The sequence below is a fragment of the Enterococcus larvae genome, from assembly GCF_017830045.1.
In the GTDB taxonomy this organism is placed as follows: Bacteria; Bacillota; Bacilli; order Lactobacillales; family Enterococcaceae; genus Enterococcus_L; species Enterococcus_L larvae.
Genome location: NZ_JAEDXU010000015.1, coordinates 1 through 57,500 on the forward strand (window position 1 = coordinate 1; position 57,500 = coordinate 57,500).

The 57,500-nt window shown below is 40.3% G+C and carries 59 protein-coding genes, 2 tRNA genes, 1 other RNA gene, 1 pseudogene and 1 riboswitch (1 of these 64 running past the window's edge); of the genes and pseudogenes, 14 read left to right on the top strand and 49 right to left on the bottom strand.

The window, feature by feature from the left end:
* Window positions 1-160 precede the first annotated feature (160 nt).
* From I6N96_RS18620 to I6N96_RS18650, 7 genes are all read right to left on the bottom strand, one after another.
* Window positions 161-829 carry an MIP family channel protein gene (locus I6N96_RS18620; protein WP_209559083.1) on the bottom strand — a complete coding sequence of 223 codons (669 nt, stop codon included), beginning with the start codon at window positions 827-829 and terminating at the stop codon, window positions 161-163.
* Window positions 830-1,005: 176 nt separating this feature from the next.
* On the bottom strand, window positions 1,006-1,866 hold the full coding sequence (locus I6N96_RS18625; protein ID WP_209559084.1) for a DegV family protein: 861 nt from the start codon (window positions 1,864-1,866) through the stop codon (window positions 1,006-1,008).
* On the bottom strand, window positions 1,863-2,417 hold the full coding sequence (locus I6N96_RS18630; protein WP_430650185.1) for a DUF1836 domain-containing protein: 555 nt from the start codon (window positions 2,415-2,417) through the stop codon (window positions 1,863-1,865). The genes I6N96_RS18625 and I6N96_RS18630 overlap by 4 nt, the downstream gene beginning before the upstream one ends.
* A 299-nt stretch (window positions 2,418-2,716) precedes the next feature.
* Window positions 2,717-3,352, bottom strand: coding sequence for a TIGR01906 family membrane protein (locus tag I6N96_RS18635; protein WP_283811231.1), 636 nt, complete (start codon window positions 3,350-3,352; stop codon window positions 2,717-2,719).
* A gap of 1 nt (window position 3,353) precedes the next feature.
* On the bottom strand, window positions 3,354-4,118 hold the full coding sequence (locus tag I6N96_RS18640) for a TIGR01457 family HAD-type hydrolase (RefSeq protein WP_209559087.1): 765 nt from the start codon (window positions 4,116-4,118) through the stop codon (window positions 3,354-3,356).
* 4 nt (window positions 4,119-4,122) lie between these two features.
* Entirely contained in the window at window positions 4,123-4,764 is a 642-nt protein-coding gene (locus I6N96_RS18645; protein WP_209559088.1) for a YutD family protein, read from the bottom strand.
* Between the two features lie 4 nt (window positions 4,765-4,768).
* Window positions 4,769-6,175 carry a bifunctional metallophosphatase/5'-nucleotidase gene (locus I6N96_RS18650; RefSeq protein ID WP_209559089.1) on the bottom strand — a complete coding sequence of 469 codons (1,407 nt, stop codon included), beginning with the start codon at window positions 6,173-6,175 and terminating at the stop codon, window positions 4,769-4,771.
* A gap of 332 nt (window positions 6,176-6,507) precedes the next feature.
* Here I6N96_RS18650 and I6N96_RS19815 point away from each other — a divergent pair, with 332 nt between their 5' ends.
* Together I6N96_RS19815 and I6N96_RS18660 are read left to right on the top strand one after the other, a co-directional pair.
* On the top strand, window positions 6,508-7,554 hold the full coding sequence (locus tag I6N96_RS19815; protein ID WP_245187056.1) for a PrsW family intramembrane metalloprotease: 1,047 nt from the start codon (window positions 6,508-6,510) through the stop codon (window positions 7,552-7,554).
* Window positions 7,555-7,644: 90 nt separating this feature from the next.
* A complete protein-coding gene (locus I6N96_RS18660; protein ID WP_209559090.1) occupies window positions 7,645-8,100 on the top strand; it encodes a methylated-DNA--[protein]-cysteine S-methyltransferase in 456 nt (151 codons plus the stop codon).
* A gap of 49 nt (window positions 8,101-8,149) precedes the next feature.
* Here I6N96_RS18660 and I6N96_RS18665 read toward each other — a convergent pair whose 3' ends face one another.
* From I6N96_RS18665 to I6N96_RS18685, 5 genes are all read right to left on the bottom strand, one after another.
* Entirely contained in the window at window positions 8,150-9,328 is a 1,179-nt protein-coding gene (locus tag I6N96_RS18665) for an AI-2E family transporter (RefSeq protein ID WP_209559091.1), read from the bottom strand.
* 179 nt (window positions 9,329-9,507) lie between these two features.
* Complete coding sequence (locus I6N96_RS18670; protein WP_209559092.1) at window positions 9,508-11,187, bottom strand: ribonuclease J; 1,680 nt, start codon at window positions 11,185-11,187, stop codon at window positions 9,508-9,510.
* Window positions 11,188-11,215: 28 nt separating this feature from the next.
* Window positions 11,216-12,088, bottom strand: coding sequence for a 4-hydroxy-tetrahydrodipicolinate synthase (dapA, locus tag I6N96_RS18675; protein ID WP_209559093.1), 873 nt, complete (start codon window positions 12,086-12,088; stop codon window positions 11,216-11,218).
* 21 nt (window positions 12,089-12,109) lie between these two features.
* Window positions 12,110-13,162, bottom strand: a complete 1,053-nt coding sequence (locus I6N96_RS18680; RefSeq protein WP_209559094.1) for an aspartate-semialdehyde dehydrogenase — start codon at window positions 13,160-13,162, stop codon at window positions 12,110-12,112.
* 438 nt (window positions 13,163-13,600) lie between these two features.
* Window positions 13,601-14,419, bottom strand: coding sequence for a ZIP family metal transporter (locus tag I6N96_RS18685; protein WP_209559095.1), 819 nt, complete (start codon window positions 14,417-14,419; stop codon window positions 13,601-13,603).
* 423 nt (window positions 14,420-14,842) lie between these two features.
* On the opposite strand from I6N96_RS18685, the gene spxB reads away from it, so the two are divergent.
* Window positions 14,843-16,573 carry a pyruvate oxidase gene (spxB, locus tag I6N96_RS18690; protein ID WP_209559096.1) on the top strand — a complete coding sequence of 577 codons (1,731 nt, stop codon included), beginning with the start codon at window positions 14,843-14,845 and terminating at the stop codon, window positions 16,571-16,573.
* A gap of 114 nt (window positions 16,574-16,687) precedes the next feature.
* Here the strand turns inward: spxB and I6N96_RS18695 are convergent, their stop codons facing one another.
* The gene (locus tag I6N96_RS18695; protein ID WP_209559097.1) at window positions 16,688-16,942 is read right to left on the bottom strand and encodes a CsbD family protein; all 255 of its coding nucleotides are present in this window, start codon (window positions 16,940-16,942) and stop codon (window positions 16,688-16,690) included.
* Between the two features lie 82 nt (window positions 16,943-17,024).
* On the bottom strand, window positions 17,025-17,615 hold the full coding sequence (locus tag I6N96_RS18700; protein ID WP_209559098.1) for an alpha/beta hydrolase: 591 nt from the start codon (window positions 17,613-17,615) through the stop codon (window positions 17,025-17,027).
* 146 nt (window positions 17,616-17,761) lie between these two features.
* Between I6N96_RS18700 and I6N96_RS18705 the strand changes: the two genes are divergently transcribed.
* Together I6N96_RS18705 and I6N96_RS18710 are read left to right on the top strand one after the other, a co-directional pair.
* Window positions 17,762-19,075, top strand: coding sequence for a putative DNA modification/repair radical SAM protein (locus I6N96_RS18705; protein ID WP_209559099.1), 1,314 nt, complete (start codon window positions 17,762-17,764; stop codon window positions 19,073-19,075).
* Entirely contained in the window at window positions 19,065-19,814 is a 750-nt protein-coding gene (locus I6N96_RS18710; protein ID WP_245187057.1) for a TIGR03915 family putative DNA repair protein, read from the top strand. Before I6N96_RS18705 ends, I6N96_RS18710 begins: the two co-directional genes overlap by 11 nt.
* Window positions 19,815-20,048: 234 nt before the next feature.
* Here the strand turns inward: I6N96_RS18710 and purD are convergent, their stop codons facing one another.
* The 9 genes from purD to purC all read right to left on the bottom strand — a co-directional run bounded on the left by purD (window position 20,049) and on the right by purC (window position 29,926).
* Complete coding sequence (gene purD, locus I6N96_RS18715; protein ID WP_209559165.1) at window positions 20,049-21,308, bottom strand: phosphoribosylamine--glycine ligase; 1,260 nt, start codon at window positions 21,306-21,308, stop codon at window positions 20,049-20,051.
* Window positions 21,309-21,328: 20 nt separating this feature from the next.
* Window positions 21,329-22,870 (bottom strand): bifunctional phosphoribosylaminoimidazolecarboxamide formyltransferase/IMP cyclohydrolase, encoded by a 1,542-nt coding sequence (gene purH / locus I6N96_RS18720; RefSeq protein WP_209559100.1) that lies wholly within the window; start codon window positions 22,868-22,870, stop codon window positions 21,329-21,331.
* Window positions 22,871-22,875: 5 nt separating this feature from the next.
* Window positions 22,876-23,448: a phosphoribosylglycinamide formyltransferase gene (gene purN, locus I6N96_RS18725; RefSeq protein ID WP_209559101.1), complete on the bottom strand. Its 573-nt coding sequence runs from the start codon at window positions 23,446-23,448 to the stop codon at window positions 22,876-22,878.
* Window positions 23,445-24,494: a phosphoribosylformylglycinamidine cyclo-ligase gene (purM, locus tag I6N96_RS18730; protein WP_209559102.1), complete on the bottom strand. Its 1,050-nt coding sequence runs from the start codon at window positions 24,492-24,494 to the stop codon at window positions 23,445-23,447. Before purM ends, purN begins: the two co-directional genes overlap by 4 nt.
* A 41-nt stretch (window positions 24,495-24,535) precedes the next feature.
* On the bottom strand, window positions 24,536-25,954 hold the full coding sequence (gene purF / locus I6N96_RS18735) for an amidophosphoribosyltransferase (RefSeq protein WP_209559103.1): 1,419 nt from the start codon (window positions 25,952-25,954) through the stop codon (window positions 24,536-24,538).
* On the bottom strand, window positions 25,939-28,161 hold the full coding sequence (gene purL, locus I6N96_RS18740) for a phosphoribosylformylglycinamidine synthase subunit PurL (RefSeq protein ID WP_209559104.1): 2,223 nt from the start codon (window positions 28,159-28,161) through the stop codon (window positions 25,939-25,941). Before purL ends, purF begins: the two co-directional genes overlap by 16 nt.
* Entirely contained in the window at window positions 28,158-28,841 is a 684-nt protein-coding gene (gene purQ, locus I6N96_RS18745) for a phosphoribosylformylglycinamidine synthase subunit PurQ (protein WP_209559105.1), read from the bottom strand. The genes purL and purQ overlap by 4 nt, the downstream gene beginning before the upstream one ends.
* Window position 28,842: 1 nt before the next feature.
* Window positions 28,843-29,091 carry a phosphoribosylformylglycinamidine synthase subunit PurS gene (gene purS, locus I6N96_RS18750; RefSeq protein ID WP_209559106.1) on the bottom strand — a complete coding sequence of 83 codons (249 nt, stop codon included), beginning with the start codon at window positions 29,089-29,091 and terminating at the stop codon, window positions 28,843-28,845.
* 121 nt (window positions 29,092-29,212) lie between these two features.
* Window positions 29,213-29,926 carry a phosphoribosylaminoimidazolesuccinocarboxamide synthase gene (gene purC / locus I6N96_RS18755; RefSeq protein ID WP_209559107.1) on the bottom strand — a complete coding sequence of 238 codons (714 nt, stop codon included), beginning with the start codon at window positions 29,924-29,926 and terminating at the stop codon, window positions 29,213-29,215.
* A 294-nt stretch (window positions 29,927-30,220) separates the two neighbouring features.
* Here purC and I6N96_RS18760 point away from each other — a divergent pair, with 294 nt between their 5' ends.
* On the top strand, window positions 30,221-30,604 hold the full coding sequence (locus I6N96_RS18760) for a hypothetical protein (RefSeq protein ID WP_209559108.1): 384 nt from the start codon (window positions 30,221-30,223) through the stop codon (window positions 30,602-30,604).
* Window positions 30,605-30,718: 114 nt separating this feature from the next.
* On the opposite strand, the gene purB is transcribed toward I6N96_RS18760, so the two are convergent.
* From purB to I6N96_RS18800, 8 genes and pseudogenes are all read right to left on the bottom strand, one after another.
* Complete coding sequence (gene purB, locus I6N96_RS18765) at window positions 30,719-32,011, bottom strand: adenylosuccinate lyase (RefSeq protein WP_209559109.1); 1,293 nt, start codon at window positions 32,009-32,011, stop codon at window positions 30,719-30,721.
* Between the two features lie 14 nt (window positions 32,012-32,025).
* The gene (gene purK / locus I6N96_RS18770) at window positions 32,026-33,147 is read right to left on the bottom strand and encodes a 5-(carboxyamino)imidazole ribonucleotide synthase (RefSeq protein ID WP_209559166.1); all 1,122 of its coding nucleotides are present in this window, start codon (window positions 33,145-33,147) and stop codon (window positions 32,026-32,028) included.
* Complete coding sequence (gene purE, locus I6N96_RS18775; RefSeq protein ID WP_209559110.1) at window positions 33,140-33,628, bottom strand: 5-(carboxyamino)imidazole ribonucleotide mutase; 489 nt, start codon at window positions 33,626-33,628, stop codon at window positions 33,140-33,142. Before purE ends, purK begins: the two co-directional genes overlap by 8 nt.
* A 258-nt stretch (window positions 33,629-33,886) precedes the next feature.
* Complete coding sequence (locus I6N96_RS18780; RefSeq protein ID WP_209559111.1) at window positions 33,887-35,215, bottom strand: nucleobase:cation symporter-2 family protein; 1,329 nt, start codon at window positions 35,213-35,215, stop codon at window positions 33,887-33,889.
* A 2-nt stretch (window positions 35,216-35,217) separates the two neighbouring features.
* A complete protein-coding gene (locus I6N96_RS18785; RefSeq protein WP_209559112.1) occupies window positions 35,218-35,799 on the bottom strand; it encodes a xanthine phosphoribosyltransferase in 582 nt (193 codons plus the stop codon).
* Window positions 35,800-35,864: 65 nt separating this feature from the next.
* A riboswitch (purine riboswitch) is annotated at window positions 35,865-35,962 on the bottom strand.
* Window positions 35,963-36,190: 228 nt separating this feature from the next.
* A complete protein-coding gene (locus I6N96_RS18790; protein ID WP_209559113.1) occupies window positions 36,191-36,874 on the bottom strand; it encodes a beta/alpha barrel domain-containing protein in 684 nt (227 codons plus the stop codon).
* A gap of 21 nt (window positions 36,875-36,895) precedes the next feature.
* Window positions 36,896-37,357, bottom strand: a pseudogene (locus I6N96_RS18795) (glycoside hydrolase family 73 protein); the annotation flags it as partial.
* Between the two features lie 275 nt (window positions 37,358-37,632).
* On the bottom strand, window positions 37,633-38,148 hold the full coding sequence (locus I6N96_RS18800) for a hypothetical protein (protein ID WP_209559115.1): 516 nt from the start codon (window positions 38,146-38,148) through the stop codon (window positions 37,633-37,635).
* A gap of 160 nt (window positions 38,149-38,308) precedes the next feature.
* Between I6N96_RS18800 and I6N96_RS18805 the strand changes: the two genes are divergently transcribed.
* Window positions 38,309-39,262 carry a Gfo/Idh/MocA family protein gene (locus I6N96_RS18805; RefSeq protein ID WP_209559116.1) on the top strand — a complete coding sequence of 318 codons (954 nt, stop codon included), beginning with the start codon at window positions 38,309-38,311 and terminating at the stop codon, window positions 39,260-39,262.
* 88 nt (window positions 39,263-39,350) lie between these two features.
* Here the strand turns inward: I6N96_RS18805 and I6N96_RS18810 are convergent, their stop codons facing one another.
* The 3 genes from I6N96_RS18810 to I6N96_RS18820 form a co-directional block, all read right to left on the bottom strand.
* A complete protein-coding gene (locus I6N96_RS18810; RefSeq protein WP_209559117.1) occupies window positions 39,351-39,584 on the bottom strand; it encodes a hypothetical protein in 234 nt (77 codons plus the stop codon).
* A gap of 154 nt (window positions 39,585-39,738) precedes the next feature.
* The gene (yqeK, locus tag I6N96_RS18815) at window positions 39,739-40,335 is read right to left on the bottom strand and encodes a bis(5'-nucleosyl)-tetraphosphatase (symmetrical) YqeK (RefSeq protein ID WP_209559118.1); all 597 of its coding nucleotides are present in this window, start codon (window positions 40,333-40,335) and stop codon (window positions 39,739-39,741) included.
* Between the two features lie 46 nt (window positions 40,336-40,381).
* Window positions 40,382-41,356 carry an aromatic acid exporter family protein gene (locus tag I6N96_RS18820; RefSeq protein WP_209559119.1) on the bottom strand — a complete coding sequence of 325 codons (975 nt, stop codon included), beginning with the start codon at window positions 41,354-41,356 and terminating at the stop codon, window positions 40,382-40,384.
* A 108-nt stretch (window positions 41,357-41,464) separates the two neighbouring features.
* Here I6N96_RS18820 and I6N96_RS18825 point away from each other — a divergent pair, with 108 nt between their 5' ends.
* A complete protein-coding gene (locus tag I6N96_RS18825) occupies window positions 41,465-42,061 on the top strand; it encodes an FUSC family protein (RefSeq protein ID WP_209559120.1) in 597 nt (198 codons plus the stop codon).
* Window positions 42,062-42,383: 322 nt separating this feature from the next.
* Here I6N96_RS18825 and floT read toward each other — a convergent pair whose 3' ends face one another.
* Window positions 42,384-43,865 carry a flotillin lipid rafts scaffold protein FloT gene (gene floT, locus I6N96_RS18830; protein WP_209559121.1) on the bottom strand — a complete coding sequence of 494 codons (1,482 nt, stop codon included), beginning with the start codon at window positions 43,863-43,865 and terminating at the stop codon, window positions 42,384-42,386.
* A gap of 541 nt (window positions 43,866-44,406) precedes the next feature.
* On the bottom strand, window positions 44,407-44,931 hold the full coding sequence (locus I6N96_RS18835) for an NfeD family membrane protein (protein ID WP_209559122.1): 525 nt from the start codon (window positions 44,929-44,931) through the stop codon (window positions 44,407-44,409).
* Between the two features lie 453 nt (window positions 44,932-45,384).
* Here I6N96_RS18835 and I6N96_RS18840 point away from each other — a divergent pair, with 453 nt between their 5' ends.
* Both I6N96_RS18840 and I6N96_RS18845 read left to right on the top strand, forming a co-directional pair.
* Window positions 45,385-46,071 carry a DNA/RNA non-specific endonuclease gene (locus tag I6N96_RS18840; protein WP_209559123.1) on the top strand — a complete coding sequence of 229 codons (687 nt, stop codon included), beginning with the start codon at window positions 45,385-45,387 and terminating at the stop codon, window positions 46,069-46,071.
* Between the two features lie 9 nt (window positions 46,072-46,080).
* Window positions 46,081-46,485 (top strand): hypothetical protein, encoded by a 405-nt coding sequence (locus I6N96_RS18845; RefSeq protein ID WP_209559124.1) that lies wholly within the window; start codon window positions 46,081-46,083, stop codon window positions 46,483-46,485.
* A 48-nt stretch (window positions 46,486-46,533) separates the two neighbouring features.
* Here I6N96_RS18845 and nagA read toward each other — a convergent pair whose 3' ends face one another.
* Together nagA and I6N96_RS18855 are read right to left on the bottom strand one after the other, a co-directional pair.
* The gene (nagA, locus tag I6N96_RS18850) at window positions 46,534-47,682 is read right to left on the bottom strand and encodes an N-acetylglucosamine-6-phosphate deacetylase (protein ID WP_209559125.1); all 1,149 of its coding nucleotides are present in this window, start codon (window positions 47,680-47,682) and stop codon (window positions 46,534-46,536) included.
* A gap of 82 nt (window positions 47,683-47,764) precedes the next feature.
* Complete coding sequence (locus tag I6N96_RS18855; protein WP_209559126.1) at window positions 47,765-48,592, bottom strand: helix-turn-helix domain-containing protein; 828 nt, start codon at window positions 48,590-48,592, stop codon at window positions 47,765-47,767.
* 190 nt (window positions 48,593-48,782) lie between these two features.
* Here I6N96_RS18855 and I6N96_RS18860 point away from each other — a divergent pair, with 190 nt between their 5' ends.
* Window positions 48,783-48,962, top strand: coding sequence for a hypothetical protein (locus I6N96_RS18860; RefSeq protein WP_209559127.1), 180 nt, complete (start codon window positions 48,783-48,785; stop codon window positions 48,960-48,962).
* A 295-nt stretch (window positions 48,963-49,257) separates the two neighbouring features.
* Here the strand turns inward: I6N96_RS18860 and I6N96_RS18865 are convergent, their stop codons facing one another.
* Both I6N96_RS18865 and I6N96_RS18870 read right to left on the bottom strand, forming a co-directional pair.
* A complete protein-coding gene (locus I6N96_RS18865; RefSeq protein WP_209559128.1) occupies window positions 49,258-50,475 on the bottom strand; it encodes a pyridoxal phosphate-dependent aminotransferase in 1,218 nt (405 codons plus the stop codon).
* 189 nt (window positions 50,476-50,664) lie between these two features.
* The gene (locus I6N96_RS18870; RefSeq protein ID WP_209559129.1) at window positions 50,665-50,868 is read right to left on the bottom strand and encodes a hypothetical protein; all 204 of its coding nucleotides are present in this window, start codon (window positions 50,866-50,868) and stop codon (window positions 50,665-50,667) included.
* 279 nt (window positions 50,869-51,147) lie between these two features.
* Here I6N96_RS18870 and I6N96_RS18875 point away from each other — a divergent pair, with 279 nt between their 5' ends.
* Window positions 51,148-51,591: a PH domain-containing protein gene (locus I6N96_RS18875; protein WP_209559130.1), complete on the top strand. Its 444-nt coding sequence runs from the start codon at window positions 51,148-51,150 to the stop codon at window positions 51,589-51,591.
* A gap of 111 nt (window positions 51,592-51,702) precedes the next feature.
* On the opposite strand, the gene I6N96_RS18880 is transcribed toward I6N96_RS18875, so the two are convergent.
* A tRNA-Leu gene (locus I6N96_RS18880) sits at window positions 51,703-51,786 on the bottom strand.
* A 371-nt stretch (window positions 51,787-52,157) separates the two neighbouring features.
* On the opposite strand from I6N96_RS18880, the gene I6N96_RS18885 reads away from it, so the two are divergent.
* Window positions 52,158-52,694 (top strand): GNAT family N-acetyltransferase, encoded by a 537-nt coding sequence (locus I6N96_RS18885; RefSeq protein WP_430650184.1) that lies wholly within the window; start codon window positions 52,158-52,160, stop codon window positions 52,692-52,694.
* Window positions 52,695-52,793: 99 nt separating this feature from the next.
* Here the strand turns inward: I6N96_RS18885 and I6N96_RS18890 are convergent.
* From I6N96_RS18890 to I6N96_RS18920, 7 genes are all read right to left on the bottom strand, one after another.
* A tRNA-Leu gene (locus tag I6N96_RS18890) sits at window positions 52,794-52,877 on the bottom strand.
* A 135-nt stretch (window positions 52,878-53,012) separates the two neighbouring features.
* A complete protein-coding gene (locus I6N96_RS18895) occupies window positions 53,013-53,504 on the bottom strand; it encodes a hypothetical protein (protein WP_209559131.1) in 492 nt (163 codons plus the stop codon).
* 105 nt (window positions 53,505-53,609) lie between these two features.
* Window positions 53,610-53,695: signal recognition particle sRNA small type (gene ffs / locus I6N96_RS18900), an RNA gene on the bottom strand.
* A gap of 38 nt (window positions 53,696-53,733) precedes the next feature.
* Window positions 53,734-54,246, bottom strand: coding sequence for a tRNA adenosine(34) deaminase TadA (tadA, locus tag I6N96_RS18905; RefSeq protein WP_209559132.1), 513 nt, complete (start codon window positions 54,244-54,246; stop codon window positions 53,734-53,736).
* A gap of 128 nt (window positions 54,247-54,374) precedes the next feature.
* The gene (locus I6N96_RS18910) at window positions 54,375-54,710 is read right to left on the bottom strand and encodes a hypothetical protein (RefSeq protein ID WP_209559168.1); all 336 of its coding nucleotides are present in this window, start codon (window positions 54,708-54,710) and stop codon (window positions 54,375-54,377) included.
* 80 nt (window positions 54,711-54,790) lie between these two features.
* Complete coding sequence (locus I6N96_RS18915; RefSeq protein WP_209559133.1) at window positions 54,791-55,495, bottom strand: zinc metallopeptidase; 705 nt, start codon at window positions 55,493-55,495, stop codon at window positions 54,791-54,793.
* Window positions 55,496-55,598: 103 nt separating this feature from the next.
* Window positions 55,599-55,916, bottom strand: coding sequence for an inorganic diphosphatase (locus I6N96_RS18920; RefSeq protein WP_209559134.1), 318 nt, complete (start codon window positions 55,914-55,916; stop codon window positions 55,599-55,601).
* A gap of 119 nt (window positions 55,917-56,035) precedes the next feature.
* Between I6N96_RS18920 and I6N96_RS18925 the strand changes: the two genes are divergently transcribed.
* The gene (locus tag I6N96_RS18925; RefSeq protein ID WP_209559135.1) at window positions 56,036-56,404 is read left to right on the top strand and encodes a YxeA family protein; all 369 of its coding nucleotides are present in this window, start codon (window positions 56,036-56,038) and stop codon (window positions 56,402-56,404) included.
* A gap of 183 nt (window positions 56,405-56,587) precedes the next feature.
* Here the strand turns inward: I6N96_RS18925 and I6N96_RS18930 are convergent, their stop codons facing one another.
* A protein-coding gene (locus I6N96_RS18930; RefSeq protein ID WP_209559136.1) for a nucleoid-associated protein crosses the window boundary here: on the bottom strand, window positions 56,588-57,500 show its 3' portion. The gene runs 92 nt beyond the window's last position; the window shows 913 of its 1,005 coding nt (coding positions 93-1,005); its start codon lies off the right edge, out of view; its stop codon occupies window positions 56,588-56,590.

A 57,500-nucleotide genomic window follows, 5' to 3' on the forward strand; every position in this document is an offset into this window, starting at 1 on the left:
TTTTGATGTGGCGGTCGGGAAACCAACCTCATCTTAACAGTTTAGGAGGCTTTTTTAATACCACGCTGGAAGCTCTCCAGAACCCCTAGCATAGCTAGGGGTTTTCAGAACATACAAAAAAAAGGAATCGGCACTAATGTGTCCGACTCCTTTCAAAATTTTATGCTTCTTCTGTGTCTAAAACATATTTAGCAACCAAGGCTGCCAACAATCCACCGATCAACGGTGCAACGATAAATACCCAAAGCTGAGACAAAGCATCTCCTCCGGCAAATACTGCTGGACCTAAACTTCTTGCAGGGTTTACAGATGTACCTGTCAATGGAATACCAACTAGGTGAACCATTGTCAAAGTCAAACCGATCACGATACCGGCAAGATTGGCATTTCCTTTTTTAGCACTTGTCACAGTCATGATAACTAATACAAAGATAAATGTCAGAATGATTTCTACTGCTAGTGCTCCAACTGCTGTCAAGTCGCCAAAACCGTTTTGTCCAAGATTGGCAGTATCACTACCACTTGCATTTAAAATTGTTAATAAAGCGAATGATGCTAAAAGGCCGCCGATAACCTGACCGACTACATAATAAATCAATTCTTGTGTTGTGATGCGTTTGTTAATCCACATACCTAAAGAAACGGCTGGATTCAAGTGAGCGCCTGAAATTGTTCCAATACTATAAGCTGCGGCAATGATTGTCAAACCAAATGCCAACGCAATCCCCGTAGTACCGATCCCTTCCATTCCATTTCCCAATACAGCAGTTGCTGTTCCGAAAAATACTAAAATAAATGTACCAATAATTTCTGCTATTGCTTTTTTCAAAATTTTTCTCCCCTTTCGTCATTAATGAGTTTAACATAACGTATGTTTTTTTCAATGCTTTTTCATGAAATTTTCATTTTAAAAAGCAAGGTGATTTACATATCTCACCTTGCTTCATTTTAGCACAATGCTAGTTTCATTCAATTATTTAGCTCAAGCTCGTTGTTCTTTTATTTTCAATCTTCCAGTATTTGAATCCCGATGCCTAAAAGTCCTGGTCCGGTATGAACAACCAATGCCGGGCTGATTGTACCAAAATAAATTTCTTCTGCTTGCGGGAAATTTTCCTTCAATCTTTGATAAAATGACTTAGCATCTTCTTCTGCTTCCCCATGGGCAACAGCCAAAGCAATTTTCTTGTGATTTCCGACAAATTCTTTGATCAACTCAAAGGTTTTTTCCAGACTTTTCTTTCTGCCTCTAGCTTTAGAAACCGTATAATAAATCCCCTGATCGTTACAAGAAATTATTGGATTCAATTTCAAAGCATTCCCCAATATTGAAGCAACTAACCCAATACGTCCACCCTTTTGCAGATATTCCAAAGTTGCTACATTGAAATAAATCTTAGAGCGCTTAACATTTTCCTCTGTCTTTACCTTGATATCTTCCCAAGAGTCGCCCTTTTCAATCATTTTTGCTGCTTCAATCACTTGTAGTCCAGCAGCTATCCCAATATTTTTTGTATCAAGAACATAAGATTCTAATGCTGGAAAATCTTCTGCAATCAAACGAACAATATTATGCGTACCGCTTAATCCGCTGGAAATCGTGATTGCCAGAAGCTTCTCGTAGCCATCCGCTTTGATTTTTTCAAATATTTTAGTGATTGTTGCACCATCCGGAAGTGACGTGCTTGGAATTTCTTGCGGCAAGCGTTTGTAGACTTCCTCAGGAGTGATATCGACTTTATCTGTGTAAACACGATCCTTATAAATAATTTGCAGCGGGATCACATATATATTGTATTTTTCAACCAGTTCCTGTGGGACGTCCGTACCGGAATCTACTAGTAGAGCAATTTTTTCTGTATTCATGATTTTCTCTCCATCTTCTTCAAATATAGTTGTTCCAGCTCAATGACCTTCTCACTGAGCATTTTCGTTGCAAATGATAAGGTTGCGGCTTTAGCCGCAAGCATTTCTGTAGGAATCGTTTCATCAAACGCTGCAATCGGTTCTTCTCCCAACGCTTGACGGACAACCACTTCCAATGCTTTTTCCTGCTCAGAGACAAATAAATCGTATGCCGCCCGGATACCTACCACGCTACCTTGGAAAAGTATACCCTGTTTGATCTCGGGAATTGTCAACACCTGCTTCAGTAAAGTAATCGCCACTAAAAATGCGAGATGCTTTTGGTTGTATCGCTTTTTTTTCGGTGAAGGAATCAATCCTAGCTTTACATAGTTATTTACCATCGAAGATGTTAGTAATGTATGCTTTTCCGTTGTGATCAACGGAGAAAGATATTTTTCCACCAACGTGATCACTTGATCCATATATAGTTCAATATCAGGAAGTTCATGCCATCTCGGCAAATGAATATCCCTCAACTCTTCTCCCCAAGATTTCAACGAAGATTTCATATCATTCAAAAAAACACACCACCTTTTTCTTATAAGATTTTAACATATTAATCGAAATCATTCAATCTAGTTTCCAAAACCAGATATAACTTTACAGTTTCTTAATTTACTCTTTACTGTATGAGCAGTTAGCTAAAATATCTATCTATTCAAAATAAGTATTACTAGTTGTTTTACAATAAGCCTTAGAGAGTCATTTATTGCTGTGCGCCAAATCAAATAAGAGAATACAAAAAAGCCTTCAGAAGCTGAACAACATTCAACGTCTAAAGACTTGTTTTTATATACTGATCCTTCTTCTATTTCAACTGCTTTTTACCGACCCAATAACCGGCAAATAGAGTACCTTCAAGCAAAATGAAAAAGAACAAGAAACAGTGCATGAAAAATGCTTCCGGCAAAACATTGATAACTGGATCTGTTGCCGGGTTAAATAGCCAATCATCATTATTAAAGAATATGCTGTGGAATTGAACAAAGAATTGATCAAAACCGATAAACATCACAAATAATAAAATCAAAGGGACAATCATCCCAATCCTGAAGGGATTCATCAATCGCCAAAGCCAGCCGTTTTTCTTTAAATAACGTAAAAAGAAAAAGGAAGGAACAATTGTTGTGATTAACACCGCATAGTTCAGTAGAAACAATCGTTTTACCTCGTAAAAATGAAATGCACCGCTTTCCGACATAGGAAAATCAGGCAGCTTCAGTGTCGTGATAAATGGATTATTTAAGTACTGCATCAGCTGATCGAAATTAGCAATCAGTTCTTTTTTCCCGATCTCTGTATAGTCCAGTATATTTAAGTAATCAATATCAAAAATGTACAGAGGCCTAAAGTTGATTGTGATTGTAATGCACAACGAAAGAATCGTCAAAAAAAGACAAATAAATCCCAGATATTCTAGAACTACTCCTTTTCTTTTTCCCATATCAGATTTCCCACTCATCTAAAGAATCAACTGTATAGGTTGCCGGAACAGGTAAATTCGGCACATCCTCTTTTTGAGTGAAACCAGAAAGAACCAACAGCGTATCGATTCCGTTTTTGATCCCGGCTTGAATGTCAGTTTCATAGTTATCGCCAACCATGATTACTTCATCTTTCGTCAGTCCCAATACCTTTACAGCTTCATTCATAATCACTGCATTTGGTTTTCCGATCATTATCGGTGATCTTTGAACAGCAGTCTCAATCAATGCAATCATTGAACCGGCACCTGGAAGCAGCCCACGCTCAGTAGGAATGTTCTTATCAGGATTCGTACCAATAAATTCAGCACCTCTCCTAATAGCTAAGGTTGCCTTAACTAGCTTCTCATAAGTGATCTCTGTATCCAATCCGACAACGACATAATCTGGTTCTTCTTCATCCCAGACAAATCCAGCTGCCAATATCAAATCAACAAGACCTGATTCGCCAATCACGTAGACCCTATTTCCTTTGTTTGCTTCCTTCATGTAGTCAATTGTTGCTAAACTAGCCGTATAAATCGTTGAAGGTTGAACATGTAAATCAAATTCCTTGGCTAGACGCTCTGCTACAGCTTCCGGTGTTTTTGTCGTATTGTTGGTGACAAAAAGAAAAGGCTGGTCGCTTTGCTGAAGTTGTTCGACAAAACGCTTACCTGCAGGAATAATTTCTTTCCCCAGATAAATCGTTCCATCTAAATCAATTAAGTAGCCCTTGTATGCCATTCCTTTACTGCTCCTCACGCTGACGGATCGTAAACGACCGATTTGCCGTTTCTTTTTTCTCACTTTTCACAGCTGTATTTTTATTATTTCCGGTATTTTCTTTTCGATTACGAATCACCGGCTTGCTTTTTTTCACGTTGCTCTGAGATTTTACGGGTGCCTTCTTCTCATCTGTAAATGCCTGGTTGCGAGGATTATTATTACTTCGTTTGCTTCTTTTTCTTCGTTGCCCCTGTTTTTCTCTTTTCCCACCAACACGCTTGATGACAAAGTAGGCACAACCAAAATTACAGAACTCATAAAGATAATCTTCAAGGCTGTCGATTCGCTGATCAGGAGATGCTTTTCTATTTTCCACATCAAAAAAACCTTTTAGTCTCAGCTGATCATAACCCCAGTCTCCGACAATATAATCATATCTCGACAAAATATCGCTGAAACGCTCGCCGATTTTTTCAAGATCGAATGCTTCACGATGATTTTTTACCAATATATACTGACGATCTCCAATCATGATTTGGTCTTCATCTATGATCGAAACCAGTTCACCCTTTTGTTTCGTTTTCACAGGTTCTTCATTTATTTCTTCAATAACAGCTGTAAGCTCAGCCGTCAATTCCTTTTTCTCTTCAGTTTTTTCTGTCATGATTTCACCACCTGTCGTTCATTATACCTTGTTTTTTATTGATTGAATAGTAGCGCCTAAGATAGTCTCCTAAAACATTTCGAATGAATTCAGGAAACAGGAAGTCTACTTCCCCAGCAAGCTCGATCGTCGGGAAAAAAGGAATAAACAGAAAATGGTCAACTGTTGTAATGGTGTAGCTCTTTTTTGGTTCAAGTAATTGACCATTCCAATAAACTGTTTTCGTTTCCTTATCGTAGGAAATGCCACTGTAGCAAAGTTCCCCAAAAATTTTACCGCGAAAGCCCATTCCCATAATCGAAAACTTCCTAAGATAATGTCGATTTTTCTCCATCTCTCGTATCAAGCGATCCATATCACTTCCATTCAACGTCACACGAATCAAATGCATTGGATGCGGCAGCACACGGTGTAAATCATCCTCAGTAACAAGCCCCTTAGAAAGAGTACCTATAAAAAGACCCGTGTTCAACACCGAGGCTTCCGTGTCTCCTCGTTTTTTCACTGCTTCAAGCGCTTCGAAAATCAACGGATGAGAGCTGTTCAATCTATCCGAAAATTCATAAGGCAGTTCAGCAATTTTCTTTTCCTGCAACAGCCTATGTCCGCGAGCAAGATACCCTTCGATTTCAGCTTCATCCTCTGGAAGTGTCGGGAAGTCCTCAGTCGGCAATGCTTCTGCCGAGGTGTCAATAATTTTCCCCTTCTCTAAAAGGATTCGAACTTTACCAACGTATTGTCCAAACTTCCCAGCTGCAGAAAGCTGAGTGCGATTGATTTTTTCTCCATGCCTGAACAAATGATGGGTATGTGAACCCAAAAGTATATCTATTTCAGGATAATTTGTGGCAATCCTCATATCCTGATCGATTCCCAAGTGACTTAGCAATATTAAAACATCGCAATTCGGTCTAACTTGACTAATTAAAGTCGGTAAGACATCGTCCACTGAACGAATATCCCATCCATTTGGTTCATAGGTCAATGGAAACGGAGCAGTCAAACCAATCAAACCAATTTTCGTATTATTCGGTGTTTTTAAAATTTTATGTGTCTTTGTCCATGTCGGTCGTTCACCCGTTGAAGGGTCAAAAAGGTTCCCCAGCAGCACATCAAAATCAGCATCGTCATAAAGGGCATTTAGTTGAGATTTGGAGTTTCCCACACCTTCATTATTGCCAATTGTGGCAGCATCGTAATGAACTGTATTCATCAACTGAACATTTGCCTGACCATCTGTCGCTTCAGTCAAAGGGTGCCAACGATCGACAAAGTCACCCAAATCCACAGCAAAAATACTTTTATCAGAAGATCGCTTTTCTTTATTTTCCATAAGAAAGCGTCTGATTTTCGGCCAGTTTTCAAAATGAGAGTGTAGATCATTTGTATGCAATATTGTGATTTCTTCCATTCAAACCGCCTCCCAAGCGTCTCTTCTAATATAGTACCATATTTCAAAAGTATTCGTCTTTTGAGTCGTTCATAAAATCAATTTTTGCTCCAAAACCAGATGGCACAGCGAAACAATTCAAGAATTGAGTAAGAAGAGAACAGTAAATAAAAGGTCTTTTTTTAATATAAATGCTATACTTAATAAAAGATATGTATTATTGATACCTTGAGTAATCTGTTTGCTATTATCGATGAAAATTCAAGTGCAAAGCTAAGCAATTAAATATAGGGCGACTACTTATACTGTCAATAACTATCTTACACACACTACACATAGAAATGGGGATTGAAATGAAAAAGATTCTAGCAATTTTAGGCGTTATTGTATTATTGATTATGTTATTTGCTGCTCCCTGGGCTACATTGGCATTAGCTGGAGTGATAGGAGCAGTTGTAGCTCTGAGAAAATTCTTTTATTTCCGCAATAAAAGAGAACCTGAAAAGGCAAAACTTTCAGCTATGGTGCTTGGGGCATCTGTTGTAGCATTTGCCGTCGGCGGTTATTTGATGCCGCCAGCTGCAGCTGAAAAGGAAGCTGCTAAGCTGGAAACTGTGCAAACAACAACGAAGAAGATAGCAGAATCTTCTAAAATTGAAGAATTAGTCTTAAGCTTATCCAAAGAAGCACTTGAGACTGACAGCACTGGAACAATAATGATCCAAGGAACGACTGAGCCGCACGCAACAGTTTATATAGCTACTGAAACCTCTGATAAAAAAGTAGAAGCAGATGGTGACGGCAATTTTGAACTGAGCTATATCCTCGCAACTAACATTGAGGAAGAACTTGAAGTTATTGCTGAACTGAATGGTCAGAAAATGTCCAAGCTAGTAACTGCTACACCATCAACTGCTTTCGTCGCAGCCAGAGAAGCAGAGGCTGAAAAAGAGGCTGAAGAACTTCGTCTCGCAAAAGAAGCGGAAGAAAAACAACAGGCGGAAGCAGATAAAAAAGCAGAAACCGATCGACTGATAAAAGAAGCGGAAGCAGCAGTAGCGCAGGCTGAGTCCAACCAAACCCACGAAAATGTAGCTTCAGCAACTACTGCCATTGCAGCAATCCCGGAAGGTGACCAAGTACTCTCTACTAGAGTAGCTGCTGTAGATACCGCCATCCATGCCAGAGAAGAGCAAGAAGCACAACAGGCAGCTGCCGCCGCTGCAGAAGCAGAACAAGCTGCACAACAGGAACAAAACAATGTCACAGAAATGGTGTTAGTTACCCCTACAGGATCAAAATATCATAATAGAAGATGTGGAAACGGGACTTACACAGAAGCGACGTTGCAAACAGCTCTTAGCAGAAATTTAACTCCTTGTTCCAAATGTTTTGGTTAATGTAAATAAATAGATTTTTTGTTTGTTCACAATATATTACGCACTATTTTGCGGTATAATGGAAAAAAGTTGTTTTTTGGAGGATCAAATATGGAAATCACTACCCCTATTGGCTCTATATGGTTAGATGCCAATGAAAAAGGGCTGACACAGGTATCCTTTTTCTCAATAGATAATCACCAAACGAATCAGTGGACAGAACAAGCAGCGCAAGAATTAGCCGCTTATTTTTCCGGAACTCTCAAAGAATTTACCACCCCCCTTTCCTTTGAAAAAGGGACGGTTTTCCAGCGTAAAGTATGGGAAGCTTTGGTTGATATTCCTTATGGAGAGACTCGTTCTTATCTGGATGTTGCAATAGCTGTAAATTCAGCGAAGGCTGTTCGAGCCATTGGACAGGCAAATCGAAACAATCCAATACCCATCATCGTCCCCTGTCATCGAGTAATTGGGAAGAATGGAAAATTAACCGGATATATGGGAGAAACCTCTGGAGAAGGTTTGTCGATAAAGTCTTATCTTCTTGAGCTTGAAAATATTCGATAAATCAAAAAATGCTGAGTAGCTCTTAATGAGCCTGCTCAGCATTTTTATTTTAATCATCTAGATATTCCTCTTTAGAAAATTCTGTTTCCTCATATTTTCCGGAATCACCATAGTAGCGATTGTAACGTGTTTTAAACTTTCTAAAAGCATAAGTGAAAAGCACTTTAATAATGGCATACATTGGTATTCCGAATATCAAGCCAAACATCCCTAGTAAATCCCCCATCACCAATAACACGATCACGATGGTCAAAGGATGCACAACCAGATGTTTCCCCATAACTTGTGGCTCTATCAAGTGTCCATTCAACATTTGAACAATAATCCACACAATACACATTTGTACCAACATTGGAAATGAAACCATCAGTGCAACGATTGCAGCCGGAACAAATGCAATAAAGGGGCCGATATATGGAACGACTGCAGTGATGCCTACGATAATAGACAAGGTTCCTGAATATGGTAGTCCGATAATCAAAAAGCCGATAAATGTAAGAATACCAATAGCAATGGACACCAGTATCTGCCCCTTTAGGTATGCCCCGACTTGGCTGTTCATCGTAGCACCTATTTCTTTAGCATCTGATCGAAATTTTGGCGGGATGATTTTCAAGATTGCAGAAAAGAACTTCCTATCATCCTTTAGTAAAAAGAACGTAATGATCGGTGCAGTAACCATGATCAATGCAAATCCGGTAATCGTTGAAAAAACCGTTGATGCACCCGCTACAGCTTTGGTGAAGTATTCATATAGACTATCTGATAGATTATCGAACCACTTTTGGAAACCCTCCAGCGTGTCCCTTAAAGATTGCTCAAAAGGCGTATTCTTGAAGAAATCGCCGATACTCTTTGATACATCGCTAACATATGACGGAAAATCATTGATCAAGCTCTCAATCTGCTTTTGGAGAATTGGAATAACTAAAATCACTCCCAGAACAATCAACCCCAGGATCAGAATGAACAAAAGTGAGACACTGATCACTCGTTTTACTCCTTTTTTCTCCAACCAATTAATCAACGGATTAAGTAGATAGTATAAAATAAGTGCAAGTATCACTGGACCAATCACTGTTTTAAAAATAACTTGAAGCGGATCAAAGATAAAACTCACTAGATGGAAGATGAATACTACACCGCCTAATAATAACAAAGCGGTCAGTGTAAATAATAAATCACGACCACCTAAAAAAGAAATCCATTTCGTTTCTTTCTTATCCATCACATACTCCCCCATTCATCAAATTGCTTCACGTTCTTATTGTATCGAAGAAATGAAAAAGTTGAAAGAAATTGACTATAAACTGCTTTTGAGTTGCTTAAGTAATAAAGAAATATGTTGTAAGTAAAAAAACCGAACATCCTTTAAGATGTTCGGTCTAATTCAAAATGTTCAGCTTTTTATTTCGCTTTTTTTCGTTGAGAAGCTTCCATGATCACAGGCAAAATCACTGGACGGCGTTTTGTCTGATCAAACAGGTAACGGCTCAGTTGATCCCGAATGTCCTGCTTTAGCTTACTCCATTCAAAGTCTTTATTTTCAAGATGTTTTTCAACGATCTCAGTGACAATATTACTGCTTTCCTTCATCAGATCTTTGCTGGTTTTCACATAGACAAAGCCTCTTGATGTGATTTTTGCTGGAGAAACAATTTTCTTCTCACGACGATTGATCGTGATCACAGCAACAAAAATACCGTCTTCTGACAGGATACGGCGGTCTCTAAGAACGATATTTCCAATATCACCTACACCAAGACCATCAATCATTATGTTATCAGCAGTTGTTGTACCGGATGCTGACATCTTTTTCTTCTTATATTCTAAAATGTCACCACGACCGGTAATAAAGATATTTTTATATGGAATGCCTAACTCATGAGCTAAATCTGCATGAGCGGCAAGCTGACGATATTCCCCCTGAACTGGAATGAAAAACTTCGGCTTCATCAGATTCAACATCAATTGTAAATCTGCTGGATTTCCATGACCGGAGACACGAAGATTATCAGAAATCTGTTTTACTGTTCCACCGGCACGATAAACCATATCCTCTGTTTTAGCCACAACAGTTTCCATTGCAGTCGTTGGTGTTGTCGTAATATAGACCAAGTCGCCTTCTTGAATACTCACCATGCGATGCGTTTTGTTTGCCATTTTTTGAAGAGATTTGATCGGCTCTCCCATACGACCTGTTTCTAGAATCAAAAGCTCTTCATCCGGATATTTCTTCATATCCTTCACAGTAATGATCAAGTCTTCGCTTGGCAACTCAAGTTTATCCAGACGCATTGCCGTACGAATGATTTTCTCTAAATCAAGACCAGTCAAAACAACCTTACGTCCTGATTTATGAGCAGCATTCAGTACCTGCTGAACGCGCTTCAAGTTGCTGGCAACAGAGGCCACAATGATTCTACCTTCCCAATACTGAATCGTGTCGTATACTTCATCAGCAATCTGAAGTTCAGAAGCAACTGGAACAGGATTTTCAGCATTTGAAGAGTCACTTAACAACGCAAGAACACCTTCACTGCCGATTTCTGCCAGACGGCCAAATTCTGTCTGGTACATTGGTGACGCACTTTGATCAAACTTGAAGTCGCCTGTATAAACTATGTTTCCTTCGCCTGTTTTGATATTGATTCCGATAGAATCAGGAATTGTATGCGTTGTTTTGAAGAAGCTGATTGTTGCATTTCCAAAATCAATCTCCGTATGTGCATCAACAACGTGAAAATCCTTAAACTGTTTGGAAGAAGGATGATCGCTCACACTCAGCTTCGCAAGCTCTACAGTCAACTCCGTACCGAATACTGGCACCTGAACTTTGGATAATAGATAAGGCAGCGCCCCAATGGCATCTGCATGTCCGTGAGTCAGAAACACTCCGGCTATCCGATCGATATTTTCCTCCAGATATGTAAAATCCGGAATCACTACATCGATTCCTAAAAGCTCATTTTCCGGATATTTCAATCCGCAATCCAGTACAAAAATTTCATCTCCTACTTCAGCGATATACATATTTTTTCCATTTTCACGTACGCCGCCAAGTGGAATGATTCTTATTGTACTCACTCTTTTCACCTCTCTACTTTCTGCTTGATTATATATCAAGTATTTGCAATATTTTTTCTTTCTCCTCAGAAGTACATGATACAAGAGGTAAACGTAAATCTCCAACAGAAACACCTAAGTGATTCAATGCCATTTTCACAGGTGCAGGAGAAGGTACAGAGAATAATGCGTTCATTTTCGGCAATAGCTTCCGTTGGATCGCGGCAGCCTGCTTAAGCTCTCCATGGTCCAAAGCCTGAAACATGTTGAATAGTTCATTACCAAAAATATGACTGGATACTGAGATCACACCTTGTCCACCTAAGGCTTTTGTTGAAAAGGCAAGAGAATCTTCACCAGTATAAACTAGAAAGTCCTCCGGTGCTTTTTCAATCAGTTCCGTCAATGCATCAAGTCCTGCACATTCCTTCACCGCAACAATGTTTTCCAGCTCTGCTAGTCTAAGCGTTGTCTCTACATCAAGACAAGCCACAGTTCTGCCGGGAACATTGTACAAAATGATCGGCAAAGCACTCGCCTCGGCAATTGCTTTGAAGTGGTGATATAGTCCCTCTTGATTTGGTTTATTATAATAAGGTATGACTGCCAGTCCGGCATCGATTCCCTCTATCTGAGCAATTTCTTTTACAAACTCCACAGAATCTCTTGTGTCATTTGTTCCAACACCACAAATGATCGGCACACGACCATCTACCAAACGAATCACTTCATTGAATAGATCGATTTCCTCATCATGTGTCAGTGTCGGCGACTCTCCCGTAGTCCCCGCAAGGATCAGACCATCTGTATGTGAGCTTAATAGAAACTCTACCAATTCAGGCAACTTAGCAAAATCAATTGCTCCTGTTTCAGTAAATGGCGTAACCATCGCAGTAATAATTGATGAATTTGTCAATTTCATACATTTAACCCTCCATATTTTTTAAACTCGAACCAGATCCATCTCATGCAGTGTCTCTGCTATCTGAACAGAGTTCCATGCAGCACCCTTAAGTAAGTTATCAGAAACGATCCACATGTGGAAACCATTAGCTACATCAATGTCTTTACGGATTCTTCCCACAAAAGTTTCTTTTTTATCAATACTTGTCAATGCCTGAGGATACAATTGCTGACTTGGATCATCCTGTAAAACCACGCCTTGTGCTGCTGCCATCATTTCCCGGATCGCTGCAACCGAAGTGTCTTTTTCTACTTCTATATAGACAGATTCTGAATGGCCTGATAAAACTGGGATACGAACGCAGGTCGCACTGACCTTTAGAGTATCATCACCCATGATTTTCTTCGTTTCATTGACCATTTTCCATTCTTCATACGTATAATCGTCATCAGAAAAAACATCTATTTGAGGAAGCGCATTGAACGCAATTGGATAATGCTTCTTATCACCGCCGCATGGCATGATTTCTGCTGTTAATTCGTTTGCCGGCGTGCCATTGATATAGTCAACAGCCTGCTTCTTCAATTCCTCCACCGCACTGATGCCTGCGCCACTAACCGCCTGATAAGTAGACACGATGATTCGATCTAAGCCTACTGCTTGTCTGATTGGTTCAAGTGCAACCATCATTTGAATCGTTGAACAATTTGGATTAGCGATAATTCCCTTATGTTCCTTTAAGGCTTCCCGATTGACCTCCGGAACAACCAGAGGAACACCTGCGGCCATTCTAAAATGACTGGTATTATCAATAACCACTGCTCCTCGCTTAACAGCTTCCGGCGCAAATAATTTAGAAATCCCGCCACCGGCACTGAATAACGCAATATCAACATTTTCAAAAGACTCTGGAACCAGCTCTTCAATTACCAGTGTCTGACCTTTAAACTTCAGTTCTTTACCCGCAGAACGTTTTGAAGCCAAAAGTTTGATTTGCTTGATTGGCAATTTTGTTTGTTCCAACATTTCGATCATTTTTGTTCCAACTGCCCCTGTTGCACCTACCACTGCAACAACATATGATTTTTCCATACTTAGTAAATCCCCTCTCATCTTCTTGAAGAAAGTTGCTTTTTCTATTTTAACATATGATTGGTAATTACTACATAGATTGTCAAAGGATTTTCCTGATTTTTAGAAAAATAAATGGAGCAACACAGCATTCTAAATAAATAACTGAAAAATGAATACAAAATCTTATTCTGCTATATGGATGTAAAAGAGGGGGGATAGAGCAAGACTGCTGTACGCGATAATCCATCAATCAAGGATTGATTTCAAGCGTTAGATTTTTGTTAGAATTATTTTACCACAATAAATAACTAGATGGAAAATAAAAGAAAGACAGAAGCACCCTGCTTTTGTTAGCCTAGCGTCTCTGTCTTTCTTCATTTTCTCTTGTTTTTATATTCTCTAAAAGGATTCATTTTTCTCAAATCATTGAAAAAGGCTATGACACGTGACTTCTGCTTATCCTAGCGCTACATCCAAAATCATCATGATGATGAATCCCAGCATGACACCGAAGACGGCAAAGTGACGTTTACTCGTGAGCGTCTGCTGCGCTTCCGGGATCAATTCTTCCACTACGACATAAATCATCGCTCCTGCAGCAAAAGCCAGCGCATATGGTAACAGAGCGGACATCTTGGTAACAAGAACTGCTCCGATAATACCTGCAATCGGCTCGACAATTCCCGAAGCCTGCCCATAAAGGAATGACTTCCAACGGCTTAAGCCCTCTTGTCGAAGCGGGATAGAGACCGCTGCACCTTCTGGAAAATTTTGGATACCGATCCCAAGAGCAACAGATATTGCTGCTAAAACAGCGGCTCTCGGATCATCTGCCGAAGCGGCCGCTCCAAAAGCAACTCCCACAGCCAGCCCTTCCGGGATGTTATGAAGTGTGATGGAAAAAACCAGTAAAATCGTTCGTTTCAAATGAGAGGGAAGTCCTTCCCTTTCATGATTTGGACCAAAGTGCATATGAGGCAATGTCTTATCTGCGATATAAAGGAACAATCCTCCGAGTCCAAAACCGAAACTGACAACCAGCCAAGCGATATCCCCATTCTCTTCTGCCCGCTCAATTGCCGGAGCAAGCAGCGACCAGAAACTGGCAGCAATCATAACACCTGACGCGAAGCCAAGCATCAAGTTCAGTACATCTTTTTTGATATCCTTAAAGAAAAAAACCAAAGCTGCACCAAGAGCTGTCATGAAATATGTAAAGCCTGTCCCCACCAAGGCTTGTTGCCAAGGCTGCAGGTTTATTATCCAATCAATCATCGTTTCCCTCCTAACCGTTTTCACCTTGTCCTTATTTTATCACACAGTTTTTTTATAGTCTAGCTTATCTTATTTTTAGGATAACCTAAAAATCTATCACGCTAAATCCCCCTAATTTCCTATAATGCAGCACCATTCGTAAACTTCGAATAAAATCTAGTAATTGTGTATGTTTAGCACTAACTCTAGATAGCAGCCTCCTCTCACAGCTTCAAACACTTTTGATGTTGCTTTGTACTTCTCCTTAAAGTGTGCCCATATAAGCTTATCAGCGCCAATCAGTCCTGCTCAGTTATAAAAGCTGTTAGCCCCAATAAAATTGTAAATTTTCCTTATTCGCTGAAAAAGGCCCTTTATTTGGTTCATTATCCTTTCAAGCGTATACTTAGATTGAAGACAATTTTAGAAATGGAGTGAGGTATGATGGTCAACACAATTAATGCTGGCACTGCCATGGTAAAAGTCATGGAAAGCTGGGGAATCGATCATATTTATGGTATTCCCGGAGGATCGTTCAATTCAACAATGGATGCACTTTATAAAGAAAAAGACAGAATCAATTACATTCAGGTTCGCCATGAAGAAGTTGGAGCACTAGCAGCGGCGGCAGATGCCAAATTGACAGGTAAAATCGGGGCTGTTTTCGGCTCAGCGGGTCCTGGAGCAACACATCTGATCAATGGTCTTTATGACGCTCAGATGGACCATGTTCCTGTTTTGGCGTTGCTTGGGCAGGTGGCTTCTTCTGCTATGAACTATAATTCATTTCAAGAGCTAAATGAAAACCCAATGTTTGCCGATGTCAGTGTCTATAACCGAACTGTTATGACCCCTGAAAGCCTCCCACATGTTATTGATGAAGCAATCAAAGCAGCCTATAAGTATAATGGTGTTGCTGTGGTTACAATTCCTGTAGATTTTGGTTTTATTGATATTCCAGATACGTATGTGTCAACAGCTGTCAATCACAAAATCAGCTCGATATTACCCGACAGCAACGATATTGATAATGCAGTCAAGTTGATTGAAAAAGCGAAGGAACCAATTCTCTATATTGGTCAAGGAACCAGAGGTGGTTGGGAGGAAATCAAGCACTTCTCCGAGTACTTCTCCATGCCTATAGCGGCAGCCGTTCTGGCAAAAGGAATCGTTCCTGATTCCTATGAAAATTTTCTTGGTTTTGCAGCCAGAGTAGCAACAAAACCTGCAAATGAAGCCTTGGCACAAGCCGATCTCATCGTTTTTGTGGGTAGTGATTTTCCTTTTGCAGCTTACTTTTTCAATCCGGAAGCAGCCTTTATTCAGGTGGATATCGATGCATCCAAATTTGGGCGGAGACATAAAACAGATATCTCCATTTTAGGCGATGGTAAAACAGCGCTGAAAATGATGGTGGAACAAGGGACACAAAGACCTGCTGACAACTGGCTCAGCGCAAATCAAAAAAATAAAAAGAATTGGGTCAACTGGTTGCGAAGCTTTGACGATAACGATGAAGCACCACTACGACCTGAACCAGTCTTCAAAGAAATTCGCCGGATTGCAGAAGAAGAAGCAATTTTCGTGACAGATGTAGGGAATACAACCATTCATGCGATTCGTTTACTGGATATGAACGGGAAACAAAAATTCACTACTTCTGGTTGGTTTGCAACTATGGGTAATGGTATTCCTGGTGGTATTGCAGCAAAACTAAGCTATCCTGATCGGCAGGTATTTACATTGAGCGGAGATGGTGCTTTCGCTATGGTCATGCAGGATATCATCACTCAGGTAAAATATGATCTGCCAATTATTAATGTGGTATTTTCTAATGACTCATTTGGTTTCATCGAAGCGGAACAAGAAGATACAGAGCAAAAGAAATTTGGTGTCTTTCTTGAAGGTGCTGATTTTGGTAAAGTTGGTGAAGCACTCGGAGCAGATGGCTTTACCATCACAAAATATGAACAGCTTGCTCCCGCCTTCGAGGCAGCTAAAAACAGCAAACGACCAGTGGTAATTGATATAAAAATAAGAAATGCCCGACCACTACCTGTTGAAGAACTTGTACTCGATCCGGAAAAATTTAGTACGGAAGAAATCAATGCCTTCAAGGAGAAATACGATGTTCATGATATGCCGGTTTTAAAAGAGCTACTGAAAAATGATTAGAAGAAACGCCCTGCCAGCTCAATCGGCAGGACGTTTCTTCTTTATCTATTGGGCACTGATTCAAAAAACAGACCACGGATTCGAAATCCGCAGTCTGCCTTGGTCAGCTATCAATTATTTATCGTCGTGCTTATGGAATTTATCTTTTAAGTCGTCGAAGCCTTCTTTGATTTTATCGCCGAATTTTTCAGCGCCTTCCTTGATATCTTCTCCAGCATCTCTAGCCTTTGTTTTAGCATCAGCAAAACCAGATTGAAGCTTACCTTCTGCTTCTTTTCCTTTATCGTCAGTTACTTTTCCAACTGCTTCTTTTGCTTCGCCTTCAACTTTATCTTTTGCATCATTTACACGTTCGTTTAAATCTGCCATATTAAACATCCTCCTAAATGATTATTTGATTACAATAACAGCTTAGCACCCTTAAAAAATTCTATCAAATGATTCGCTCATTTTAGAATGTCAGCCATTCTTTTACTTGATCGATCTCTTCCATGGTCACCTGATGTCCGGCATCTGTTTCGACAACAGTCACATCAGCGTCTCTGCTTTTCAGTTGAGATGCCAGCTTTTGAAAGGACTCTTTGGAAACAATCGGATCGTTTTCTCCAAAAGACAGCAAAACCTTTTTGTTCTCCAATATTGTTTGCTGTGTATCAACGCCTAAAGACATCGGATGAAGTAAGGCTGCTATCTTCAAATCAGATTGTCGTTCAAGCAAAAGATGGCCAGCGATATTTGCACCATTTGAGTAACCAAGTATCGTCCAATCGGAGACCGCAATTCCTTTTTCCTCACTGATTTTGATGATTTCATCTAACAAATGATCCGTTTCCTCTTCAAGGCTTTCAATATCAAATTGATTCAATCCATTTCTTTTGAAAAAGCGATTCATTTCGCCTTCGATGACTCGACCTCGAAAAGATAGTACTGTGCTTGTCGGGTCTAAGTATGCTGCAATATCCAATAGCGACTCTTCATCACCACCGGTACCGTGAAGCAATAGAAAATTTTGACCTGTTCCTTCTTTAAATATGTACTTCATTTCCTTCCCCCCTTACTTTTAGTAAGCAACAATAGCTTATCATTCGTTTAAGAAAAGAACAAATAATTGAACTCAAATTAATCTTTGACAGATGAAACACTTCTTGCTAAAATAAGAACATACGTTCGGTAAAGGAGGCATAAATTATGGATATTGCTAAAAAAATTGAAATATTGGCTGAATCTGCCAAATATGATGTGTCATGCGCAAGCAGTGGGGTCACTGATAATACACGAACAGGAACAGTCGGCAGCACAGCAGCTGCAGGGATATGTCATTCTTTTACTAGTGACGGCCGTTGTGTCTCCTTGTTGAAATTATTGTTTACAAATGCCTGTATATTCGATTGTCATTACTGCATCAACCGAAAATCCAATCATATTCCACGAGCAACCTTCACACCTCAAGAGGTAGCAGATTTGACAATGGACTTTTATATGAGGAACTATATTGAAGGGCTGTTTTTAAGCTCTGCAATCATTAAAAATGTTGACTACACCAGCGAGCTGCTGATCAAAACATTGAAAATCCTTCGATATGAGAAGGGCTTTAAGGGATACATCCATGTAAAAGCGATTCCCGGAGCAGATGAAGCCTTGATTGAAGAGCTTGGCTATCTGGCAGACAGAATGAGTGTTAACGTTGAACTGCCCTCCAGAGAAAGTCTGAAACTGCTGGCACCAGATAAAGACCCTTTTTCGTTGTACAAACCAATGAAGCAAATCACTACTAAAAAAAAGGAACTTTCTACCCTTCCAGCAGTAAGAAGAGGCTCAACTTTTGTTCCCGGTGGTCAGTCCACACAGATGATTATTGGTGCGTCACCTGAAACAGATCACGCCATTGTCAAAATTGCAGAGAATTTATACAACAAATACGAATTAAAACGTGTCTATTATTCTGCTTATATCCCTGTAAACCAAGATTCTCTGCTGCCTGCAGTTACTACTGATCCACCGCTGCTCAGAGAGCATCGGCTTTATCAGGCAGATTGGCTGATGCGGTTTTATCGTTTCAAAGCAGATGAAATCCTGACACCAGAAAAACCGAATTTTAATTTATATCTAGATCCTAAAGCAAACTGGGCTGTACAGAACTACGAACGGTTTCCTGTTGATGTCCAATCAGCCAGTTATGAAGTGCTTTTACGAATTCCCGGTATCGGTCCAAAGAGTGCACAAAATATTGTGAAGGCCAGAAAATATTACAGGCTCCATTTAACGGATTTGAAGAAGCTGGGGGTCGTGGTAAAACGAGCAAAATATTTTGTCAGCTGTAATGGTACGATCATGGATGGACTGATCAAGGAACCCGAGTGGATCATCGCTTCCTTGGTTTCTGCCAGACAATTCAAGGCTTTGAAGAAGGCGAATACACAAAGTCTTGGTGAACAGCTTTCTCTCTTTGATGTTGAACGTTTTGAACATACGAAAGAAAAGGAGCTCAGTCATGCTTATTGAATATTCTGCAGAAACTTGGGAATACGATGGAAGCTTCTACGGCTTTTTAACGATTGTCTATCATGCATTCAAAAGCGAGGTATTTCCAGAATCTATCCTAACCCCGGAAACTTCAGTTGAAAGTTTGTTTCTAAGCGAATGGATCGAAAAGGATGAGCAGAAGGCACAGAGAATCTATGTACGGCTTCAGCAGCGTTTAAAGCCTGAAAATTTTCAGTTTATCTTAGATGGCTTTTATGCGACTGTCCCAAATAAGGAAAGTCATCTACTCGAAGCACTTCTAATTGCCCTGGATACTAAAGATTCGCTGACAAATTTTATTGGCCACCCGTCCATTCTGGCTATTCATAAAGGAATCAAAACTCTTTTAGGAGAAGCACATCTGTTTACCGGATTTGTGCGTTTCGAATATGTTGGGAAAATTCTATTCAGCAAAATCAGCCCTAAATATTTTTCTTTGCCGTATATTTGCCCGCATTTTGCTGAACGTTACCCACTGGAATCCATCATGATTTATGATGAAACACATCGCTTATTGGCTCTGATCAAACAGGGAGATATTTCATTTGTAGAAAATGCCGATTGCCCTCATTTTGAAGAACAGCAGCTGGAAGAAGATATTCAAGATCAATGGAAAACATTCCTTCGAGCTGTTACGATCCAAGAACGTATCAACAAAAAAGTTCAGCTGAGCCATATGCCCTTACGCTTTCAAAAACATATGCCGGAATGGCAGTAACTGAAATATTGACTCATGAATGAGATAACTTCTAAAAAACACAAAGAGGCTGAGACAGAAGTGTTTAGCTACAAGCAATAAGCCGGAATTCACGAAAATTGTTTCACAAATTTTTGTTGAATTCCGGCTTATTGTCGTAGGAGCTACTTCTGACTCGCCGTTTATTCGGATTTAGGGTATGGAAAAGAGTGGCAACAGATTATTGTCCCACTCTCTTTACTAGTTTTATGGTATCTATTTCAAAGCTTTGCTTCCAATATCATTTCGATAGAAGGTTCCAGTTGTTTCCTTCGTTTCAAGTAAATCATAAACCTTCTTTTGCGCGTCTTCCAATGTAGTCCCTTCTGCCTCAACAAGATAGATACGACCACCAGAGGAAACAAGCTTATTATCGATTTCTTCTACTCCCGCATAATACACTCGCGTCTCATCAGAGGAAGAAAATGCTGGAAGCGATACGCCCTTTTGATACTCTCCCGGATACCCATCAGCTGCGACTACGACACCAAGACTAAAACCGCCCTCTTTCCATTTGATTGACGGCTGCTTTTCATCAAGTAGGTCCGTAATGATTTCAGCAAGATCACTCTCCAAGCGTTGTAAAACCACTTGTGTTTCAGGATCACCAAATCGAGCATTGAACTCAATTACTTTAGGCCCTTCATCTGTTGCGATAAGCCCCGCATAAAGAATGCCTGTGAAGGAACAGCCGTCCTTGACCATTCCTTTTGCAGCCGGAATCAATACTGTTCGAACTGCTTCATCAATCATTTCTTTGGGAATCTGAGGAACGGGACTATAGGCACCCATTCCGCCAGTATTCGGCCCTAAATCATTATCGTATGCTCGCTTATGATCTTGAGCGACTGTCATAGGATAGACTTCCTGTTCTCGAACGAAAGCAAGAAGAGAAAATTCTTCTCCCGCTAGAAAATCTTCAACAACAACTTTTGCCCCGCTTTCACCAAAGCGGTTTCCTTCAAGCATATCCTCCAATGCTTCAATCGCTTGCTCAACTGATTCAGCCACGATTACGCCTTTTCCAGCTGCCAGACCATCTGCCTTGATCACGATTGGAGCACCCTTTTGTTGAACATATTCTTTTGCCTGTTTGAAATCGAAGAAAGTTTGATGCCTCGCAGTAGGAATTGAGTACTTATTCATAAGCGTTTTCGCAAAATCCTTTGAACCTTCGATCATTGCTGCTGATTTCCTCGGACCAAAAATCTTCAGCCCTGCTGCTTCAAAATCATCAACGATTCCATTTAACAAAGGCACTTCCGGTCCAACGAATGTCCAATCAACATGATGCTCTTTTGCAAATTGGATCAATTCCGGATGATTATCCTCCTCGATAGCCACAAGATGGATATCATCCTGTTTCATTCCGGGATTTCCTTTTGCACAATATACTGTTTCCACCAACGGACTCTGCACAAACTTTTGCGCAATCACATGTTCTCTGCCGCCGCTGCCGATCACTAAAATATTCAGTCCCATGTTGTCCCCCTTGATCAATGTCTGAAGTGTCTGATATCCGTGAATACCATCGCTATTCCATATTTATCTGCCATGTCAATTGATTCCTGATCTTTGATACTACCTCCCGGCTGGATGATGGCCTTGATTCCATGCTTACCTGCATATTCCACACTATCCCCCATTGGAAAGAAGGCATCACTTGCCAGAACCGCATCCGTGATTTTTTCTCCTACCTGAGCAACAGCAATTTGAACAGAGCCGACACGATTCATCTGACCAGCACCGATTCCCAGAGTCTGATGAGCATCGGCAATAACAATAGCGTTACTCTTTACATGTTTCACTGCTTTCCAAGAAAATTCTAAAGCTGCCCATTCTTCCTCTGTCGGTTGCCGTTTCGTTACAACTTTCCAATCAGAACGATTTTCCTTCACGACATCCTGACTTTGAACCAAAAGCCCGCCTAAGACAGAAACCTTCTCATCTCCATCGGCTTCATCTTTATGATCGAAATCCAAGGTCATCAACCGAAGATTTTTCTTTCCAGACAACAGTTCAAACGCCTTTTCTGAAAAAGACGGTGCAATAATAATTTCTAAGAATAACTGGTGCATCTTTTCTGCAACAGCTTCATCAACTTCTCGATTCAACACGATGATTCCACCAAAAATGGACACTGGATCAGCTTCATAGGCAGCCATATATGCAGAATACAAATCATCTCCGATACCGATACCACAAGGATTCATGTGCTTCACAGCTACAACGGCCGGCTGATCAAATTCGCGCGCGATCCGAATTGCCGCATCACCGTCCTTGATGTTGTTATAAGACAGCTCCTTACCATGCAGTTGTTTAGCACTTGCAATTGAGAATGGTACCGTTAGACTATCCTGATAAAACGCTGCTTGTTGATGACTATTTTCTCCGTAGCGCAAAGACTGCTTCAGCTCATACGTCAGAGTCAAGGATTCTGGTTCTTTCTCATCAGTTAAGTCGGTCAAATAACCAGCAATCAATGCGTCGTAAGCTGCTGTATGTCGAAAGACTTTTGCTGCAAGTTTTTGACGAGTAGTAAAAGTCGTTTCTCCATTATCTGTCAGCTCTGCTAGAACAATTTCGTAATCCTTAGGGTCAACGACCACTGTTACAAACTGATGATTTTTTGCAGCACTTCTCAGCATACTAGGTCCGCCAATATCGATATTCTCGATTGCTTCCTCTACTGTTGTTTCCGCTTTTTGAATTGTTTCCTTGAAGGGGTACAAATTGACACAGACAATATCGATTGGCTGGATGTCATGCTCGTTCATCGCAGCCATGTGTGCCGGAATATCTCTTCTTCCTAATAAGCCGCCATGAATTTTCGGATGCAGTGTTTTTACTCGACCGTCCATCATTTCCGGAAAATTTGTAACTTCTTCAATGCCAATAGTCGAGACACCCGCTTGCTCCAGCATCGTTTTTGTTCCACCGGTTGAGATGATTTCTACACCAAGCTCCGTTAACTGTTTTGCAAAGTCAGCGACACCTGTTTTATCCGAAACACTGATTAATGCCCGTTTTTTTGTCATTGTATCTATTGCCCCTTCTCTTCAATTATTTGTTTTAGTACAGCAGGATAAAGTCTATGCTCAACCTGATGGATTTTTTCTTCTAAAGCCTCTAAAGTATCCTCTGAGCTGATCACAACTGATTCCTGTACAATGATTGGACCTGTATCGATCCCTTTATCAATATAATGAACGGTTACTCCGGTTTCTGCAACCCCTGATTCATATGCGTCCTTGATTCCATGCAACCCTGGGAATGCCGGCAGCAGTGATGGGTGGATGTTGATGATCCGCTCCGGATAAGCCTCAAGCAATGCCGGACCAATCAACCGCATATAGCCTGCCAACACAATGAATTCCACCTGATTTTCTTCCAAAAGATGAAGAATTTCTCCTTCATAGATACTCTTTTTCTCAAACTCTTTTGGTGAAAATGAATAACTGGGAATATTCATTTTTTCTGCCCGCTCCAATACTTTAGCTTCTCGATTATCAGAAAAAAGCAAGGCAATTTCTCCTGCGATTTCTTCGTTTTTTACTGCATCTGCAATTACTTGAAAATTGCTTCCGTTCCCTGATGCAAAAACTGCGAATCTCATTTTTCCACCTCGATAAATTGAATAGCATCCTGTGCTTCTTTTTGGACAATACTTCCAAGAACATAGCTTTCCTCTCCAAGAGTTTGAAGGGCTTCTTGAACCTGAGACAGCTTATCTGGAGAAACAGCCAATACCATGCCGATCCCCATGTTGAAAATCTCATACATTTCCATGGCTGGGATTTGTCCGTATTTTTCTAAAACAGAAAAAATAGGTAATATTGGCCAGCTGCCTAGCTTGATTACGGCAGTCAAGTCATCTGGAAGCATTCTTGGAATATTTTCTACAAAACCGCCGCCTGTTACATGGGCAATTCCATGAACCAATTCATCAGTAACTAATGGCAGAACGCTCTTCACATAGATTTTTGTTGGCTCCAGTAGACTCTCTGCTAAGGTTTTTCCTTCCAGTTCTGCAAGCGTATCTGTCAGACTGAAGGTATTCATCTCAAAGAAAACTTTCCGAACAAGAGAGTAGCCATTCGAATGAATACCGCTTGAAGGCAGTCCTAATAAAATATCCCCAGCACTTACTTTTTCTCCTGTAATCAGCTTACTTTTTTCAGCAACACCTACAGTGAATCCCGCTAAATCATAATCATCTTCGTCATACATTCCCGGCATTTCAGCAGTTTCTCCGCCAATCAATGCTGCTCCGGCTTGAATACAGCCCTCTGCAACACCAGCGACAACCTGTTCCAATCGCTCAGGTATATTCTTACCAGTTGCAATATAATCCAAAAAATAGAGCGGTTCAGCTCCTTGTGCCACAATATCATTAACACACATCGCCACACAGTCTATTCCAATCGTATCGTGCTTATCTGCCTGAATCGCCAGCATTAATTTGGTTCCCACACCATCTGTACCGGAAATCAATACAGGTTCCTTCACATCCACCTTACTCAGATCAAAACAGCCGCCAAATCCACCAAGAGCGCCCATCACTCCGGCCCGTTCCGTTCTTTTTACATGCTTCTTGATTCTTTCCACCACTTCGTAACCGGCTTCTACATCGACTCCGGCTTTTGCATATGCATTCGCCATGCTGATCCTCCTATATCCTTTGCTTGGATTTATTTGATTTTCTATAGTGAAGCTAGGTATGTTGATTCGTAATCATACAAAGGCGTTGGAAAGTCGCCATTGAAATAAGCCATGCATAACCCTGAATAAGGCGCGTCATAATTCAAGCCAATAGCATCAATCAATCCTTGTTCACTTAAAAAACTCAACGAATCCGCAGTAATCAGTTCTCTAATTTCTTCGATTGAGTGATTCGCAGCAACCAGTTCTTTTCTCGTCTGGATATCAATTCCATAAAAACAAGGATATTTCAATGGCGGTGAAGCAATACGTACATGAACCTCTTTCGCTCCTGCTTCCTTCAACAGTTGAACGATTCGTTTACTAGTCGTTCCGCGAACAATCGAATCATCCACCATGATCACTCGTTTACCTTCAACTACACCACGAACTGCAGATAGCTTCATGCGTACCCCTTGTTCTCTCAACTCTTGTGTAGGCTGAATGAACGTTCGGGCAATATATTGATTCTTTACTAAGCCCATTTCGTAAGGAATACCACTGGCTTCTGCATACCCGCTTGCAGCTGATAATGAAGAATTCGGCACACCTACCACCATATCTGCTTCTACCGGAGATTCCTCTGCTAACAGCTTACCCATCTTCTTCCGTGCAGTATGGACATTCACTCCTGCAATATTTGAATCCGGCCGAGCAAAATAGATGAACTCCATCGAGCATATCGCATATTGCGTATCTTCTGTATATTTTTCGACACGGTAGCCGCTATCGTCAATAATGATAACTTCTCCTGGGCCTACATCTCGAATAAAGGTCGCACCGCTGACCTCCAGCGCACAGGTCTCGCTGGCAATCACATAAGCACCATTTTTCATCTGCCCTAAAGCTAACGGACGAAAAGCGTTTGGATCTAGCGCAGCAATCATCGCTGTCTCCGTCAACAACAGATAAGCAAATCCGCCTTTGACCTGACATAAGCTTTCCTTCAACCGTTCGATGAATGTCGGTTGTTTACTTTTTCTGATAAGATGCATCAAAATCTCTGTATCTGAATTAGAATGAAAGATTGCTCCATCCTTTTCCAGAGATGTTCTAAGACTTTTCGCATTTGTCAGATTTCCGTTATGGGCAAGTCCCACAGCTCCATCGTAAAATTTAAATAGAAATGGCTGAATATTATCAACACTGCCATTTCCCGCAGTCGCATAGCGAACATGACCGATAGCTGCCTGTCCTTTTAGCGCCGCAAGCAGACTATCTTCTTTGAACACCTCAGACAGCAGCCCTAAATCTCTGTGGCCGTTCAGTTTGCCTTGATCATTCGCAACGATTCCAGCACCTTCCTGCCCTCTATGCTGTAAGCTGTGTAAACCAAAATAGGTGACACGGGACGCATCCGGATGTCCCCAGACACCGAATACGCCGCATTCTTCATTTAAACTTCTTACTTCATAAGACATGGAATAGCTTCCTCCCATAGTTCTTTGGCTTTACGAGTACCCACCATGACTTTTCCATCCGCATTTTCAATGATGATTTCTGCTTTTTCAGTAACCACACCAATATGCTCCACGCGATCCTCCATCGTTGCTTCAAAGGCTGCCTGATTTTCCGGAGCAACCGACAATACAAATCGTGACTGTGTTTCTGAGAACAACCAAGCTGCCGATAAATCAAGTGCTGCTTCTATTCCCAGCTCATTCTTGAAGCAAGATTCAGCCAAAGCAACTGCCAGCCCGCCTTCTGAGCAATCATGGGCACTTGCAACTAACCCTTGTTGAATAGCCTGAAGAACAGCGTCTTGATTTTCCTTTTCTTCTGTTAGGTCAAATGCCATCAAGCGACCTTCTATTTTTCCTAGCTGCATTTTTTGCAGCTCACTTCCATTGAAATCCGCCTGCGTGGTGCCTACAACATAAACTAAGTCCCCGACCTTTTTGAATTCCTGTGTTGTGATATGAGAAAGATCTTGCACTAAGCCTACCATACCAATCATCGGCGTAGGATAGATTGCCTTTCCATCTGTCTCGTTATATAGGGAAACATTTCCTGAAATAACAGGTGTATCCAGAACTTCGCACGCCTTCGCAATTCCATCAGCAGACGTCCATAATTCCCAGAAACCCTCAGGCTTATCAGGCGAACCGTAATTCAGGCAATCAGTGATAGCCAATGGTTGACCTCCTGAACAGACAATATTCCGTGCCGCTTCCGCAACAGCGATTTGTCCGCCGATTTCAGGATTCAAATATAAGTAACGGGCATTACAGTCTGTCGTCATCGCTAAGGCCTTTTCTGTCCCTCTGACCCGTAAAACGGCAGCGTCACTTCCCGGTAATACAACGGTATTTGTCCGTACCTGAGAATCATAGGTTTGATAAATCATTTTCTTCGATGCAATCGTCGGCTGCTGCAATAGCTCTAGTAAGGTTTCACTTGCATCTTGAATTTCTGGTTCAAAATCAGCCATCTCTTCAAATTCTTTGATTCGAGCCGGCTCCTTTTTCTCTTTTTGATAAACTGGCGCATCTTCTGCCAACGCATCTACAGGAAGGTTCGCAACTTCTATACCTTTATGATATAAGCGATATAGACCATCATCGGTCACTTCTCCAATGGTTACTGCATCCAAATCATATTTTTTGAACAATGTCACAACTTCGTCTTCATGCCCTTGTTCAACACAAATCAGCATACGCTCTTGTGATTCAGAAAGCATCATTTCGTATGGCGTCATACCTGTCTCGCGCTGTGGTACATCATCGAGATACAGCTTTAATCCAGAACCAGCTTTAGACGCCATTTCTGAACTGGAAGACACCAAGCCAGCTGCACCCATATCTTGAATACCTACTAAAATATCTGCATGTTCTAAAATCAATTCCAAACAAGCTTCCAGAAGAAGCTTCTCCATAAATGGATCGCCTACCTGAACAGCTGAACGCTGCTGCTCTTCTCCTTCAACAAATTCCTCCGACGCAAAGGTTGCTCCATGGATACCATCACGACCGGTTTTTGCCCCTACGTACATAATCGAATTGCCGACACCCTTTGCCTGACCTTTTTGAATATCCTTATGATCGATCAAGCCAACACACATGGCATTGACTAGTGGATTTCCTTCATAGCAGGGATCAAAAGCTACCTCGCCGCCAACCGTTGGAATCCCAATACAGTTTCCATAACCGCTGATTCCGGCAACAACTTCCTCTAATAAATATTTTGTTCGCTGATTATCCAGTTCGCCAAAGCGCAGTGAATCCAAAATTGCGATGGGACGTGCACCCATACTGAAAATGTCACGAATGATACCGCCGACGCCTGTTGCCGCTCCTTCGTATGGTTCAACCGCAGAAGGATGATTATGACTCTCAGCCTTGAACACAACAGCTTGGCCATCACCAATATCAACGATCCCTGCTCCTTCGCCCGGACCTTGCAATACCTGAGGACCGGAAGTAGGGAATTTTCTTAATACTGGTTTTGAATTCTTATATGAGCAGTGCTCACTCCACATAACAGAAAATAACCCTGTTTCTGTATAGTTCGGCATTCTTCCAAGAATGTCTTCGGCGATCATTCGATATTCTTCATCAGTCAGACCCCATTCTGCATAAATCTTATTGTCTTTGATTTCCTGAGCAGTCGGTTCATTTATTTTCATCATGCTAAATTATTCACCTTTCCAAAATTATTGATGATCGATTGAAAGAAACGGCGTCCATCTTCAGAGCCTAACAGGCTTTCCACCGCTCTCTCCGGGTGAGGCATCATACCAAGAACATTGCCTTTTTCATTGATGATTCCAGCAATATCTGCCACACTTCCATTTGGATTGTCATTCGAGTAAGTAAAGACGATCTGGTTATTGTCTTTCAGCTGTTGCAGTGTTTCTTCATCACAATAATAGTTTCCTTCACCATGAGCGACAGGAATTTGAATGATTTCATCCTGTTCATAAGCAGAGGTGAATCTCGTTTCAGCGTTGACAACCTTCAGTTCGGCTGTTTTACAGACAAAGTGCAAAGACTTATTTCTAATCAATGCTCCCGGAAGTAAACCGGCTTCTGTCAGAATTTGGAATCCATTACAGGTACCAAATACTGGTTTGCCTTCTTCAGCAAAGCGAATCACTTCTTCAATAATTTTAGAAAAACGGGCAATCGCACCACAGCGCAGGTAGTCTCCATAAGAGAATCCACCCGGTAATAGAACACCGTCAAAGCCCTCAAGACTTTCCGCATCATGACGTACATATTCTGCTTCAGCACCAAGAACATCCTTTACAGCCCAAAGCATATCCATGTCACAATTCGATCCTGGAAAAACGATCACTGCAAATCTCATGCTATTCTTCCTCCATGATTTCATAACGATAAGTTTCCATATTGACATTTGCTAAAAGGCTGTCACAAATCTTTTCAATTGCTTCTTCGATTGGCTGGTCTGATTTAGCTACCTTGATTTCAAAATATTTGCCAATTCGAACCTCTTCGATTGCTTCATAGCCTAAACGATGAATCGCTCCCTTAACTGCTTCTCCCTGTGGGTCTAATACTGAATCCTTATACGTTACATATACTTTTACAAAATACATTTAATACGCTCTCCTATCTCTTATAAGTTCTTTAAAAACGATCTATTACTGTTGTTCCCTCACCCATTCTGGCAAAAAAGGTACATTTCTTACGAAGAATCTTCACACAGAATGTATATGATTATTTATTTTTTAGCCTTGAGAATACTTCCTGATATACTGGGACAATGTCACCCAAATCTTTGCGATAGACGTCCTTATCCAAATGCTCATTCGTTTCCTTATCCCACAATCGACACGTATCCGGGGAAATTTCGTCTGCCAACAGAATACTGCCGTCAGCTGATCTGCCGAACTCTATCTTAAAATCGATCAAACGAATGCCGATCTCGTCGAATAACGTGATCAACACTTCATTTATTTTTCGTGCTGCTGCCTTAAGAACAGCAATTTCTTCATCATTGGCAATCCCTAAGATTTTCACATGGTCATCATTGATAATTGGATCATCCAGCGCATCTTCCTTGTAGTAGAACTCTAATACTGGGAAATCCAATAATTTCCCTTCCTCCACTGCCAATCTTTTTGAAAAACTTCCGGTAGCATAATTACGAACAACAACTTCCAGAGGGATGATATCAACCTGTTCAACTAATTGTTCGTCATTTGATAATTGTCGGATAAAATGACTTTCTATTCCTTTTACAGCCAGTTTTTCAAATATGCTGGAGGTGATTTGATTGTTCAGCTCTGCCTTTCCAAGAACTTCATCTTTTCTTGCGCCGTTCAAAGCCGTTGCCTGATCAAGGTATTGCACCCATAAGTGCCCTTCCTCATCCGTAGCAAACAACTTTTTTGCCTTCCCTTCGTAAAGTAATTCTCTCTTTTTTACCAATGATTAACTTCCTTTCCAAATGATATAATGAGATCACATAAAAATAGTTCGTTCTTTATCTTGTTTACATTTTAACAAGCCTAAAATGAACAGTCAACGAAAACTGAACTTTATAATCAAAACAAAACAATAACGTTCGTGTTTAACGAAAAATAAATGTATAGAATTTTTTAAGATTTTTCTCTTCTAATGGTAAGCATTTACATTTTATACGTTCAGTGGTATTCTAAAAGAAATAATTACAGTAAAAAAATAATTTTATGATGTTTTTTGATTGTAGGGAGGATTAATCACATGCAGGACGACTACGGAACCATTGCTCAGGATTTCTTGGAATCTCTTTCTCAACGTGATAAAACACGCTTATACAATGACCTGTTAGCTTTGAAAGCTGTACATAATATGAATCAAGATCGAACTTATTACACGTTCAAAAATATTAAACGCAGTGTAAAAAAATATTCTGAACGAAGAAAACGTTCTTTCCACTATGTAAACAACCAAAACGTTGAATTGATGATTCATCAAATACATGAACAGCACTTTTTCAAAAATGCATACCGTATCGAAGTTTATATAGGAAAACACGAATGCAGCTATGAGTTTATCGAAAGACTGCTTCAGACTATCCAAACAGCACCTAAAATGCAGGCTGCTTATCAAGAAATTTTAGCTTAAAACATTTAGAAGACTGAAATCCAAAAGGGTTTCAGTCTTCTTTCAGCTTCATTCATATACAAAAAAGGATACAGGAACAGACCGTTGAATGGTTTGTTCCTGTATCCTTTTAGATTATAGCCCTACACGTTCAAAGATCGTGTCGACATTCTTCAAATGATAATTATAGTCAAATGCGTCATCCAGTTCATCCTGAGAAAGAACTGAAGTGATTTTTTCATCTTGCTCTAGAAGCGGTTTGAAATCAGTTTGATGATCCCAAGCGTAAGCCGTTTTAGGCTGTACCAAATCATAAGCTTCTTCCCGAGTCATTCCATGATCGATCAGCTTCAGCAATACACGCTGGCTGTAAATCAATCCGAAGGTGGCATTCATATTTCGTTTCATATTTTCCGGGAATACAGTCAGATTCTTCACGATATTACCGAAGCGGTTCAGCATATAGTTCAACAGCATCGTAGTATCAGGGATAATGATTCGTTCTGCCGAAGAATGAGAGATGTCTCTTTCATGCCATAACGAAACATTTTCGTAGGCTGTAACCATATGTCCTCTAATCACGCGTGCCAGACCGCTCATATTTTCAGAGCCGATTGGGTTACGCTTATGGGGCATTGCGGATGAGCCTTTCTGACCTTTCGCAAAGAATTCCTCAACCTCTCTTGTTTCAGATTTCTGCAAACCACGAATCTCAGTAGCGAATTTTTCAATACTAGTAGCAATCAATGCCAGTGCTGAAAAATACTCTGCATGTAAATCGCGAGGAAGAACCTGAGTTGAGATTTCCTGTGCACGAATCCCTAGCTTATCACAAACATACTCCTCTACAAATGGAGGAATATTGGCAAACGTACCTACTGCTCCGCTGATTTTTCCAGCCTCAACACCTTTTGCAGCATGCTCAAAACGTTCAATATTTCGTTTCATTTCAGAATACCATAATGCCAGCTTCAAGCCGAATGTCGTAGGCTCTGCATGGACCCCATGTGTCCGCCCCATCATCACCGTATGCTTATGTTCTTTCGCTTTCTCTCCAATGACCTCTGTGAAAGTCTGCAAATCTTTTCTCAAGATATCATTTGCCTGCTTCAGCAAGTATCCGTAAGCAGTATCTACAACATCTGTACTTGTCAGTCCGTAATGGACCCATTTTCGTTCATCTCCAAGGGTTTCTGATACCGCTCTTGTGAACGCCACCACATCATGTCTGGTAGTTTCCTCGATTTCAAGGATTCTTGCAACATCGAAGGAAGCATGCTCTCTGATTTTCTTCACGTCTTCTTTAGGGATTTCTCCTAATTCCGCCCATGCTTCATCAGCTAGAATTTCCACCTCGAGCCAAGCCTGGTAGCGATTTTCATCTGTCCAAATATTTCTCATTTCCGGTCTTGAATAGCGATCGATCATTGTTTTATCCCTTCCTAATCCCAAATACTGGTTTGATAAATTTCTTCTAATGTATCAAAAATGTCATCGGTCAAAATAGTGATATGGCCCATTTTTCTCCCTGGCTTTGCCTCTGATTTACCATAGTAATGAAAATGCCAATCCATCTTTTCAGAAATATAATCCATTGTTTCATAGATTTCTTCTCCCATGATATTGACCATCACTGCATCAGACAATAGCTTGATTGATGGGATCGACCAGCCGCAAATTCCACGGATATGTGTGTCGAATTGGCTGAAGCTGCAGGCTTCGATTGTGTAGTGTCCTGAATTGTGAGGTCTCGGTGCCAACTCATTAACATAAATCCCACCATTATTTGTCAGGAACATCTCTACAGCGAGTGTTCCGGCTAAATTGACCTCTTTTGCAATCAATCTGGCAATTCGCTGTGCTTCTTCTATTACTTCATCGTCTACTCTTGCAGGTACAATCGTTTCATGAAGGATGTTGTTTCTATGAATATTTTCTACAACAGGAAATGTTTCAATATCTCCACTGCCATTTCCTGAAACTAATACTGAAATTTCTTTTTCAAACGGAATCCAAGCTTCCAATACACAGGTTCCTTCTTTTAGTAAATTCATAGAAGGAGCCAAATCAGAGGGACTATATAAAACATACTGACCCTTTCCATCATAGCCGCCACGTGTGGTTTTCAATACGCAAGGATAACCAATACCATCGATTGCATCTTGTATATCTGTCGGACTCACAATCGTCGCATATGGCGCAATCACGACATTATTAGACTCTAAAAAACTCTTTTCCAGTAAACGGTCCTGTGTGATTGCCAGCAAATCCGTTCCCTGAGGAATATCTACTAAATGCTGAATATGTATCAAACTATCAACATCGACATTTTCAAACTCATAAGTCACAACCTGAGATCTATTCGCCAGTTCCTCCAGCGCTTCTAAATCATTATATTCAGCTAATAAATGCCAGTCTGCTACTTGAGCAGCAGGGCAATCAACGCTTGGATCTAATACAGCAATTCGAAAACCCATTTCCTTGGCACTTAAGGCCATCATTTTTCCTAATTGCCCGCCGCCGACAATTCCGATCATCTGCCCCGGTAATACAGGCTTATTCAAGGTCATCACTACTTTCCATCACGATTTGTTCAAGAGATTCACGTCGCTCTTTTAATTTTTCCGCTATCTCTAAATCATACATGGAAAGCATCTGAACTGCAAGTAGTCCGGCATTGGTTGCTCCAGCTTTTCCGATCGCTGTAGTAGCAACTGGTACACCGCCCGGCATTTGAACGATCGACAACAAAGAATCCAGCCCGCTCAAGGCTTTGGATTGTACCGGAACACCAATTACCGGCAATGTTGTTTTCGCTGCAACCATGCCCGGTAAATGTGCAGCGCCGCCAGCTCCTGCAATAATCACCTTGATTCCCCGTTCCCTAGCTGTTTCAGCAAAGGTAAACATATAATCAGGTGTTCGATGGGCAGAAACAACTTTTTTTTCATAGGGAATCTGAAATTCTTCAAGGATATCACAGGCGAGCTTCATCGTTTCCCAATCCGATGTACTCCCCATGATCACAGATACTACAGTAGACATAATTCAACCCTCTCTATGGTTTTTATTAGTTCCATTTTAGCAACCTCAAACACAGGTGTCAAAGAAATATCGAATGTTAATTCTTTTTTTAATGTTATCGTTCGTGTTTAAACCAAATTCTGCTTCATACAAAATCTCAAGCCAAGTATATCTTCTTATAAATATAAGGACTGCTTCATATCTTACGATAATGGAGTCAGGGAACTGCAAAAAGAGGAGAAAATCACCTGTTGATCTTCTCCTCTTCTATTCAACTTTCTATTCCTCAGTCTGACTGTCTTCAGATTTTACTCCATTGAATAAGAAATTCAATACGATAGCTGAAAGACTACTCATTACAATACCATTACCAGTAAACATAGTGATCGTTTCCGGCATTTTAGCAAATAGCTCCGGCATCATATTGAAGCCCAGACCGAAACCAATAGAGACAGCAATAATCAGCAAATTTTTATCATTTTGGAAATTGACCTTGGACAGCATCTTCATTCCCTGAACAGCGACCATACCAAACATTACCAACATCCCTCCACCTAATACTGGTTCCGGAATGATTTGAGCAGCAGCACCGAACTTAGGAAGCAAGCCTAAAATAATCAAGAAAAATGCAGAAAAATAAATCGGCTTGCGAGTCTTTATTCCTGACAGCTGAACCAAACCTACATTTTGAGAAAAGCCTGTGTAAGGGAATGTGTTAAAAATACCACCTAGAATGACCGCCAGTCCTTCTGCGCGGTATCCCTTTTTCAATTCCTGTTCGCCAACATGCTTGCCAGTGATATCGCCCAAGGCAAAGTAAACACCTGTTGACTCTACCATGCTGACAATTGAAATAATGATCATCAGAATAATAGAAGAAACATCAAAAGTCGGTGTGCCAAAGTAAAAGGGCTGTGGAAAATGGAACCACGTTGCCTCACCAATCGGCTGTAGATCCACCATACCTAAAACCGCAGCTAAAGCCGTACCACCAGCTAAACCAACTAATACCGAGATGGAGCGAATAAACCCTCGGCCCCACACTTGAACAATGACAATCAAAGCAATGGTAGTAAATGCCAGCAGCAGATTATCTGCTGAGCCAAAGGTCGGATCACTAGCCAGACCTCCACCCATTTTTTCAACAGCAACTGGGATAAGTGTCAAACCAATCACAGTAATAACCGTTCCTGTAACCAGTGGTGGAAACAAGACTTTTATTTTTGAGAATACACCGGAAATCAATACAATAAAGATTCCCGCAGCAATGATCGAACCATAAATAGCACCGACACCCTTATCAGTACCAATCATGATCAAGGGAGCAACTGCCTGAATCGCACATCCCAAAACAACAGGTAACCCGATACCAAAAAACTTATTGACTGTCAATTGAAGCAGGGTCGCTACACCGCACATAAAGATGTCAATCGAAATCAAGTATGTCATCTGCTCTGTATTAAAGTTCAGACCTGTTCCTATTAATAAAGGGACTGCCACCGCTCCTGCATACATAGCCAACAGGTGCTGTAATCCGAGAACGGCACTTTGAGCTGTAGACGTTTCAGGATGGTTCTTTTCTATCGCCGTATACTTACTTTGCGCCATTCCTATGCGTCCTCCTCAAGAAATTCAACTGTATGATTTTTCAATGAAGCAATTCGAGCCAAAGAAACAACCTTCAAGCCCATTTCCTCCAAGAGCTCCCGACCATCCTGAAAAGATTTTTCAATCAGAATACCGATACCGGAAACAGATGCACCAGCCTGCTGGCAAAGCTCTACTAAGCCTTTTGCCGCTTGACCATTCGCTAAAAAATCATCGATGATCAGAACTGTATCACCTTCAGATAAGAATTTTTTAGAAATAGATATTTGACTGGTTACCTGCTTAGTAAACGAATAAACAGATGATGTCAGCAATTCCTCATCCATCGTCAGGCTCTTTGCTTTACGAGCAAAGATCATCGGTATATCTAGAGCTTGCGCTGCATATAATGCCGGAGCGATGCCCGACGCTTCGATCGTCACTACCTTGGTGATTCCTTGATCCGCAAATACCTCAGCAAATCGTTTACCTATTTTTTCCATCAGCTCCGCATCTACCTGATGGGTAACAAAGCTGTCAACCTTTAAGACACCGTCACCTAGGACCTGTCCATCTTTTTTGATTCGTTCCACTAATTCTTTCATTCTAATGATCTCCTCCCAAAATACTAAAAAACCCCTTCTCTGCAAAGCAAAAAAGAGGTTCGAATTGAACACGCTTTTCCACCTATAGTCCGACATTTACGGCGTCGGGTAGAGACGGTCATCCCTATCATGACCATATATAAGCTCAAAAATTGATATCCCTTATTATCCTCCAAAATGAAAAAAATGCAAGGAACAGCTTCAAAAACTACCCTTAGAATTTTCTCATAAAATAGAAGAAGACAACAGAAAAACGCTTACCTTCCTGCTATAGACAAGATAAATGACTGAATGGCTTTCATATCTGCTGCGACCATATTGCCTCGATATCAACTGCTTTATTCTGCTGAAACAAAAAGATCAGAAGCAGCTGCTTCTGATCCGATTTCCTTTATACCGTATCCTGTTTTTCCTGTTCCCGATATTTCGCCATTTTCTTACTGAACAGCTCCCCATTCGTTGGAGGTGTATAAGTGACTGCATTGGCTCCTGCCTCAATCGTCTCTTCGATAGATGCTTCTGTCGGTCCTCCTGTAGCAATGATCGGCAAGTCAGGATATTTTTCCCGAAAATGTCTGACCGTGTCCGCCGTATCTTTTCCGGCACTGATATTGATAAGAGTAACGCCTGCCTCTAGTTTATCATCTAAAGGAGTAAACTTTGACGTAACGGTACTGATTACTGGAATGTCCACTACATCACAGACGCTTTTGATTGTCTCTATCGGTGTCGGCCCATTTAACACAACACCAATTGAGCCCTGTGACTCTGCAAACAGACTCATATATGCAGAGCGCGTTCCCTGAGTCAATCCCCCGCCGACACCTGAAAAGACGGGAATATCTGCAGCTTCAATGATACTTTTCGTGATAGCAGGGTGCGGTGTGAATGGATATACTGCAATGACTGCATCTGCGTTTGTATTCCGAATGATGGCAATATCTGTCGTAAAAATGATCGAACGAATCTTCTTACCAAATATTTTGATTCCACTAGCTTGACTGATGACCTCAGGTACTTGAATGATATCCTGTTTCAGCGGCGTTGTGATTTCCGGTATCCATAGCTTCTCCATACAGACACTTCCTTTCTTTTATCAATAATCATATTTATTTAGATTATAAGTTTCGATCACATGGATCACCTTTGATGCGTAATCCGGATCTGTGGCATAGCCGGCAGTCTGCAAAGCCTCAGCTGCTTCCTTATAGTTATTAGCTAAAAGAACATTTTCATATAAACGAGGGTCCCAATCTACACCATTCACGAAAAGCTTCGTGTGGTCATCCATTGACTCTTCCCAAGTATCATATACTCGGAAATCCCCCTGTATCGTTACCCATACCTCATTTATGTACTCCTGTGTTTCCAGATTTACTTTTCTCTGCTCACCATAAGCTTTGATCCCAAACAAGTTGTTATATTCCGAAGCCAGGGTGCTTTGTCCCCAATTCGACTCAAGTATTCCCTGACCGATGATGATGCTTGGAAGAACACCATAAGAAGCCTGTAATTCCTGGGCGTGCGGTCTGATCCGTTCAATAAACTCTTCCTTTGAGACAGTCTTATTATCTTGTGTCTCAATCACATCTTCCGCACTATTGCCGAAGTACATCCGGAAAGAAAGTACAAAAACTCCCGTTAGTACAAGCAATCCTATTAGAAGAATTGGAAGCCTATTCTTTTTACGCCTTTTTAATGTCATAAAATCCCTACTTTATCTTTACTATACATCTCTTATATCGATGAACATTCTAGCAAACTATACAATAAAACTGTTGATAATACAAGGCAGTTATCATAACGTTTGTTATTTTTAAATAATTTATACAATTATTCCCCAACATAGGTTTCCATCAGATTTTCATCGACCCAATCTAATAGCTCGACTTTTGATCCATCCAGCTGCGGCTGTAGTCTTGACGGCAGACGGAAGGTTAGAATATCATCAAAACCCCATTCTCCATAGGAAACCGAAACCTTTAGATTAATAAAGCTTTCGTCTTCATTCGCTCCGCCTGAAGGCAACAGCTCGGCTCTCCCTACATCGTTTTTCAGCCATTTCCCGGCAATGATCGTTTTCAGACGCTTATACTCTGAAACAGCAATATTTCTTTTTTCAGGGAACAATACAGTCTGACGCATGACTTTTTGTGTCAGCATCCATTCGTAATCAGTAAACAGCGTTTTTATCTTCTGCATATCTTCATTACTTAAATTACCGGTCCCTTTTTTCCAATTTGACCATTGTTGTTCATCAATATTCAAATGATCCAAGTAAAAGGCTTCTTCTGACGTATATTGTTCAATGATCGCACTTATAATGATATCTATATATACTTGGTGCATACCAATCCCCTCCTCTTATTCATTTTACTTAAAAAAAGGAGAAAAATCATCTATTTGTCTCTAAAAAAAGGGAAACTTTCTTTTTTTCGCCATTTTCTTTCACTGTTTTCCTCTTCTTTTGTATAATGAAGAAAATAGCTTACCACAGGAGGACGAATTTTTGAAGAAATATAACTGGGGAATTATTGGTCTTGGAGAAATTGCTCATCAATTTGCATCAGGATTTGAACAAGAACAAAGTCAGCTTACCGCTGTTGCTTCACGTACAAAGGATAAAGCGCAGGCCTTTGCTGAAGCATATAACATCCCAACGTTTTATGGCTCCTACGAGGCGCTTCTTGCAGACGAGACCATTGATATCATTTATATCGCAGTTCCTAACAAACAGCACCACAGTCACATTATGCAAGCCCTGAATGCTGGTAAACATGTGCTGTGTGAAAAAGCCATTACGATGAATAGTGCTGAACTGATTGAAGCAATGGCACTTGCTGAAGAAAAACAGTTGATTTTGGCAGAAGCAATGACGATTTTCAATATGCCTCTGTATAATGAGCTGAGACATATTATTGATACTGGTAAATTTGGAAAACTAAAAATGATTCAAGCACCTTTTGGCAGCTACAAAGAACCTGATCTGAAAAATCGCTTTTTCAATCCCGACCTGGCAGGCGGAGCCCTATTAGATATCGGTACCTATGCCGTCTCCTTCGCTCGCTGGTTCCTGACTGAACAGCCTTCTGTCAAAGCTTCTGTAATGGAACCTTTTTCTACCGGGGTAGATGAACAGTCCGTAACGATTTTGCAAAATGAAAAAAACGAGATGGCTGCCGTAACACTAAGCTTTCAATCAAAAGCGCCAAAAGTAGGGATTGTGTCATTTGAAAATGCCTATATCACTATTACCGATTACCCACGAGCGGATCAGGCACATATCTATTTCAATGACGGCACAACTGAAACTGTTATTTCAGGCTCCACTGATCAGGCCCTTAATTATGAAATCCAAACGATGATCGATGTGATTGACGGTCGCACAACCAACCGTTCCCTCTTTATGACAAGAGACGTGATCGATCTGCTTGATCAGATGCAGCAGGAATGGAAAAAGTAACAGATATTGCTAATTAGATAATAGAAAATAGCTAAAGCAACGGAAAGATTCATTTCCCAGCTGCTTTAGCTATTTTATTGATTTCTTTTCATTCTGCTATTCGTCGTTTGATCAACGAGCGTTCTCTTTTTCGGCTTGACTGACTTGCTTGGCTGCCTAATTGCTCCAAAAGATTTTCATGGGCTTTCATCTTTAATTTTTGCCCCTGCTCTGCATCCATCTCCATTATTTCTGCAACAGATTCCTTGTCCATAAAACTCCCCAAAAGATCTGCCATTTGCTTGGCCTGCCGCAGCATGAAATCTTCTTCGTACTTTGCCATAACTACCCTTCCTTTTCCATTCTTACAAGTTAACACCCCACACGCTTAAACCTTACCTCTCACCCAACTGAAAGTCAATCACTTTTTTCTTTTTGACACGAACTGCCTATCGGTATCGATTCAGATACGCTAAAAGCTTCAACAACAAGTATTTTCAAGAACGTCTTTGTTGAATGAGTGCTGTTCTCGCTTGCGCCAACCATGGATGGATAACCAATATATCATTGGATAAAAGATAATCGATGTACACTAGAGAAGCTTCTTCCAGAGAATGATTCAAAGCAGATTCCAGCTTTGTCAGATATGGAGGCTCCCCACCTTGATCCCATTTGATTTTATCCGCAAGAAACACTAACTGATCCATTTTGCTTGGATTTCTTTTTAGCGTTGTATGACATTCGATTGCTGATAAAACCGAGGAGTCCTCAATTCGAAATAGTTCCTTTGCCATATAACGGGACAGCTTCTGATGACTAAGCATCGGAACTTGACGTTCTTCCTCGCAGATATCAATCCCCAACTGTTGAGCTAGTAGAATTTTCTCTTCATTTGGAACAACCACACTGATATCATGCAGCAGTCCCGCTTGTTTTGCAGCTTCTCTATCTCCGCCAAACCGCTCAACCAATGCAGCTGCACAATCAGCAACCTCAATCGAATGGACAGCTACATGTTCGAATTCAGACCCTAAATAGTTTCGGATATCACTCGTCAAATCTTGTGTCAATATTGGTTTCTTAAGTGTACTCATGCCTTTTCTCTCCAATCAAGTAATCGATTATGCTGCTGAGGCCTTTCTAGTCATTTGCCTTCTTTTCAAGTAGATGATCTTCAGCAAACTCTTTTTTTGTTTCAATAAACGAGTAGAATAATTGAAGAAACTGAAACAGCTTGGCTCTATTCTCAAACTCTTCTCTCGTCTTAGGTAGGGCACTCTGACGATACTCTTCATAAACTATTCCAATCTGATCCAATATGTCCCTTCCATCGTTAGCCTCTGAAAAGGTCCGTGACGTATATTCCAACAACCTCTTAATACTCTTGACCTGATCAGCTTCAACAACCACTTGCTCCAATAGTCTCAGCATATCCTTTAGAATCGAGCTTTGCATTTTACGCATAATAAAATAATCCAAATAGTAATTATCCTTGGAAAGCAGTTGATTTTCAGCGTGGTTCTTCGCCCAGTCCTGTCCTTCATTGATGAGAGCCTTCAATTCATTACAGCGCTCAAATAGCATCCGTTCCTTCTGAGTTTCATTCAGGTACATCGCCATATCATGTAGAATCTTTCTAAAAACTGCTTCAATGGCCTCTTGATCTTCCTTCAGTCGTTTTTCCACATCTGGCATATACATATTCAACAGCAATGCCATACCAACACCGATGATCATCAACAAAAACTCATTACCAATCAACGACCATGACAAGCTCTTTTCAATTAGATAATGGGTAACCAATACTGAGCTGACAACGATTCCATCTGACAGATTCAAAGAAACCGCTGCAGGGATAAATAGAAGTAAATAGACCCCAAATCCCCAAGGTGTGAACCCTAAGATCTTAAAACAAACAAAAGCTATTCCTGTAGCCAAGGCCAATGACAGTAGTCGGTTTATTCCGGTAAACAAAGATGTTTTTTTCGTCGGTGTTACACTCAGCACGGAAATGATTCCCGCAGAAGCCGGATTCAGCAAGCCAAGCGCTGATGCTATCATCATGGAAGCCGCAGCACTAACAGCTGTTTTGATGGTTCTTAATCCTATTTTCATTTGCAGCCTCCTTACAAAAATATTATTCTTTCTTACTTAGCACTAGTAATTTTACCTCTATTTCGGTTATCATGGAATAGTAAATATTTTTTAGGAGAGAAATATTCTATGACAATCGGTCCATTCCGTTTAGGTATGCGAACAATAAAAAGTGCTTTAGCTGTAATGATTTGTATTTTGCTATTCAAGGTATTCGATCGTGGTGCACCAATGATTGCGGCACTGGCAGCTGTTTTTTCTCTGCGTCAGGATTTAACAACAAGCCTGTCCTTTGGAAAATCAAGAATTATCGGTAACTCTATAGGCGGTGGACTCGCCCTTCTTTATTTTGTTGTCCAGCAGTACTTCTCAAATGATTTTCTTGTTGAACTGCTTTTCCTGCCGCTCCTAGTGATCCTTGTCATTGTACTGTCTGATGGTATCGGCAATAATCCCGGAATCATTTCGGCAATTGCAACTCTGTTGATGATCGCTCTAAGTGTGCCTCAGGGAGAATCTGTCTATTATGCCTTTGAACGGGTACTTGACACCTTCATAGGTACGTTTGTTGGAATCTCTATCAATTTTCTGATTCGGGCAAAGCCTGTTGAAAAGAAGCGCCAAATTGATGAAGATCTGGCAGAGCTGGAAAAGAAAGAAAAAGAGCTGGAAGAAATGCGTATAAGTGTGAAAAAAAGAATTGAAGAAGAGGAACACCCTCAATAAAAGCAATGACTTCAAAAAAACTGCAGCAATAGCGTATAAAAAGTTAACTATCATATTTATTACCTAAAAAAGACTGTCTGAAATTTTCGGGCAGTTTTTTTTCCTAGAACTGCAAAAGCAAGACGGTCCTTTATGTTGAGCTATATACTATTTCGATATCAACAGTCTGAAAGATGCAACGCTCTTCATTCCAATTGCTTTTTGAAAACTTACTTGACTCCATTTCTCACTCTTTATAGATCGTCACAAATAATCTCAGTAAAAAAGAGATGGATTTCTCCATCTCTAAAAAATCAGTTATTATTGATTTCAACCTACCAGTTTATTTATCCTGTGTATCTGTTGGTTTGCTGTTTTCATAGTAGTTCACACTGCTGCTGGTGCCTTTTTTCGTAAAGTTTTCAATCAGTTCCTTTACATCGATCCCAGTAGATTCTTTCAGTGTTTCCTGTGTTCCCGCCAGTAGATTCGTTGCATAATTCGTAATGCGGTTCGCACCTGAATTTTCGCCGCCTGATCCAGTGTCAACAACAGAAATCTTATCAATGTTACCCAATGGCTGAGCAGCCTCTTTCATCAATTGCGGCAACATTTCCATTACCATGCTCAATACAGCAGCTTCGCCGTATTCCTTGAAGGCATCGGCAATTTTCTGTTTTGCTTCGGCTTCTGCTGTTCCTCGAGCAAGGATCGCCTCCGCCTGAGCTTGACCGGCAAGACGTGTTTGATTCGCTTCGGCTTCTGCCAGCGCTTCTACTCTAAAACGCTCTGCTTCCGCTTCAGCTACTTCTCTCGCCTTTTGAGCAAGAGCTTCCTGTTCCTTCGCATAACGATCTGCATCAGCTTTTTTCTTCACTTCTGAATCGTATTGTTTCTCACGACGAGTGATTTCTTTTTCTTCCAACTCGATCTGCTTCTGACGTTCAATGACTTTAACTTCCATCTCCTGTGCAATAACCTCTTGTTGGGCACGTGCACTTTCCAAGTTATAAGCCTGATCGGCTTTCGCTTTGGCAATATCTTGTTCCTGCTTATACGTAGCAAGCTTCAATTCTTTTTCCTTTGAAGCTTCAGCGATTTCAGTCTGTCTCTGCAGCTCTGCTTGTTGTGATTCCTTTTCAGCCTCTGCTTTTTTAATTCTCGTTTCCTTCAACGCTTCAGCTTCCGCAATATTTGCATCACGTTTTACCTGTGCAATCCTTGGTTTACCTAACGAATCCAAATACCCATTCTTATCACGTACTTCTTTAATTGTGAATGATACGATGATCAGACCCATTTTCGCCAAATCTACACTGGCTACTTCTTGTACGCTTTGGCTGAACTTATCTCTATTCTGATAAATTTCTTCTACGGTCATTGAACCCAAGATCGAACGCAAGTGTCCTTCAAGAACCTCGCGGGCTTCATTTTCAAGCTCTTCTCTTGTCTTACCTAAGAATTGTTCCGCTGCAGTTGCGATCTCTTCTACAGAAGAGCCGATTTTGATGATCGATGTCCCGTCACACATAACCGGAACCCCTTGTTCTGTATATACTTCGGGAGTCGATACATCCAACTTGCTGGAAAGCAAGCTGATTCGATTAGAACGTTGGAAGACCGGTAGTACAAATGCACCGCCTCCTCGAACGATTTTGATCTTATTGCCGCGCTCATCTGCATGAACATTTTTCGTTCCAAGATAGCTACCACTAATAATCAGCGCCTCATCCGGCTTCGCTGTTTGATACTTTGAAACAAAAATAATCAATAGCATTAGTAAAATAAAAACAACCAATATAATCGGTGCAAAAATCCCTATCATGTGTAAGTCTCCTTTGTTTTTTTGTAGAATCAACTCAAGTTATTTCATTGATTCTTCATTTTAATGGTCCGATAGCCTCTACTTCTAGGTTCTTGTTTATGCAAGAGTAGAGGTCCTCCTTTGCTTTTTTGAAGAAACTGATCAAGTTATTTCTCAGTTTCTCTATTTTGGAGGTCCGATAGCCAGTTCCCTAGCATACTTGGTAAAAGGGAAATGGTCCTCCTTTGCTTTTTTGAAGAAACTGATCAAGTCATTTCTCAGTTTCTCTATTTTGGAGGTCCGATAGCCAGTTCCCTAGCATACTTGGTAAAAGGGAAATGGTCCTCCTTTGCTTTTTTGAAGAAACTGATTAAGTTATTTCTCAGTTTCTCTATTTCGGAGGTCCGATGCCCAGTTCCCTAGCATACTTGGTAAAAGGGAAATGGTTCTCCTTTGCTTTTTTCTTCTTGTTGTTCGTTTTTTTGTAGATAAAGTTGCAGGAATCGTATCTTTTCTGCGATGAACCTTTATGGAATTTTTTATTCCAATCTTTATGAGCTTCTTAAATCTTTAATGTGTTTTCATAAGGGACTACGTAACACACCCGATCCCTTATTTCAATGATCAACACCATTGCTCCTCGTTCAACCCCCGTTTCCTGAGAAGTATAGAAAGCTGCGGGTCTGCTTAAAGAACCTGTCACACTTTTGAATTGAATCTCCCCCATACCATTAACTGGAATTGGTGTGATGACTGTTGCTGTGCTTCCTTCCATATCTTTTTCAGAGATAGACATTGTAGCCTCTGCATTTCTCATCGGCGCAAATAAATAGAAATTTAGTAAAAAAACAGCTACTGTCGAAACAGCTCCGCTCACCAGAAAAATCAGTATATGACTCCAATCAGTCAAGTATTCCCCAAAATAGCCCAATAAAGAAGTAAAGGCCAACCATGGAATAATCAGCATCGGATCAACAGGTCCATCAAAATCAAAAATGTCCCCAATCAACAGCAAAATAACCGCCAATACTGCGCAGATGATCAAAACATATAAATAAATCGTCTGAATCGGTATCCCTTGTATCACTTTCTCACTCCCTTTCCTACCTAGTACTTCTTATATTCTATCAATAATTAAACAAAAATAACAGGATATATCAAAAAATCATCACTCAACATACGCGAAATTCCTTTTATATTAAAAAAATTCGATGGATTCTTCCAAAAATAAAAACATTCAATAACAGAAAACGCTTTCCATCCAGTGGAATTCTTCATATTATATAGACAGAAATAAATAGCGGAGGAAAATAAAACTTCTTTTTTACTTTACAAAACCCACGTCTTAATAAATTCTTAACATTTAACATCGCTTGAGTTATTGTGCAATTGACTTGTATTTTGTTCTCCTCTTCTCTTCTGAAAAATCAATTTTATGTCCAATGACCTCTTATAGAGAAATCCTCTAAAAAACTTTCAGTTTGCCTACTTTTTTCGTATAATAAGAAAATGAGTGTAATTGAATAAAGGAGATTTTTTAATGGCAGGTAAAAAGAAAAAGGATACAAAAACGCAACATCCAATGATGATCATCGCCGGAATTCTAGTCGTTCTTGTCTTGGGCGTACTGGGAATACAGGTTCCTTCTGAACTTCAGGATTTCCTAGGTTTGGATACAACACCGGTAGAGCAAAGTCTGCCGTCATCAAACTCGAATCAAAATAATGCTTCTGAAAACCCGGGACCCGAAGAGCTAGGCCAGGCTTCGTTTTCTGACAGCGAGATGAAGAACAGCTCAAAGGGCTGGATCACTTACCATAAACTTGATTCTCTCGGACGGGCAACAGGTGCAGATGCCTTGCTGACGCCTGATATGGTCAATACTGGAACCTCAGCGAATCAGAGTATTCGTCCTCCGGGGTTTATTTCCGGGAAAGAGCCCTACGATCATTCCAGAGGACATCTGATCGGGCGACAGCTTGGAGGTACGGGAGATGACAGTCGAAATCTTACGACACTCTATCAGACACCCGTCAACGCCCCTTATATGACCAAGTACGAGAACCAGATAAGAAAAGCGATGGATAACGGCGAAACGATTCGTTATCGTGTGACCCCAATCTATGAGGGCTCAGACCTCCTTTGTCAATCCATCGAAATGGAAGCAAAGGGTCTAAGTAAGAACAGTGACATTGATTTTTATGTCAGAATTATAAATGAAAAGTAGGTGAATGGTATGAACTTTCGTGAAATACAAGAGAAATCTGACGTTCAAGATCCACATTCATTTTTACAACTGATGATTACTGAACAACAAGATGAAGATGATCCCTTTTTTATTTTTCAGACAGATATTGAACAAAGGTTTGAGGAAAACGTGCGATTTCTCGCCTCTGAAGATACCTTATCAGAAGCAGATATCCACTATTGGCAGGAAACAGATTTCCTGGTTGTCTGCCAAACGATCGATGGCGATTTTATCGGGGGAAACAATGATGAAACCTTTGTTATTCCCAGCTCTTTGTATAAGCAGGATATTGAGATTTTCCCGTTGTTCTTAAGTGAGTTTTTTGCCTCCTATGAAGAAGGCAAAATCGACTCATCGATTTTACCAGCTGTATCTGGCTCTGAAACTGAATAAAAAAGAGATCCGCGACTCTTGCAAGTCGCGGATCTCTTTTTTATTCAATTATGAACGGTAGCGTTCTACACCATCCAGATAAGTTGCTTCCAACTCCATTGATGGATTCAGCACAATGAAATCTGCTTCACGACCACTAGCGATCATTCCACATTTATCATCGATTTTACAGCTAACTGCGGGTACAAGGCTTGCCATCATCACTGCCTGCTCTGGCGTAGCAATTTCCCAGTCTACAACATTTTTGATTGCTTCTTTTAATTTTAAGATACTCCCAGCAAGATTTCCAGATTCCATACGAGCTGTTCCGTCTTTTACAACAACTGGGAATTCTCCAAGGTTATAGTCTCCATCAGGCATACCACCAGCCATCATACAGTCTGTAATCAGAGCAACATGGTCATGCCCTGTTTTCTCCATCAAGATATCTGCTGCATTAGGATGCACATGATGACCATCACAAATCAACTCAGAAAAGACATGCTTCAGAGACATCAATGCACCAACCATACCAGGTTCACGGTGGTTCAGTCCACGCATACCATTATAGGCATGAACAAACACACTTGCACCAGCCTCAACAGCTTCTGTAGCCTGTTCCAGTGTCGCATCACTATGTCCAAGAGACACAACGACACCTTCATCTGTTATCGTTTTAACAAATTCCTTCACGCCTTTACGTTCAGGAGCTAATGCGATTTTCTTGATCAAACCGCCGGAAGCCTCTTGCCATTCATGGAAAGTAGTTAAATCAGGATCACCAAAATAGCTAGGATTTTGCGCCCCTTTATGTTCTTCAGTGAAGAAAGGACCTTCGAAATAAATCCCTTGAATTTTCGCACCCTCTACATCCTGATAGACCTTGCCGATCGTCTCAGCTACATCCTTCAGACGTTCTTTAGTGGATGTAAGAGTTGTCGGTAAAAATGAAGTCACACCACATGAAAGCAGTCCTTCTGACATTACTTTCAGCCCGTCTGCATCATTATCCATGACATCATGATTCATGAAACCATGAATATGAGTATCTACTAAGCCAGGTGCGATCCATTTGCCTTCTTCTCTAATTACTTTTGCTTCTTTGTCGGGAAGCTCTTTATAAAAATCGCCAAATAGCCCATCAGTGATTTCCAGATACCCAGGACCCTTCACGTCACTTTTTAAAAAGAATTTTTCTGCAAAGATAAATGTTTTCATATTCATCCTTCTTTCTAAAGTTTTCTCACTGTTTAAGTTACTCTTAATAGCCGCAGAAGTCAAGAATGGTGTAGACCTTTTATTATAATTTCAGATGTGCAATCTGCCCCACATGGCCTGCCATTTGACTGTAAACCTTTGCATTCGGATAATCATCCACTAGGCTATACAGCTCGCTCTTTAAATCAAACAACTCTTCAAGATAATAATAGCTGTTCTTTTTACGTGCCCAAGAGATCCCCTGGTCAATGTAAATCAAAGCTTCCTGCACCCGTTTTTCCTGAAGCAGAAAATACGCATAGTTAAAAAATATTTTAGTCAACTCTGCATTTATCCGCTCATTTGGGAGTTCATGAAAATAATGAATACTCAATTTCAAATATTTTTCTCCCTCATCGCGTTTGCCCATCAATCCATAGGTAATGCCGATACAACTAATGATTTGTATTTCAAAATCTGATAAATTCGTCTTATTCGTCTGATACGTATAAGAAAGCCCTTTTCGTAAGTTGAAAATTGCTTTTTCATAATTATTGTACAGATAGAATTCACAACTGCCCAGATAATAATAATAGCGCTGCCAGTCTGAATCCAAATAAATACGATCCTCTAATTTTATCGCTTTTATAAAGGAAAGAATTTTTTCATACTCCTTATGACGAAAATAATTAGCGATCTTTTCAAATGTCTGCATCAGCATCTGAACCTCTTCAGAACGAAAATGCATGATCTGATCCATCGTTACACCCAGACGCTGACAAATCTGCTGCATCACAACAACATTCGGAAGCTCTTCATTGTTCTCGATCCGACTAAGGACACTTTGCGAACAAATATCTTCCGACAGCATTTTTTGCGTCAATTTCCTTTTCTTTCTTATCTCTTTGATAACACTCCCAAAAGAATTCATGATTTCTCCCTTGTACCTGTTATTAATGAAAAAAATATATAAACCATTAAATATATTATAAATAGCAAAATATGCGAATTCGCATTTTGAATTCATTGTACTTTATTGCATAATAAACTGCAAGAATATACTTCACCCACTTCACCCACTGTCGACATCACTTTATTTTTAAAAATAAGGAGTGTTATACATGACACAAGAAAAGAAAGTAAGTTTTAATTGGGAAAAAAGTAATCATGTTGGCTACATTGAAAAAGAGTATGAAAATTCTTATCTGGTTGTAGTTGATGATCCAAGCTCTGATATGAAAGAGAAATACACCAATCGAATGATCATAAGCAAAAAAGAGTGCACGTTACTCAACACTTAGCAGCAAGCATTGGTTGAGTAAATACAGAATTAGGCAAGCTCCTTCAGAAACCGTCATCTGAAGAGCTTGTTTTTTTATCTTCCCTCACTCTCATTTTCGGGCCATTTACATAATCTTTTATTCTTGTACTTCATAAGAAATATTTATCGAATATAAATTGAATAAAAAACAGGAAGTTGCCCATATCCGTATGCTTCGCTTAGAAAAAAGGAGCTGTGACAGCAATCTGCCTCAGCTCCTTAAAACTGAAACAGCATGTGGCAGAAGCAACTTCTGCCACAATCTTCGGCCAATTCTATTTCTGTTTATAAGTACTTAAAAACTCTTCCATCTTCTCAGCAGTAACTTTCAAATCTTCCAATTTTGGCAAATAAACGATTCGGAAATGATCCGGCTGATTCCAGTTAAAACCGCCACCGTGAACAAGCAGGATATGATGCTCATGAAGAAAGTCTAAAACAAATTTTTCATCATCATAAATATTGAAACGAGCAATATCTATTTTCGGAAAAATATAGAATGCTGCCTTCGGTTTCACGACAGACAATCCAGGGATAGCACTGATTGCATTATAGATATACTCCCTTTGTTCATAAATCCGACCACCCGGCAATAGAAGTTCATCTACGCTTTGATAACCGCCTAAAGCGGTTTGAATGATTTGCTGTGATAGAACATTTGAGCATAATCTCATGGAAGAAAGCATATTCAAGCCTTCGATATAGCCCTGCACGCGAGATTTATCGCCACTAAGAACCATCCAGCCGCACCGGAATCCTGCTACTCGATGAGACTTAGACAAACCATTTAGAGTCACAACAAATAAATCAGGTGCTAATGTTGCAATCGGAATATGTGTCAGTCCATCCATCACCAGTCGATCATAGATTTCATCAGAGTAAATGATCAAATCATTCTCTCTTGCCACCTTAACGATTTCTTCCAATAGCTCTTTAGGATAGAGTGCACCTGTTGGATTATTCGGGTTGATAATAACGATAGCTTTTGTATTCGCTGTAACCTTTGATTTGATATCATCAATATCCGGATACCACTCGGCCTGTTCATCACAAACATAATGGACAGGTTTCCCGCCGGCAAGTGACACAGAGGCTGTCCACAAAGGATAGTCAGGCATTGGCACCAGCACTTCATCACCGGTATCCAATAACCCCTGCATACACATGGTAATCAGTTCACTAACTCCATTTCCTGTATAGATGTCATTGATCGTCACATTTGGAAACTGCTTTAGCTGGCAGTATTGCTCAATCGCTTTTCTTGCAGAAAAAATTCCTTTAGAATCAGAATAGCCTTCTGAATTGCGCACATTCGTAATCATATCTCGTACGACCTCATTCGGCGCATCAAAGCCGAAGGGGGCGGGATTTCCAGTATTTAGCTTCAAGATATTGATGCCTTCTTCCTGCATCCTGTCCGCTTCTTCTAAAACAGGTCCACGAACATCATAGCTTACATTATCAAGTTTTTTTGATTTTTCAAAATTTCTCATACGGAATCCCTCATTTTATAAAATTTATACTGTTTAAGTTACGCCAGTATAGAAAAAATTGCAACGATAATTTTCAGAATTTACAAAATTTTTTATTAGAGTCTTACATAATGTCGTTGATGGCTTTAGTGATTGTCCTTCCTTATCAGGAGCTTAGATCAGCTATGGCTCTTTTCCAATACGCTTTTGCTATCTTAGCAGCCCTTCTTCAACCTTACTGACTTTCTTAAAAAAAGGCTCTCCACGGATACAAAAGCCCAACAGGAATAATTGCCCGCAATGGCTGCATTTGAAATAATGAACAACGGTGTATTGCGTTTCCTCTTGAAGTATTCTCTCAGAGGATTCAAAAGAACAGTTACCATTCACATAAATCAACTTTCCAGTTGTCATAGCCTCCTTACAATAGTCGAAAATATTTATTTCAGGTGCTTCCTTTCCCCCCTTAAATAAAGGCAGTTCAGTACAAGAACGGCAGTTCATTTTCCACCACATTCGCAGTCCCCATTTCTTTATTGATGTCACTATCCATGCATCAGCAAGCTTCCTACTTAAAAATTCACTACTTTTTACACAACGCTTATGCTTTAATTAGTATAAGCATATAATTCAGTCGGATGGCTTTGATTGAATTGCATCAGCTAAATTCTATCACATAAGGGAGGAATAAGAATGGCAAAGTTTGGTTTTGGTAATATTGTACAGGGTGCTTTAGGAAATTATTCTGAAAAAACACCGAAAGAATTGACGAATGAGTATCGGGGATATTTATTCGAAGACGAAGAGATTCTTATAGGGTATCAATTAGTTCGTGATGCACTGATATTCACAAATTATAGAATTTTATTTATTGATAAACAGGGTGCGACCGGAAAGAAGACGTCTTTCAAATCAATCCATATGGACGCTATTATTGATGTTGAAATGGAGACGGCCGGCTTCGGTATCGATGATAGTGAAATCGTGATCACCTATTTAACGAATGCTAATCAGCGATCAAACAATGAAACCCACGCCCGCAACAAATTTGAGTTTCCTAAAAAAACGGATATTCTTCCCCTTTATCAGCATTTGGGAAATATCAGTATGAAGAATAGAGAGCGAATCAATCGCTGATTTCTGATCCGACTGAATAGAAAAAGCCGATTTTCTCAACAGAAAACCGGCTTTTTTAGACTGATATGAGTAAATAAAAAAAACAGAACAACAAGGTTCTGTTTCATCAGATGCGGTCAAGAAGACTCGAACTTCCACGGTATTTCTACCACTAGCGCCTGAAGCTAGCGCGTCTGCCAATTCCGCCATGACCGCAAAATAACAATTGGCATCGACAACTTGCCGACCTATTTATAATAAAGTTTTAGCGGAATTTTGTCAACCCATAACTTGTTCAGCTCTTGTTAAAAAGCAGCCTCATACTAGTAATTTCTTTATTTAGCTGAGAACAAAGATGACTTCTCTTAAATAGAATCCTTTATAGTATTTACTAGAAAAAAACAATTGTTTTGAAAACAACTAACTTCTATCTTCAAACTCACTACAATCGTCAGAACTGATTACTTTTATTCCTGATAAGGAAAATCGTAGTGCAGCCTATATATATAGTAAAGCATGAATTGTTGCCTTTTCATTAATATGGTAAAATTCACAAGGAATATTTTCTTAATAAGGAGGTCAGGAAAATGATGGAATACATGGAAACGCAACGACTGCAGCTCTTCCAATGGTCAGAGGAATATCTTTCCGATTTAAAGGATTTTTTACAAGATCCAGAAGTGATGTATGCTTATGAACATGGCTTTACAGATGAAGAGGTACAGAATTGGTTGAACTGGAATCTCGAGAATTATCAGACATATGCCTATGGGTTATGGGGAATCAGGGATAAAGAATTGAACACCGTGGTTGGTGAATGCGGACTGACACAGCAACAGGTAGACGGCATCGATTATCTTGAGATCGGCTACCATTTGAAAAAAGAATTCTGGCACATGGGATATGCGATTGAGGCAGCTGAGCTGTGTAAGACGTATGCATTTGAACAGACAAGCACACCTGCTGTTGTTTCCATCATAAGAGACACCAATCTGCCTTCTATGAAAGTAGCTATTCGTAATGGTATGCTGCCGGAAAAACGCTTCGTTAAAACCTATATGGGTATCGACATGCCTCATTATTTGTTTATGATCGATCGAGAAACCTATGAGCAGAATAAGTAGAAGGATTTTCTTTGATATTTGAATAGAAAGCAGAACAAAAAACTCAGGTCCCGCTTATCAAACAGCTTTGTTTGATAAGCGGGACCTGATAACTTTTTATGCGGCCAAGAAGACTCGAACTTCCACGGGAGATCCTCCCACCAGCCCCTCAAGCTGGCGCGTCTGCCATTCCGCCATGACCGCTTCATGTGTTTGATGTCAGAAACACAATACTCTTGTAATCTTAAAATAACCCGTTAAAATTGTCAATAAAAATTCTTTTTACACATAATATATATGCATGTCCAAATGAAGGCGCTGAGTGATAAAATTAAACATTCATGATCTTAAATCAAAATGACCATGATAGCTGAAATCCAACTCTTTTGTCAGCTTGAAATGAAGATTGGTAACGATCAACGCTTCTTTGTTTGCCTGTATGAAAATATCCCCATGATCAAATCGTTGTGCCTCATCAAAAACCAGATAAGCTCCATCATATGGATTAGGCATCACAGCATCTAAATACTGCTCATGATCAGTGATAACAGGAACCTGTCGAAACAGCTTACGCTCATACCGCAACTTCTCATTCAGCCCATTTTTTAATGCCAGCTCAGTTAAAAAAGATTTTTTCTTATTAAGCAAGTTCAACACCCTTGAAAGCTCAGCAACCAATACTTGCTTCTCTTCCTCAGTCATTTCCGTCAAATAGGCTTCTAAATCAAATGTTACCTTTGACTTCTTCCCCCAGATCATTGTTTCAAAACCATAAACCGCACCCTCATGATCGATCCAATCCTTTGAAGCGGGAACAACAACAGTATCCATTTTCTCTCTCCTAATTTCAAGCAAAATTTTTTAGTACCATCCGACAATATCGTTCCAATACCATTTTAGATAAAATAAAAAAGCCCTTAAAGGCTTGTGGTTGCTATAATTACAGACACATGGTGGCACCTGCTTAGTGCTGCTTCCTTCCAGATCTGACACGCTTCACTGGCCCACCATTGTCCTGCCTTTCGGCATTTATTAGTATACCCCATTTTGTTTTTTTTGGCTAGTCTTTCTTTTGTCTTTTTAATTCTTTCTTTTTCTCACGCAGCCCTCTGAAAAAATCGGTCAGCAGTTGCCCGCAAACTTCTCCCAAAATGCCAGACTCCACATAAGCGGTGTGATTGAAACGCTCATCATCCAGTAGATTCATCAAGGTACCGGCAGTCCCTCCCTTTGGGTCTGCAGCGCCATAATACACCTCATCTACACGAGAAAGCAGCATCGCGCCACTGCACATAGGGCAAGGTTCAAGTGTTACAAACAGCTGTGCTCCCTCCAGACGCCAGCTGCCAACTCGTTGACAGGCTTCTTCGATTGCAGTCATCTCAGCGTGTGAGGATGCCTGTTGTGTATGTTCCCGCAGGTTGTATCCACGACCAATGATCTCACCATCTAATACAATCACTGCACCAATCGGTACCTCCTCAATTGCCCCAGCTTTCTCGGCTAAACGAATAGCCTCTCTCATATAGTATTCTTTATCTTCTAAGCTCAAACCGGAAATCGGCTCTTTCATCTGTTCTTCCTCCGCAAAATTACTGTCTCTCATCTGTTTCATTATACTGATCGAGTAAAACACTGTCTATGCTTCCTTAAAAATAAAAGTGAGCAGAACGCTATTCGTTCTACCCACCAATACTTTATCTAAATCAACTCTTCAATAAAACTCAAGAAACGCTCTTTTACATTATCAGCATTATCTTTTGCTTTTTCAGTATAATCAGAGGCTTTCTCGCGACCCTCTTTGACCTTATCTAAAAGATTCAAGACAGAATCTAACTCATTATCTGATAAGTGGTCGACAACCTCCATGATTTTATCATTGCCGCCGAACTTATCATGAACAATTTTCTTCGCTTTGCAGCGATTTGATAAATGAGAAACCTTCTTTACTATTTTTTCTGAAGCAGTTACTGCGACAACTACTCCTGCAACTGCAGCAATACTTAATCCGACTGTAATTTTTGTAGATGTTTTCATCATACTCCACTCCTTACTGTTTAGTTATGTTAATCATATCATAAAGGGCTGAGACAACCCAATATTTCAACCGCAGACTGCTAATCTCTCCTATTGTTTCCACCAAAAAGGATAATCAAGCGAAGTAACTGCAGAAACGTTGATAAAGCCGCCGCCACATAGGTAAGTGCAGCAGCAAATAATACTTTTCTTGCCATCGGCAGCTCTTCAGCAGTCAAAAGATCACCTTCACCCAATATTTTCAACGCTCTTCTGGACGCATTGAATTCTACAGGCAAGGTTACCAATTGGAACAACAATGCTAGAGAGAAAGCTAAAATACCGATATTGATCAAGGTTTGATTCCAGCTAAGTAAAACCCCGATCATGATCATTGGAAAAGAAAGCATTGAACCAAAATTAGCCACAGGGACAATTGCAGACCGAAGCTTCAACGGAATATAACTCTTATGATCCTGTACAGCATGACCACATTCATGCGCCGCTACACCGATAGCTGCTACAGAAGTTGATCGAGCCGTAGCCTCAGACAAACTAAGTATTTTATTTCCTGAATTATAATTATCCGTTAAATGACCGGAAATTGGCTGTACCCCTACATCCCGAATATTTTCGGATTGAAGAATAAATTGAGCAGCTCGAGTACCTGTAACGTTATTTTTGCTTTTTACCTGATCGTATTTTTTGAATGTACTATTGACGTAGGCTGACGCTGCCATGGAAATGACCAGCCCAAGGATGACCAACAAATACGTCGGATCTAAAAATCCATATAATGGTAGCATAATCACATTCCTCCTATCTTTGACCTTATTTTACCATGAGACTGTAAAAAATGTATTTTTCAGCTTCTTTCTTTAGTCAAAAATAAAAAATTGTCGATTAACATTAGCTTATCAAACGGACAGAAGAATCGAAATACTGCTCAATAAAATGGACAGCTTCTTGGATTTGGTTTACAGAATAACGAACTCCATTGGGTGCCGCCACCCATTTTTCCTCAACATCATCCTTTCGATGAATCACAGCAATCACTTCCCCTTCAAATACTTTTAGAGGCTCAACAACACCCAATATATATACATCCTGCTCTTCACCATCTCCCCCCATGACTCCCTCTACATAGCCGTAGTTGATTGGATACATATTTCCATAGCTGTCCACATACCCTATCGGACGATCAATGACTACTTGAATACTGTTCATTTGGATTCACTCCCTCTTCTTTATTCTATTTAAAGACTAACAAAAATGTCACTTTTCGGAAAGACGTTTCGATGGCGAAAAAAAGGAAAATGGCGATAATTAAGTATGAGGTGAAGATAATGAAAAAATTAATTGGATTACTTGTCGGCTTTCTTCTACTATCAGGCGGTGCTTGGTATGCTTATAACTATTATTATGGCGGGAAAGACTACTATACAGAAATAACAACAACTGGAGAAGTCTCTCAGGAAAAGGATGCCAAGGGAGAAAGTTATACAATTTACCACTATACACAAACAGCCTTTGATAAAGATGGAAAAGAAACGACTCAAAAGATGAATGAATCTAGAGAAAAACCATTACGTATTGGTGCTTTTCTTAAATTGAAAGTCAACGAGCGAAAAGGCGTGATCAGCTGGGATGAAGTCCAACAAAGTGATGTCCCTGAGAAAGCATTAGAAAAAATCAAAGCTGCTTCAACAAATTAGAAAAAGAGGCTGAGACAGAAGTGTTTAGCTACAAGCAGTAAGCCGGAATTCACGAAAATTGTTTCACAAATTTTTGTTGAATTCCGGCTTATTGTCGTAGGAGCTACTTCTGACTCGCCGTTTATTCGGATTTAGGGTATGGAAAAGAGTGGCAACAGATTATTGTCCCACTCTCTTTTTCATTTATAATTGATTACTGATTTTTTCGATGTTTTTCAAAGTGATTGATACTGTTCCATCTGGATTATTGACAAACTCGATCAGTTCACTGTTTCTATAGACTTCAAGTGGAACAATCAATTCGATACCGTTATCCATTTTTAGCTTTTGCTTTCCAAATTTTTTCTCAGAAATTTCTCTGGCTTCTCTGACAGGCGGTGTCTTGTCAACAAATTTTGATTCATTGACTTCCTCCTGATAAGCCATTCTAGCAGAGATGTTTTCTTTGAAAACCTGCTCGGCAATCTGTTGATTGTCGATCGTTCCAGTTTCTTCAATACTCTCATATACTGCTTCTTTGACAGACGCAATCAATTCGAATTCATCTTCATCAAATTTTTTCCCAATTCGCTTCACTGCCTTCTTGATTTCTCTGACATTTTCCTCTAGCGAAGGTGCTGGTTGAGATTGAATCACTTTTTCAGAAAAATACCAGAGCTTTTCACCAGAAAACTCATAACGCTTTTCTAGAAGCTCATAGCTGAGCGTATCCAGATTAACAACAAGCCCTTCGTCCGGCTTTTGCGTTTTTGATGGCAGGATTGCCCGATTGATGATCAGCTTATTGTATACCGCTTCATCCTCATAATCCACAAAATGGGTATAATTTTCTTTATAGTTCAGTTTCAGCAGTGCTAAATGCAAAACCGTATCCTCTTCATAAAGAACAACTAACAAATCGGCGCTGGGACCATCCTCACTTCCTGAATAGATATCATACCAATATTGAACCAGCTGTTGGCTTTTTGGGATGAAATCTGAGGCGATGCCAGACATCTTTTCTACAAAATCACTTTCTTGCAGTAAAACGCCGGTTTTCGTCTGTGCCGTCGACAGCTTATTGATTTTATTCGTTAAATAAATTCGAATATACTCT

Coding starts and splice junctions, on each gene's coding strand:
- I6N96_RS18685 (WP_209559095.1), bottom strand. CDS start 14,419: ATGATTGATTGGATAATAAACCTGCAGCCTTGGCAACAAGCCTTGGTG.
- I6N96_RS18845 (WP_209559124.1), top strand. CDS start 46,081: ATGAACTTTCGTGAAATACAAGAGAAATCTGACGTTCAAGATCCACAT.
- I6N96_RS18705 (WP_209559099.1), top strand. CDS start 17,762: ATGGATATTGCTAAAAAAATTGAAATATTGGCTGAATCTGCCAAATAT.
- yqeK (WP_209559118.1), bottom strand. CDS start 40,335: ATGAGTACACTTAAGAAACCAATATTGACACAAGATTTGACGAGTGAT.
- I6N96_RS18810 (WP_209559117.1), bottom strand. CDS start 39,584: ATGGCAAAGTACGAAGAAGATTTCATGCTGCGGCAGGCCAAGCAAATG.
- purB (WP_209559109.1), bottom strand. CDS start 32,011: ATGATCGATCGCTATTCAAGACCGGAAATGAGAAATATTTGGACAGAT.
- I6N96_RS18630 (WP_430650185.1), bottom strand. CDS start 2,417: ATGAAATCTTCGTTGAAATCTTGGGGAGAAGAGTTGAGGGATATTCAT.
- I6N96_RS18825 (WP_209559120.1), top strand. CDS start 41,465: ATGACAATCGGTCCATTCCGTTTAGGTATGCGAACAATAAAAAGTGCT.
- I6N96_RS18780 (WP_209559111.1), bottom strand. CDS start 35,215: ATGGCGCAAAGTAAGTATACGGCGATAGAAAAGAACCATCCTGAAACG.
- I6N96_RS18635 (WP_283811231.1), bottom strand. CDS start 3,352: ATGGGAAAAAGAAAAGGAGTAGTTCTAGAATATCTGGGATTTATTTGT.
- I6N96_RS18680 (WP_209559094.1), bottom strand. CDS start 13,162: ATGGAAAAATCATATGTTGTTGCAGTGGTAGGTGCAACAGGGGCAGTT.
- I6N96_RS18695 (WP_209559097.1), bottom strand. CDS start 16,942: ATGGCAGATTTAAACGAACGTGTAAATGATGCAAAAGATAAAGTTGAA.
- I6N96_RS18925 (WP_209559135.1), top strand. CDS start 56,036: ATGAAAAAATTAATTGGATTACTTGTCGGCTTTCTTCTACTATCAGGC.
- I6N96_RS18660 (WP_209559090.1), top strand. CDS start 7,645: ATGGAAATCACTACCCCTATTGGCTCTATATGGTTAGATGCCAATGAA.
- purM (WP_209559102.1), bottom strand. CDS start 24,494: ATGGCGAATGCATATGCAAAAGCCGGAGTCGATGTAGAAGCCGGTTAC.
- I6N96_RS18785 (WP_209559112.1), bottom strand. CDS start 35,799: ATGAAAGAATTAGTGGAACGAATCAAAAAAGATGGACAGGTCCTAGGT.
- I6N96_RS18710 (WP_245187057.1), top strand. CDS start 19,065: ATGCTTATTGAATATTCTGCAGAAACTTGGGAATACGATGGAAGCTTC.
- I6N96_RS18865 (WP_209559128.1), bottom strand. CDS start 50,475: ATGAGAAATTTTGAAAAATCAAAAAAACTTGATAATGTAAGCTATGAT.
- purL (WP_209559104.1), bottom strand. CDS start 28,161: ATGATGAAAATAAATGAACCGACTGCTCAGGAAATCAAAGACAATAAG.
- I6N96_RS18820 (WP_209559119.1), bottom strand. CDS start 41,356: ATGAAAATAGGATTAAGAACCATCAAAACAGCTGTTAGTGCTGCGGCT.
- purF (WP_209559103.1), bottom strand. CDS start 25,954: ATGTCTTATGAAGTAAGAAGTTTAAATGAAGAATGCGGCGTATTCGGT.
- I6N96_RS18910 (WP_209559168.1), bottom strand. CDS start 54,710: ATGAAAACATCTACAAAAATTACAGTCGGATTAAGTATTGCTGCAGTT.
- I6N96_RS18700 (WP_209559098.1), bottom strand. CDS start 17,615: ATGAAGTACATATTTAAAGAAGGAACAGGTCAAAATTTTCTATTGCTT.
- dapA (WP_209559093.1), bottom strand. CDS start 12,088: ATGAAATTGACAAATTCATCAATTATTACTGCGATGGTTACGCCATTT.
- I6N96_RS18790 (WP_209559113.1), bottom strand. CDS start 36,874: ATGGAGAAGCTATGGATACCGGAAATCACAACGCCGCTGAAACAGGAT.
- I6N96_RS18840 (WP_209559123.1), top strand. CDS start 45,385: ATGGCAGGTAAAAAGAAAAAGGATACAAAAACGCAACATCCAATGATG.
- I6N96_RS18645 (WP_209559088.1), bottom strand. CDS start 4,764: ATGACAGAAAAAACTGAAGAGAAAAAGGAATTGACGGCTGAGCTTACA.
- I6N96_RS18760 (WP_209559108.1), top strand. CDS start 30,221: ATGCAGGACGACTACGGAACCATTGCTCAGGATTTCTTGGAATCTCTT.
- I6N96_RS18895 (WP_209559131.1), bottom strand. CDS start 53,504: ATGGATACTGTTGTTGTTCCCGCTTCAAAGGATTGGATCGATCATGAG.
- I6N96_RS18855 (WP_209559126.1), bottom strand. CDS start 48,592: ATGAATTCTTTTGGGAGTGTTATCAAAGAGATAAGAAAGAAAAGGAAA.
- I6N96_RS18870 (WP_209559129.1), bottom strand. CDS start 50,868: ATGACAACTGGAAAGTTGATTTATGTGAATGGTAACTGTTCTTTTGAA.
- spxB (WP_209559096.1), top strand. CDS start 14,843: ATGGTCAACACAATTAATGCTGGCACTGCCATGGTAAAAGTCATGGAA.
- I6N96_RS18920 (WP_209559134.1), bottom strand. CDS start 55,916: ATGAACAGTATTCAAGTAGTCATTGATCGTCCGATAGGGTATGTGGAC.
- floT (WP_209559121.1), bottom strand. CDS start 43,865: ATGATAGGGATTTTTGCACCGATTATATTGGTTGTTTTTATTTTACTA.
- nagA (WP_209559125.1), bottom strand. CDS start 47,682: ATGAAAACATTTATCTTTGCAGAAAAATTCTTTTTAAAAAGTGACGTG.
- purH (WP_209559100.1), bottom strand. CDS start 22,870: ATGACAAAAAAACGGGCATTAATCAGTGTTTCGGATAAAACAGGTGTC.
- tadA (WP_209559132.1), bottom strand. CDS start 54,246: ATGAAAGAGCCGATTTCCGGTTTGAGCTTAGAAGATAAAGAATACTAT.
- purQ (WP_209559105.1), bottom strand. CDS start 28,841: ATGAGATTTGCAGTGATCGTTTTTCCAGGATCGAATTGTGACATGGAT.
- I6N96_RS18640 (WP_209559087.1), bottom strand. CDS start 4,118: ATGGCATACAAGGGCTACTTAATTGATTTAGATGGAACGATTTATCTG.
- purN (WP_209559101.1), bottom strand. CDS start 23,448: ATGAGATTCGCAGTTTTTGCATCAGGGAACGGAAGCAATTTTCAAGTA.
- I6N96_RS18860 (WP_209559127.1), top strand. CDS start 48,783: ATGACACAAGAAAAGAAAGTAAGTTTTAATTGGGAAAAAAGTAATCAT.
- I6N96_RS18800 (WP_209559115.1), bottom strand. CDS start 38,148: ATGCACCAAGTATATATAGATATCATTATAAGTGCGATCATTGAACAA.
- I6N96_RS18650 (WP_209559089.1), bottom strand. CDS start 6,175: ATGGAAGAAATCACAATATTGCATACAAATGATCTACACTCTCATTTT.
- purS (WP_209559106.1), bottom strand. CDS start 29,091: ATGTATTTTGTAAAAGTATATGTAACGTATAAGGATTCAGTATTAGAC.
- purE (WP_209559110.1), bottom strand. CDS start 33,628: ATGTCTACTGTAGTATCTGTGATCATGGGGAGTACATCGGATTGGGAA.
- I6N96_RS18915 (WP_209559133.1), bottom strand. CDS start 55,495: ATGCTACCATTATATGGATTTTTAGATCCGACGTATTTGTTGGTCATC.
- I6N96_RS18875 (WP_209559130.1), top strand. CDS start 51,148: ATGGCAAAGTTTGGTTTTGGTAATATTGTACAGGGTGCTTTAGGAAAT.
- I6N96_RS18885 (WP_430650184.1), top strand. CDS start 52,158: ATGATGGAATACATGGAAACGCAACGACTGCAGCTCTTCCAATGGTCA.
- I6N96_RS19815 (WP_245187056.1), top strand. CDS start 6,508: ATGAAAAAGATTCTAGCAATTTTAGGCGTTATTGTATTATTGATTATG.
- I6N96_RS18665 (WP_209559091.1), bottom strand. CDS start 9,328: ATGGATAAGAAAGAAACGAAATGGATTTCTTTTTTAGGTGGTCGTGAT.
- I6N96_RS18625 (WP_209559084.1), bottom strand. CDS start 1,866: ATGAATACAGAAAAAATTGCTCTACTAGTAGATTCCGGTACGGACGTC.